This window comes from Streptomyces sp. NPDC025651, from assembly GCF_055558735.1.
In genome coordinates, this window is record NZ_JBVHLZ010000018.1 from 115,344 (window position 1) to 159,031 (window position 43,688).

Consider the following 43,688-nt stretch of genomic DNA (forward strand, 5'->3'; position numbering starts at 1 on the left):
ACGCCGCGTACTGGGCCGAGAACCTCCGCAGCCCCGTGCTGTTCGCCGACTCCATGACCGCCCTGTTCGACGAGGGCGTCACCCACGTCGTGGAGATCAGCCCGCACCCCGTGCTCGCCCCCGCCCTCGAACAGCTCGCGGCGGACCGCCCCGAGCCCGTGGCGGTCCTGACCACCCTGCGGCGCGACAGGGGCGGACCCGGCGAGATCGGCCGGGCCATCGGCCGCGCCTACACCTCCGGCCTCGCCCCCTTCGCCGGGCTGCCGCGTGACGCGCTGGTGCCGCTGCCGGGCCACCCGTTGCGCCGGGAGAGCCACTGGACACCGGACCGCGGCGCGGCCACCGGCGCGGCCCGCGGCCTGGAGACCACGCTGGAGCCCGTCCCCGGGGAGCCCGGCATCCGGCAGGGCACCCTCGAACTGTCCGTCACGGACCTGCCCTGGCTCGCCGACCACCAGGTCTACGGAACGCCGGTGCTGCCGGGCACCGCGATGCTGACCCTCGCGGTGAACACGGCACGGGCCAGGACCGGCGCGCGGCCCGCCCGGATCGAGCGCGTGGCCTTCCTCAAGGACGTCACGCTCGGCGAGCGCCCCGCGCGGCTCGCCACCCGCTGGCAGGACGACACCCCCGACACCGGCACGTTCAGCCTCTGCTCGCTCGACGACGGGGCCGAGGCCTGGGAGACCGACGTCACCGCGCTGATCCACCGGACCGCCGCGGAGCGGAACGCGCCGGAGTTCCCCGCGTGGCCGGACGGCACCGAGTCCGCGTCGACGGAGGACTTCTACCGGGCCTGCGCGGACCGCGGCCTCGGCTACGGGCCGGCCTTCCGCGGCGTACGCAGTCTGCGCCTGCACCCCGGCGGGCAGGAGGCCGCGGGCGAGGTCCGCCTCTTCGAGGGGCTGCGCGTCGGCCGGCAGCCACAGGCGCTCCACCCGGCCCTGTGGGACGGCGCCCTGCACGTGGCCCTCAGCCTGTACGACACCCCGGTGGCCCTGGTCCCGACGGCCGTCGAACGGATCGACCTGTACGAGGGTCCCGCCGAACCCGTGACGTCCGTGTGGTCGCACGCCGTGCGGCGCGACGACGGCCGGTGCGACGTGCACCTCTTCGACGCGGAACGCGTGCCGCTGTTGACGATGCGAGGCCTCGAACTGACGCCGCTGCCCGGCGCCGACGACCGGGACCCCTTCGACGAGCGCCTGCACCGCGTCGAGTGGACCGACATCACCGGCACCGCGGTCGGTACGGACCCCGCGGGCACCGCGGCACGCTGGATCGTCTGCGGGGACGGGCGCGGCGCCGAGGAACTCGCCGATGCCCTGACGGCCGCCGGGGCCCCGGCGGTGCGTGCCGACACCGTGGAACCCGGCCCGTCGCCGAACGGCGAGGCGCCCGCCGACGCCGTCGTGTTCGTCGCGCCGGGCGCCGACGAGGGCTCCGACGCACAGCGCCGCGGCCTTGGCCGCCTCACCGAACTCGTGCGCGCCTGCGCCGCCTTGCCCACGCCGCCCGCACTGAGCGTCCTGACCGACCGCGCCCTCGCGCTGACCGCCACGGACCTGCCGGACCCCGGCGCCGCACTCTACTGGGGCTACGCCAGGGTGCTGCGGCGCGAGCACGACGAGCTGGCCCCGCGGATCATGGACGTCGACGTCACCGAGCCCGCCTGGCACGCGGTCTGCGCATCGGCGCTGCTCGGCGGCGACCGGGCCGAGGACCAGACGGCGGTGCGCGGCGGACGCCTGCTCGCCGCGCGGCTCTCCCGCGGCGCGGCCCGCGACGCGACCACCCCCGCGCTGCCCCCGCCCACCACCGGCCACCAGCCGTTCAGGGTGGGCCCGCGGCCCGCGGGGCGCGGCCCCGGCACCTCCTTCCTGCCCCTGGCCCGGCGTACCCCCGAACCTCACGAGATCGAGGTCGAGGTCACCGCGGCGGCGCTCAACCCCAGCGACGTACTGAAGTGGGCGGGCCGGTACCCGGCGGCGCTCCGCGGCGGCGACGTGCTGGGCGGCGAGTGCGCGGGCCGGGTCACCGCCGTGGGCGACGAGGTGACCGGACTGGCCGTCGGCGACCGCGTGGCGGCCTGCGCCCACGGCGCGCTCGCCTCCCACGTCACCGTCCGCGCCGCGCACGCGCTGCGCGTCCCCGAGGAGATGACGGACGCTCAGGCGTGCGCCCAGCCCCTGGTGATGGCCGCCGCCTGGTACGCGCTGGCGGAGGTCGGGCGCCTCGACGTCTCCGAGACCGTCCTGATCCACAACGCGGCGGGCCCCGCGGGACTCGCCGCGATCCAGGTCGCCCGCGCGCTGGGCGCCCGCGTCCTGGCCACGGCCGCGACCCCGGACGAGCGCGCCCACCTGCGCGAGGAGGGGATCGCCGAGGTGTACGACAGCACCGGCCTGTCCTGGGCGGACGAGGTGCGGGCCGCGACCGGCGGCCGGGGCGTGGACGTCGTCCTCAACTCCCTGAGCGGTACGGCGCTGCGGGCGGGTCTCGGAGTGCTCGCGGAGGACGGCCGCTTCCTGGAGACCGGGAAGCAGGACATCCTCGCCGGACGGTCGATCGGGCTCGCCGACTTCCACAAGGGCATCAGCCTGTCCGCCGTGGACGTGAACGGGCTCGTCGCCCGGCACCCCGGCAGATTCGCCCGCGTTCTCGCGACCACCTGGGAGATGCTCACGGCCGGGAAGCTCGAACCGCTGCCCGTGCACACCCGTTCCTTCGCCGAGGTCGATGCCGCGCTGGGGACGATGGCCGCCGGGGGCCGCATAGGGCGCGAGGTGGTCACGGACCCGGCCACGGTCGGCCGCGTCACCGCCGACCCGATGCCGAGCGGCCGGTTCCGCGCGGACGGGACGTATCTGATCAGCGGTGGTCTCGGCGCGCTCGGGCTCTCGCTCGCCGAGTTCCTCGCCGAGCAGGGCGCCGGAGGCCTGGTGCTGCTCGGCCGCTCCGAGCCCCGCCCCGAAGCGGCGCGGCGCGTGAGGGAGCTCCGCGCGAGCGGCGTCCAGGTGGAGACCCTGCGGTGCGACATCGCCGATGAGGAAGGGGTGCGCGCGGCGCTGGACGGAATACGCGCCGGGCTGCCGCCCCTGCGCGGTGTCGTGCACGCGGCGGGCCTGCTCGACGACGCCACCATCAGCACTCTGACCGAGCGTCAGCTCACCGATGTGCTCGCGCCGAAGGCGGCGGGTGCCCGCTGCCTCGACCGGGTGACCGCCGATGACCCGCTCGACCTCTTCGTCCTGTTCTCCTCCGCCGCCACCCTCGTCGGCAACGCGGGCCAGGCGGCCTACGCGGCGGCCAACGCCTCGCTGGACGCACTCGCCGAACTCCGGCGCCGCCGCGGCCTGCCCGCGCTGAGCGTCCAGTGGGGTCCGTTCACCGACGTGGGCCTGGCAGCCGACGACGAACGGCGCGGCGCCCGCCTCGCGGAGCGGGGCATGGGCGGCTTCCCGACGACCGAGGCCTGGCCCGCGCTCGTCCGCCTCCTCGAACGCGACGAGCCCGTCGTCGGCTATGTGCCGATCGACCCGCGCCAGTGGTTCGACGCGAACCCGGACACCGCTGCGCTGGCGAGCTGGAGCCGGCTGCACGCCGCGGCCCAGGACGCGTCGCAAGGGCTGCCCGGAGGCGACGGCGCCTTCCGCGCCCGCCTGGTGGCCGCCTCCCCGGACGCTCGCGTGGAGCTGGCGCGGGACAAGGTACGGGAGCTTGCGGGGCGGGTCCTGCGGCTCGACCCGGACGGCGTCGAGCCCGACAGCCCCTTCAAGGCCCTGGGGCTGGATTCCCTGATGAGTCTCGAACTTCGCAACCGGCTGGAGGCGGCGTTCGGCATGAAGCTCTCGCCGACCCTCCTGTGGGCGTACGGCAACACCAAGGCACTGGCCGGCGCGCTGTGCGACCAGTTGGAGCCGACGGAGGAGGCGCACTGATGGCGAAGAACCCACAGACGGCGGAGGGCGCCAAGCGGACTCCGCTCACCCGCGCCATGGACACCATCAAGGACCTCCGCAGGCGCCTGGCCGAACAGGAGGGCAACCAGCCGATCGCGGTGGTCGGCATGGGACTGCGGCTGCCCGGCGGCATCAGTGACCCCGACTCCTACTGGGAGGCACTGGCCGCGGGCCGCGACCTGGTCACCTCGATGCCGGACTCCCGCAAGGGGCCCTTCGCCAAGGACTGGGAAGGGCTGCCGCAGCGCGGCGGATTCCTCGGCGAGGTCCTCGACTTCGACGCCGACCACTTCGGCATCAGCCCGCGCGAGGCCCGCCACCTCGACCCGCAGCACCGGCTGCTCCTCGAGGTGGCCTGGGAGGCCATGGAGGACGCGGGGCTGCCCGCGGGCCGGATCGCGGGCACCTCCGCGGGCATCTACCTCGGCATCATGTGGCAGGACTTCCGCGACTGGCTCGAACACGAGCCGGACGTGTACGCGACCACGGGCAACGGCCACAACTTCGCGGCCGGGCGCATCGCGTACGCCCTGGGACTCGACGGTCCCGCCGTCTCGGTGGACACGGCCTGCTCCTCCTCGCTGGTCGCCGTCCACCTCGCGGCGCAGGCGCTGCGGCGCGGCGAGTGCGAGATCGCGTTCGCCGCGGGCGCCAACCTCATCATGTCCCCGCGCTCCATGCGACTCGTGCAGGAGACCCGCTCCCTGGCGCCCGACGGCCTGTGCAAGACGTTCGACGCCCGCGCCAACGGCTTCACACGGGGCGAGGGCTGTGGCGTCCTGGTCCTCAAGCGCCTGGACCACGCGGTGCGCGATCACGACCGTGTGCACGCCGTCCTGCACGGCTCCGCCGTCAACCAGGACGGCCGCTCGGGCGGGTTCACCGCGCCCAACGTGCTCTCCCAAGTCGCCCTCACCGAAGCGGTGCTGGCCCAGGCTGGCCTGGCACCGGCCGACATCGGCCATGTGGAGGCGCACGGCACCGGCACCGCGCTCGGCGACCCGATCGAGATGGAGGCCCTGGCCACCGCTCTCGGCCGCCGCAACGGCGGGGCACGGCTCCCCGTCGGGGCCGTCAAGACGAACTTCGGCCACCTGGAGAGCGCCGCGGGCGTGGCGGGCCTGATCAAGGCGGCGCTGTGCCTGCGGCACGCCAAGGTGCCGCCGGTCGTCCACTTCCGCACCCTCAACCCGCGCATCGACCTGTCGGGCACGGGCATCACAGTGCCGACCGAGCTCACGGCGTGGACCCCGGAGAGCGGACAGTACGCGGTGGTCAGCTCGTTCGGGATGAGCGGGACCAACGCGCAGATCGTCCTCGGCCGGCCCCCCGAGGGCACGGGAGAGGGCGAAAGGACCGCCCCGGACGCATCCGCCCGCGCCGACGGCTTCGAGATCTCGGCGCGGACCGACGAGGCGCTGCGGTCCCTGGCGGCGCGCTACGCCGACCACCTGGAGACCCTCCCGCCGGACCGTTACGCGGCGTTCGCCTACACCGCCACCCAGGCCAGGTCCCGGCACGACGTGCGCGTGCGGATCGCCGCGGCGAACGCCCCCGCGGCAGCCGAGGCCCTGCGGTCCGTCGCGGCGGGCACCCCCTCGCCGGCCGTCACCGCGGCCGGGGACGCCCAGGAACCCGGCGCGGCACTGCCGCGCGACGTCATCGCCCTGCCCGCCTACCCGTGGCAGCGCCGCAGGCACGCGCCCGATCCGGGCCCGGCCGCGGCCGCCCCGGCCCGCACCGTGGAGGAGCCCGGCGCCGCCCCGCCCTCCGCGTCCACGCCCACGGCGTCGTACCAACTCCGCTGGGAGAGCGCGCCGTTCACCGCGGCCGCCCCCTCGGCAGCGCTCGTCGTCGCGGGCGACGACACGGAACTCGCCGGACGCACGGCGCGCGAGGCCGCGGCCCAGGGCGTACGCGGCACGCTGCTCACGCCCACCGCGGTGCCGGGACCGGAAGGCTGGGAGCAGGGCACCCTGCCCCGCACCGCGGCGGACTGGCTCGGCTTCTGGCAGGGGCGGACGGAAGGCCACACCCTTCTGCTCGCGCCGCGGGCCCCCGACCTTCCCGACACGCCCGGCGAGGGTGATGACCCGGCGCGCGACGCGGGCGCCGTGTGCGCGGCGGTCTGCGTCGCGGTGACCGCGCTCGCCGGAACGGACACCGGGCACCGTGCCTTCGTCCTGACGCGCGGAGCCCGCCGCACCGCCGACGACGACCGGGCCGACGGCGTCGGCCACGGACCGCTGCACGGGCTCGCCCCCGTCCTCGGCCTCGAACTCCCCGCCGTCTGGGGCGGCGTGGTGGACCTGCCGACGAACCCGCAGACCGAGGACCTCCGCGCGCTGCTGGCGTTCACCGCGGGACAGCACGCGGCACAAGGGGCCCCGAAGCCCGACGGGCTGGAGGACCTGGCGGCCGTACGAGACGGGCGGATACGCGTGGCCCGGCTTGCTCCGGTGGTCGCGCACACGCCGGAGCTGAGTGTGCGGGACGACGCCACCTACCTGGTCACCGGCGGACTGGGCGCCGTGGGCAGGGAGTTGACCGCGGACCTGGTGCGGCGCGGCGCCCGCCATCTGCTGCTCGTCGGCCGCCGTCCGCAGGACGCGCTGGACGAACCGGCCCGCACCCTGCTCGCCGAACTGGCGGCGTCCGGTGCGGACATCACGTACCAAGGAGGCGGCTGCGACACCCCGGCGGCCTGGCGGGAGACCGGTGAACTGCTGCGCACGATGCCTCCCGTACGCGGTGTGGTGCACGCGGCAGGCACCCTGGACCGCGTTGCGGTGGCGCGGTGCGGAGCCGACGACTTCGCCGCGGCGCTGCGCGCGAAGTACACCCCCGCCTGGTGGCTGCACCTCGCCTCGCGCACGTGGCCGCTGGACTTCTTCGTCCTGGTCTCCTCGGTGTCCGCGGTATGGGGCACCGAGCACTGCGGGGCGTACTCGGCCGCCAACGGCGCCCTGGACGCCCTGGCCGCCCACCGGCGCGCCCTCGGGCTGACCGCGGTGAGCCTCGCGTACGGCCCCTGGGACCTGGACGGCGCGGGCATGGCCGACGACGCGTCGCGCGCGTCCTTCGAGCGGGTCGGCGTGGTGGCCCAGGGCTCCGCGGAGGCCCGCGCCGCCCTGACCGCCCACGTGCCGGGTGCGGACGGGCACATCGTGTCCTGCCGACTCGACGCGGCCCGCTTCGCCCGGATCATGTCGGGGCTGCGCCCCCGCGGCCTCTACGCCGGACGGCACGACGCCCGGGACGCGACGCGCACCGCGCCCGAGGCCGGTGCGGCCGCCGCGCCGGAGACGGCACCGCCCGAGCCGGAGGCGTCCGTCGTCGCGGAGTTGGCGGCGCTGCCGGAGAAGGCCCGTGCGGGAGCGGCCCGCGCCCACGTGGCCCGCATGCTGGCCGCGCAGCTCGGCCACCAGGAGACCACCCGGCTCCGTGAGGACGTCGGCTTCCTGGACCTCGGCCTGGACTCGATCACGGCGGTCGACCTGGCGGAACGGCTCTCCCAGGCCTTCGCCGCCGACGTCGTGGTCGCCGACGTCTTCGACCACCCCACCGTCACCGAACTGGCCGACCACCTGCTGCGGCGCGCGCCCGCCGAGCAGACCGACGGCATCGCCGCACCGGCGCCCGGGCGGCGTCCTCTGCCGCCGTCCGTCCCGACCGGCGCACCGATGACGGCGAAGGGGCCCGTCGCGCGGGAGCCCGCGGAGCCCGCCGCGCCCACCGAGCCCATCGCGATCGTCGGCATGGCCGGCCGCTTCCCCGGCGCCGACTCCGTCGAGGAGCTGTGGCAGCTGCTCATCGAGGGCCGTGACGGCGTCGGGCCGGTGCCGGAGGGCCGCTGGGACACCGACGTCCGCGCCGTCCCCGGCGGCGACCCCGACGGGGGCACGCTCACCACCGACCAGGGCGGCTTCCTGCGCGACCTGGCCCGCTTCGACGCCTCGTTCTTCGGGATTCCCGCACGCGAGGCGGAGAACCTCGACCCCCAGCAACGGCTCCTGCTGGAGTCGGCCTGGCACGCCCTGGAGGACGGCGGCGTCGATCCCCACGGGCTCAGGAACTCCCGCACGGGTGTGTTCGTCGGCGTCAGCTCCAGCGACTACGCGCGACTGCTCGCAGGGAGCGGCGCAGAGGGGATCGACGCCTACTACGGCACGGGCACGGCGCTCAACGCCGTCGCGGGCCGTGTCGCCTTCACGCTCGGACTCAACGGACCGGCGCTCGCGGTCGACACCGCCTGCTCCTCCTCGCTGGTCGCGCTGCACCTCGCGGTGCGCTCGCTGCGCTCCGGCGAGAGCGACGCGGCCCTGGCCGCAGGCGTCAACGTTCTGCTCGACCCGATGTCCTGGGTCGCCGTCAGCCGGGCCCACATGCTGTCGCCGGACGGCCGCTGCCGCACCTTCTCGGCCGACGCGAACGGATTCGTACGCTCCGAAGGCTGCGGAGTCCTCGTGCTCAAGCGGCTCCGCGACGCCCGCAGGGACGGCAACCGCGTCCTCGCCGTCATCCGCGGCAGCGCGGTGAACCAGGACGGCGCCTCCTCGGGGCTCACCGCGCCGAGCGGCAGCGCCCAGGAGGCGATGCTGCGCGACGCGCTCGCGGACGCGGGAATCGAGGGCTCCCAGGTCTCCTACCTGGAGGCGCACGGCACCGGCACCGCCGTCGGCGACCCCATCGAACTCGGTGCGGGGTGGCGGGTCCTCGGCCCCGGACGGCGGCCCGGCGAGCCGCTGCACGTGGGGTCCGTGAAGAGCAACATCGGGCACTGCGAATCGGCGGCGGGCATGGCCGGGGTCATCAAGACCGTGCTCGCCCTGCGGCACGGCCGGATCCCGGCCAACCTCCACTTCGACGCGCCCAACCCACTGGTTCCCTGGGCCGACATGAACGTCCGGGTCGTGGACACCCCGACACCGTGGCGCCCGGGCGGCACGCCCCGCGTCGCCGGGGTCTCCGGATTCGGCTTCACCGGCACCAACGCGCACGTACTGATCTCCGACGACATCGCGACGGCCGACGTCGCGACGGCCGACGCCGCCGCGCCCACCGCCCCCGACGCGTCAGAGGACGGGAGCGCCGAAGCGGTGCGGCTGCTGCCGCTGTCCGCCCCGGACCCGGAGGGGCTCGAACGCCTCACGGCGGCGTGGGCGGAACGGCTGACCCGGGCCGAGCCCGGTGAGCTGGCCGCCCTCGCCGCCACGGCAGGCGCGGGCCGGGCCCACTTCCCGTACCGCAGGTCCCTCTGGGGAAGCAGCCGCGAGCAGCTCCTGAGCGCGCTGGACGCCGCCCCGCCCACCGGGCACGCCACCCGCGCGCCGCGCGTCGCCTTCCTCTTCTCGGGCCAGGGCAGCCAGCACTTCGGCATGGGCAGGGAGCTGTACGAGACCGAGCCCGTCTTCCGGGACGTCTTCGACGCCTGCGACCGCGCCGTGTCCGGCACGCTCGGCGCCTCGCTCACCGACCTGGTCCTCCACGGGACGGACACGGAAGCCGTCAACGAGACCCGGGTGACCCAACCCGCCCTGGTCGCGCTGGAGATCGCCCTCGCCGCCCTGTGGGAGTCGTGGGGCGTCACCCCCGCCGTCGTCATGGGGCACAGCGTCGGAGAGATCGCCGCGGCCCTGCACGCCGGAGTGATGGACCTGCCCACGGGGATGCGCCTGATCGCCGACCGCTCCCGGCTGATGCAGGGCACCGAACGCGGCGCGATGCTCGCCGTCACGGCCCCCGAGGAGCGTGTCCTGGAGTGGATCGAGGGCACTGTCCTCGACATCGCCGCCGTCAACACCCCCGACGCCACCGTGGTGTCCGGGCGCCCCGACGCCGTCGCCGCACTCGCCGAACGGCTCAAGGACCAGGGGGTCAGGGCCCGTGGGCTGAGTGTGTCCCATGCCTTCCACTCGCGCCTCCTCGACCCCATGACGGAGGAATTCGCCCGCTGCCTGGAGCCGTTGGAGTTCCGCCCCCCGGCCCTTCCGCTCGTCGCCAACCTCACCGGGGACCTCGCGGGGCCCGACACGTACGACGTCCGCTACTGGTGCGCGCACGCCCGCGAACCGGTCCGGTTCCACAGCGGGGCACGACGCCTCGCCGAACTCGACGTCGACCTCTGCCTGGAGATCGGCCCCGACCGGACCCTGATCAACCTGTTGCGGGCCGGCGGAACACAGCCCGCCGAGAACCTGGCGTCCTCGTTGCGGCGGGGCAGGTCCGACAGGACCGGCATGCTCACCGCGGCCCGGACGCTCTACGAGCGGGGCCAGGACCTCGACTGGCGGCGCGTCCATGCCCGGGACACGAGGGCCGCGGCGTACCGAGCGGCGGCCGACGCGCCCCGCTACCCCTTCGGCGGGCAGCGGTACTGGCGGCAGGCGGCCACCGGTTCCGGCGCCTCCGCGCCCGCCGCGCGGAGCACCTCGCAGGACGCGACCGCGCCTCCCTGGGGCATCGAACTGCGCTCGCCCGCGCTGCGCGGACGGGTCTTCCGCACCGAGCGCAGCACCGTCTTCCCGCCGCACCTCACCGACCACCGGCTGTTCGGGACGGTCTCGGTGCCGGGCGCCTCCCAGACGGCCACCGTGCTGTCCGCGCTCGGCGCGGGCGGAGCTCCGGTGACCCTGGAGGACCTGCACTTCCCCCGGGCCCTCGTGCTGCGCGAGGGCGAGCGCTACGAACTCCAGATCACCGACACCGAGCAGGAGCACGGTACCCGCACGGTGGGCGTGGTCAGCCTCGTCGACGACGAACAAGGGCGCTGGCAGGAGCACTTGGCGGCCCGGGTGGGCGACGCCGGGCCCGAGCCCGACGGGCTCGACGCCGCGCGGAGCCGCGCGGCCCGCGACACCTTCGTGGCCGCGGCCGAACGGCACCTGGAGGGCGCCGACTTCTACCGCCACCTGCGGTCCCTCGGATACCACCTCGGCCCGTCCTTCCGCTGGATCCGCGAGGTGTGGATACGCGGCGACGAGGCGCTGGTCCGCTTCGACGAGCCCGCGGACATGAACGAGCCCGCGGCCCGGTACGAGATCCACCCCGGCCTGCTCGACTCGTGTCTGCAGAGCACGGTCGCCTTCGCGGTCGGCCTCCAGGACCCGGACCAGGTGGGTGAGGAGGCCTCGCTGGCCATTCCGTTCGCCGCCGCCCGGTTGTCGTTCCCCGGACGGCCCGTGCCGGGCGGCGAGCTGTGGGCCCATGTCCGCGCCGTGCGCGACGCGGCGGGGCCGACCGACTTCTCCCAGGTGAGCTCGGCCGATCTGCGGTTGTGCGACGCCGACGGCGCGACCGTCGTCGCCGTGGACGGCTTCCGCTTCCGGCGCGCGCCTCGCGCGTTGCTCCAGCGGTCCCTGCGCGAGAGCGTCCGGCACGCCTACGCATGGGAGTGGACCGAACGGCAGGCGCCCGCGCCCGCCGTGGCCGCGGACGCCGGACACCCCCGGCGTGTCACGCTCCTCGGTACGGGCGACACCGCGCACGCCGTGCACGAGGCGTTCGCACGCCTCGGTCACCAGGTGACGGTGTCCGGCAGCCAGGACCTGCACGACGTCGCGGCCGACCTCGTCGTCGACGCCCGGTTCCGCGACGGCACGGCGCCCGTCGGCCCCCGGGCCGTGCTGGCCTCCGTCGTGGAACTCGCCAGGTCGCTCCGCGCCGCCCCCGCCCACGTGCCGTACGCGGTCCTCGGCGCCGCGGACAGCTCGGGAGACGCCACGACGGCACCGCTCCACGGGGCGCTGCGCGGACTGCTGGCCTCCCTGTCGGCCGAACAGCGCGACCGGCGCCTCCTGGCGATCGCCCTCACGGCCGACGCGGACACCGACGTCCTCGCCGTGGAACTGAACCGCATGCTCGCCGACGGAATCACCGAGACCCGGCTGGAGATCGGCCCCGACGCGGTGCGGGTGGCCCGCCTGAACCCTCACAGGGAGGACGCCGACCGCACCGGCCCGCAGGGCGAACCCGCCGTCCGGGACGGGGTGTTGATCACCGGCGGGCTCGGCGCGCTCGGTCTGAGCGCCGCCCGGATCCTGTCCCGGCAGGGTGCCGCGGCCCTCACCCTCATGGGCCGCTCGGACCCCGGCCCCGTGGCACGCGAGGTCATCGCCGAGATCACCGCGGGCGGCACCCCGGTCACGGTGGTCAAGGGCGACGTGACCGACCCCGGATCCTGCCGTGCCGTGGTGGCGGCGGCCGGCGCCCACGCCCCGCTGCGCACCGTCCTGCACCTCGCGGGCTCCACCGCCGACCGCGCCTTCGAGCAGCTGACGGAGGACGACTTCGAGGAGGTCTTCGCCGCCAAGGCGTACGGGGCCGCACAGCTGGCCGGGGCGCTGCGCGACCACGACCTGGACGCCTTCGTCCTGTTCTCCTCCGCGTCGAGCGTGCTCGGCTCGGCGGGACAGGTCAACTACGCGGCGGCCAACGGTTTCCTCGACGGACTCGCGGCCTCGCTGCGGGCCGCAGGAGTGCCGGCCACGAGCGTCAACTGGGGCCCCTGGCTCCCAAAGACGCAGGGCGGCCTCGCGGCCACCGACGCCGTCGCGCGGGCGGTCGAACACGCCGGCATCCGGCCCCTCACCGATGAGGAGGCCGCGGACCTGCTGACACTGGCGATGGCAGGACGGGCACCCCGCCTGGTGGCCGTGTCGGTCGACCGGGAGCGCTACCGCGACAAGCTCGCGGGCCACCCGGGCGCCGCGGTGTTCCGGAGTGCCGCCCCGGCACCGTCCGCCCCGTCGGCCGCCGCCCAACCCCGGGGCTGGCTCCGTGAGTTGCTGGACGAGCTGGCCCCCGACGCGCGTGAGCGGCGACTGGCGGAGACGGTACGGGAGATGGCGGGCGCGGTCCTCGGGGACGGCTCGGCCGTCGCCGAGGACTCGGGGTTCGGCGACATGGGCCTCGACTCGATCATGATCATCGATCTGCGTTCCCGGCTCGCACAGGCACTGGGCGTGGACCTGGCCGCCACGGTCGCCCTCGACCACCCGACCGTCTCCCGGCTGGCCCGCCACGTCGCGGGACTCGTGTTCCCCGCCGGGGCGGCCCCCGGCGCCCACGACCCGGGCACGGGCCCGCTCCGCACCGCGCGTCCCGACGACGGGGTGGCGGCCGCGGGGCCCGAGGGCCTGGCGGGTCTGTCGTTCGACGAACTCGTCCGAGCCGTGCGGGCCGACGTGCGAGCGGAGAAGGACGTGCGAGCAGAGAAGACGGAGAAGTCATGACCGACACGATGGACCCCGCGGACATACGGAAGTTGATGGAGGACCAGCTCAGCCTGTCCCGACGACTGCGCGAGCGGGTACGCGAGCTCGAGGAGGAGAAGCACGCGCCGCTGGCCGTGGTCGGCATGGGGCTGCGCCTGCCCTCCGACCTGACGTCACCGCAGGAGTACTGGGACTTCCTGCGCGGCGACACCGACGCCCTCTCGGACCTGCCCGCCGATCGGCCGGGGCTGCGGACCGTGTACGACCCGACGCCCGGCAGGCCGGGCCGCTCCTACGTGGACCGCGCCGGCTTCCTCGCCGACATCGCGCACTTCGACGCGGAGTTCTTCGGGATCTCACAGCGCGAGGCCAAACGGCTCGACCCGCAGCAGCGCCTGCTCCTCGAGGCGTCCTGGGAGGCCCTGGAGCGGGCCGGGATCGCCGTGCGCCGGGCCGACCGGCTCGATGTCGGCGTCTACCTGGGCATGATGGCCTCGGAGTACAACGAGAGGCTGCAGGACCGGCGGGACACCAGCAGGATCGACCCCTACTTCACCACGGGCGGGGGCCTGTGCTTCGGCGCGGGACGGATCAGCTACGTGATGGGCTTCTCCGGCCCCGTCGTCAGCGTCGACACCGCCTGCTCCTCCTCACTCGCCGCTCTGCACCTCGCGGTACGAGGACTGCGCGGCAACGAATGCCGCTACGCGCTCGTGTGCGGCTCCAACCTGCTGCTCTCCGCCGACCTGATGGTGTCGCTGAGCCAGGCGCGGGCCCTGTCGCCCGAGGGGCGCTCCAAGTCGTTCCTCGCCTCGGCCGACGGCTACGGCCGCGGTGAGGGCGTCGGGGTGCTGGCCCTGATGCGCCTCGCGGACGCCGAGCGCGAGGGGCGGCCCGTGCTCGCCGTCGTACGGGGCACGGCGATGGGACACGACGGCGCGGCGTCGGGCCTGACCGCGCCCAACGGGCCCGCTCAGCAGGAGGTGATCGCGGCGGCGCTCGCCGACGCGGGCGTCGACGCGGCGGACCTCGGCTGGATAGAGGCGCACGGCACCGGGACCGTGCTCGGCGACCCCATCGAGATCGGCGCGCTGGACGCGGTCCTCGGACCCGCGGTGCGCGAGCGGGGCGTCCCGCTCGCGCTGGGCAGCGTCAAGTCCCGCATCGGCCACCTCGAAGCGGCCTCCGGGGTGGCAAGCCTGATCAAGACGGTGCTGATGCTGCGTCACGCGGAGATACCGGCCGCTGCCTCGCCCGACGACGGGGAGCTGAACACCCACATCGCCTGGGACCGCATGAACTTCACGGTGCCCCGGCAGCACGGCCCCTGGCCCGCGGAACTGCCCCGCAGGGTGGCGGGCGTCAACTCCTTCGGCATGAGCGGCACCAATGTGCACGCCGTACTGGAGGCCTACGACCCGCCCGCCCCGCCCGAGGCACACCAAGAAGACCGCGCCACGGGCGAGTTGCTGGCGCTCTCGGCGAAGGACCCCGCGGCGCTCGCCGAACTCGCCGCCGCCGTACGCACGTGCCTGAGCGCGGCGGACGAAGCGGCCGTCCCCTCCATCTGCCACACCCTGCGGGCCGGACGGGCCGCCTTCGACCACCGTCTCGCGGTCACCGGCACGAACGCCGCCGAACTGACACGGGAGTTGGACGCCGCCCTGGCCGCGCCGCACGGCCCGGTGCCGCCGCTCAGGACGGTCGTGCTGAGCGTGGGCGCCGACGCCGCGGCGCTCGACGGCACCGTCACCACGCTGGCCGGTGCCTTCCCCGCCCTCACCGGGGAGAGCACCGGCGCCTCGCCCGACGCCCCTGAAGGGCAGGACCCCGTCGAGAGGCTGGCGCACATGATCCGCCGCCTCGGCCCCGCGGTCGAGGTGCGCAGGGACGGGAACGTCCCGTCGGCCGCGGCGACACTGGAGTGGCCGGTCCCGGGGGGCGCCACCGCCTCCGCCCCCTTGGCGCACGGCGGCGCGCGTGACTGCGCCGCGCTGTTCCTCGACGCCGCGGCCGCCCTGTTCACCGCGGGCGCGCGACTGCGGTGGGACCGGCTGCGCGCCCCGGGAGCTCGGCTGCTGGGCGATCTGCCGACGTACCCGTTCCGGCGCAGGCGCTACTGGATCGAGGAGCCCGCCCCCGGAGCGGACGCCACGGCGCACGGTGCCGAGGCGTCCGGCCCCGGGGCAGCCGACGCGGGACACGTCCCCTTCGACTCGCTCACCCCCGCCGATCTGGAGGCGTACCTCCTGGCGGAGCTGCGGGAGGTCCTCCAGGAGACCGAGGAGCTCGACGCCGAGAGGTCGTTCCTGGACGCGGGCGGGGACTCGTTCACCTCCACGCTGTTCATCACCAAGGTGGAGGAACGCTTCGACGTCGGCCTCACCGCCGAGGAGCTTCCCCTCGACCTGCCCCTGGCGGAGATGATCAGCAAGCTGGCCGCGAACATCACGCTCCGGGACGCCGGGGCGGGGCGGGAGCCGTCCGTATGAGCGTCTTCGTGCGGCCCCGCCGCGTCGCCGACCCCGCGCTGCGCCTGGTCGTCGTCCACCACGCGGGCGGCTCGGCAGCCGCCTACCACCCGCTGGCCCCACACCTGCCGGACGACTGGGAGGTGCTCCTGATCGACCTGCCGGGCCGGGGCAAGCGGCACACCGAGGCGCCGCTGGAGGACATGGCGGCGCTGGCCGCGACGACGGCCGACGCCGTCGCGCCGTGGGCAACGGGCCCGCCGCTGGCCCTGTTCGGACACAGCCTGGGAGCGCTGGTCGCCACCGAGGCCGCACGCTGCCTGGAGGCACGGGGCGCGGCGCCCGCCTGGGTCGGCGTGTCGGGCAGGCCGGCGCCGGGCGCTCCCGGCGCCGGGGTGGAGCTGCATCCCGCCATGACGGACGACCACCTCATGGCGCGGCTGAGGGCGATGGGCGGGATCCCCGCACGGATCGACGACGTGCCCGGATTCCGGGACCGGTTCCTGCGCCTCGTACGGGCCGACCTGCGGGCCCTCGTCTCCTACCGGCCCGCGCCCGGCCGACGCCGCCTGGCCGCCCCGATGACGGCCATGAGCGCCACGTCCGACCCCCTCGCGCCCCTGGCCGAACTGGGCGCCTGGCGGCGGGAGACGACCGGGGAACTGCGCCAACGCGTCTTCCCCGGCGGCCACTTCCACTTCCTCGACGACGCTTTCGCCCGCCTCGGCGACGTGCTCGTGGAGGAGATCGAGCACGTCGTCCCGACTCCCCTTCTCCGCCGTGCCCCGCGGCCCCGCGCGGTGGTGTGAGGGCCGATCACGCGCGGCACACGCCCACCAACCGTCAGGAGACACCTGTTGTGATGTCAAAGTCCACGTCGGTACAGCTCAGTGATGTCGAGCCGCATGCCCCGACCCGCCGGGAACCCCTACATCGGAGCACCGCCGCCCGGGACTCCGCGGCCGACATCCGTCCCCTGATGGCGGGCTTCCCCACGGGCGTCTCCATCGTGACCTCGACGACGGCCGAAGGCAGGCCGTGGGGCATGACCTGCAGCTCCCTGTGCAGTGTCTCCCTGGATCCCCCGGTGCTCCTGGTCTGCCTGAACTCGGCGAGCCTCACCCTCCAAGCGGTCCGCGCCAGCGGCACGTTCGCGGTCAACCTGCTGCACGCACAGGGCAGGTCCACCGCCGAGCTCTTCGCCTCGGGCGCACAGGACCGCTTCGACCGCGTCGAGTGGAGGTGCGGCGAGGGCGCGGCGGGTCCGCACCTGCACCGGGCGGCGCACACCGTCGCCGACTGCTCGGTGATCAGCGACCAGACCGTCGGCGACCATGCCGTGATCATGGGCAAGGTCGCCGCGGTGACCTCGCTGTGCCGGCCGAAGCCGCTGCTGTACGGGCTGCGGCGGTTCAACACCTGGTCGGAGAGTGCCGAGGGCGGCACTCCGTGATCACTGACCGAAGGGCGGCCGGGGCCGCTGCGCGCACGCTCCGCCCCGCCCCGGTGCGTCCGCGGCGGACCGAGGCGCCGGCGGACACGCTGGACGCCGTGTTCGCCAGGACGGCCCGCCACCGGCCGAGAGCCGTCGCGGTCAAGGACGGGCCCTACGAACTCACCTACGGTCATGCCGAGACGAGGGCGGGGCAGCTCGCCTCGGCCCTTATCGGCACCGGTGTGCAACTGGGGGACCCGGTACTCGTGCACTGCCGGGACCATCGCAGGGCCGCCGTGGCCCAGCTCGCCGTCCTCAAGGCCGGCGGGGTGTGCGTGCCGGTCCCCTCGCACACGTCCCGCGAGGACTTCCGGCGCCTGGCGCGACTGGTCGGTGCCCGGGTGGTGCTGTGCGGCTCGTCCGTCGTCGCGGGGTGGGCCGGGCTCGGCCGGGCCATCGTGCTCGACGAGGAGACGTGGCAGCGGATCGGCGCGATGCGGGTGGACCACTCGCTGCCCAGGTCGGGCCCTCTGGAAGGGGCCCATCTGTTCGGCTCCGGCGAGGAAGGCACCGGGCCCGACGCCCAACTGACCGACCACAGGGCGTGGTTGCGTGCGCTGGCCGCCCGGCCGCGCGGGTCCGGAGGCACCACCGTCGTGGCGCACGAACCGCCGATGGGCGCGAGGAGCCTGTCCGCCCTGTGGTGGGCCTTCGCCATGGGCGGCACCTTCAGCTCCGGGTTCCTCCCCGGCCAGGCGCCTTTGGCTCCCGCCCGGCGCCCGGACACCGTCGCGGTGTTCGGCGCCGACGAGTACGCCGGGTTCCTGGACAGCGCGCGGGGCGCGAGGCCGGTCCAGGCGCCGCGTGCCGTCGTGCTCATGGGCGGCCCGTGCCCGCCCGAGCTCGTGGCGCGGCACTTCAGGCTGCTGCCCACCACCCGGCTGTGGTGCGAGTTCACTCCCGCGGGCGGCGTGCTGCCGTGGACGGCGCGGCGCATCACGCCCGGCCAGGCGTTCGCCGCGATGTCCGACCCCGGCCCTGGCGAGCCGCGCTCCGCGGCGTGGCGGAACGTCGGGCGCCCCGCACCGGGCGTCCGCGTGCGGATCCTGACCCCCGAAGGGTTCGACGTGTCCCGCGGCGGGACCGGCGAGGTGTGCGCCACGGGGGACACGTTGCCCTGCGGAGTCATCCACGCGACGGCGTACGGCCCCGGCCCGGTCGACGGGTCCGCGCTGCACCGCTCGGGACGGTACGGCCGGGTCGCGGACGACGGAACTGTAGAGATCAGCTGGGCGCGCGGCCCCGTGCGGCGCGCCATGAGAGGAGCCAGGTATGCCCACCTCTAGCGGACGGCGCGGGCTGGTGCTCGGCGGAGGACTCGCCGGACTGCTCGCGGCGCGTGTCCTCGCCGCCCGCACGGGCGAGGTCACCGTGGTGGAGCGCGACACCTATCCCCAGGGCCCGAGGGCGCGCAAGGGCGTGCCGCACGCGCGCCACACGCACCTCTTCCTCGGCACGGGCGTGCGGGCCATGGAGTCCCTGGTCCCCGGCACCCTTGCCGCGCTGCTCGCCGCCGGTGCCCGCCGGGTGGAGATGCCGTCCGAGGTCGGAGTGTTCACCAAGTTCGGCTGGGTGCCCCGCACCCGGCACGACGCGTTCATCCTGTGCTGCAGTAGGGACCTCGTCGACTGGGCGGTGCGTGAGCAGGTCCTGCGCGACGAACGCATCACCGTACGCCAGGGCGCGGAGCTGGTGGAGCTCGCCGGCGACGCCTCCCGGGTGACCGGCGCGGTGATCCAGGACCGCGGCACCGGCGAACGGGAACGCCTCGACGCGGATCACGTCGTCGTGGCCACCGGCCGCTCGACCCGCACCGGCGAACTGCTGGAGCGGCTCGGTCTGCCGCCCGTACCCGAAGAGGTGGTGGACGTGGGCACCGCCTACGCCACCCGCATCTTCCGCGCGGACCAGGCGACCGCCCCCCTCGCGCCCGTCGTCAGCGTCGCGGGGGACCCCACGGGCAGCGCGATGGGTGGCGTGGTGCTGCCGTTGGAGGGCGACCGTTGGAGCCTCACCCTCATGGGCATGCGCGGCACCGAACCCCCGGTGGAGGAAGGCGAGTTCATGGCGTACGCCAAGGCTCTCGCCCATCCGGCGCTGTACGAGCTGATGTCGGAGGCCACCCCCCTGGGGCCCATCCGCGGCTTCCGCGGCATGGTCAACCGCCGCCCGCGCCTCGACCGATCGCGGAAGTGGCCGGACGGCCTCGTGGTGGTGGGTGACGCCGCCTGCACCCTCAACCCGGCACATGCCCACGGCATGACCGTGGCGTCCATGGGCGTCGTCGCCTTCCGGGACCGGCTCGCGCGCCTGGGCGAGGGGCCGGGGGCGGCGCGGCGCGTCCAGCGCGCCGTTTCACGGGCGGCCGCCGGGGCCTGGACCCAGTCGGTCAACGACGACCTCCGGCATCCGGCCGTGGTGGGCCCTCCGCTGCGGGCTGCGGCACGCCTGGGGAACGCCTATGCCGACCGGGTGCTGCGCGCCGCGGTCGTCGATCCGCACGTCGCGCGGGCGTTCGTGGACGTCTTCACCCTCGCCAAGGGGCCGGCGTCCGTGCTGACGCCGCGCATCCTGCTCGCGGCGTTCTCCGCCGGCCGCGGCTAGGCGCCACGGTTGCTCCGGCCTCGGACGGCCGGAGCAACCGACGTATGTGCGGCTTGCGTTGACGCGCGCTAGGCCGAGGTGTCCTCCCGCCGGCCGTTGAGCAGCGCGGCGATGACGACGGCGCCGACCGCGAGGAACGAGGCGGCGACGACGAGGGCGAGGGAGAAGCCCTCCGTCGCGGCGTTCAGCGGATCGGTGGAGTCGGCCACCGCGTCGGTGCGGAGCGCGGCGAGAGCGACCAGGACCGACAGGCCCACCGCGCCGCCGACCTGCTGCACGGAGCTGAGGATCGCCGAGCCCAGACCGGCGTTCTCCTCGGTGGTGCCGGTGACCGCGGCGACGGTCAGGGTGGGCAGGCTCAGACCGCCGCCCAGGCTCGCGACGAGCACCCCCGGGAGGACACCGGCCACGTAACTGTCGTCCGGCGAAGCGCCGGACAGCAGGAGCAGACCGGCGGCACTGAGCAGGAACCCGGTGACGAGCGTCCAGCGCATCCCGAACCTCGCCGAGGCCCGGGAGGCGAACCACATGCCCGTCAGGATCCCGGCGCCGTAGGGCAGGTAGGCGAAGCCCGCCTTGAGCGGTCCGTAGCCGAGCACGGTCTGCATGTGGAGCATCAGCAGGAAGGCCATCGCGTAGAACGAGGCGGAGAACAGCAGGCTCGTGACCTGGGCGACGGCACGGGTGCGGAAGGCCATGAACGGCAGCGGCACCAGCGGGTCGGCCGTGCGTGACTCGACCGCGAGGAAAGCGGCGGCCAGGACGGCGGCCAGGATCAGGGGAACGACGACCGTCGTGTCCCCCCAGCCCGTCTCGCCGGCCTGCAGCAGCCCGAAGACCAGGGACAGAACGGCGGCGGTACCCAGGACCGCGCCGGGGATGTCCAGACGCGCCCGGCGCGTGGCCCGGCTCTCGGCGACCAGGCGCGGAACCAGGAAGAGGGCGAGCGCGGCGACGGGCAGATTGATCAGGAAGATCCAGCGCCAGGAGGTGAATCCGGTCAACGCACCGGAGATCACCAGCCCCATCGTGCCGCCCAGGCCGGCGATCGCGCCCCAGATCCCGAACGCCTTGGCGCGCTCCTCGGCCCCGGTGTACATCAGCGTGATCAGGGACAGCGCGGCCGGACTCGCCATGGCGGCGCCGCCGCCCTGGACGAACCGTCCGACCACCAACTGCCAGGGTTCCTGGGCGAGTCCGCAGGCAAGGCTCGCGACGCCGAACAGCGCCACGCCACCGAGGAACACCCGGCGGCGGCCGAGCAGGTCGGCCGCGCGACCGGACAGCAACAACAGCCCGCCGAAGGCGAGGAAGTACGCGTTGACGACCCAGGCCAGGCCCGCCGTGGTGAAGCCGAGCTCGTCGCGGACGCTGGAGAGGGCGACATTGACCACGGTGTCGTCCAGGACGAGCATGAACTGCACGAGGCACAGCATGACGAGTGCTGGTCGGCGGCGATCGGTGCTTGTGGAAGCGGCTGTTGCTGAGGTCATGCCGACGACGCTACGCACCGGGCGTGCTGGCTACAATCCGTAACGAGGACATGCGATGTCGTGTTGGGGCCACGGGATTTCGGCACCTGGGCACGACGCCGTACACGGCCACCGGCAGGCCCACGACGTGTGTACCGGGGCCGCGCGGGGACGGTCTCACGCCTCGTCGAGCCACTGCGCCGCCGCGGCGAGAAGCGCCGTCACGCCGACGCGGATGGTCGGGTCCGGGACCGGCGCGAAGTGGGGGGAGTGGTTGGAGGGGATCGTGGCGGGGATCCCGTTCTCCAGGAGGTCACCCAGGTCGATGCCGGTGAACGCCGCGGGGTCCGTGCCGCCGAAGTGCCAGAAGACCGAGGGGACTTGGTACGCGGAGCCGAAGGTTCCGAAGTCCTCGCTGCCGGTGACCGTCTTCGGCAGGGTGAAGACGTGGCCCTCGCCCAGCGCCGCGGTCAGCGCGGACTGCACCGTGGCGGTGGCCGCGTGGTCGTTGACGGTGACGGGGAAGGAGTCCAACGGCTCGAACTCGGGCTCCTTGGGCGCGCCGGACGCGGCGGCCTCGGCGCGGACGATCCGCTCGACCGCGGCCAGGACCTTCTCCCGCACCGCCTGGGTGGTGGAGCGGATGTTGACCTCCAGCTCCGCGGTGTCCGGGATGATGTTGTCCTTGGTGCCGGCGTGCAGCGACCCGACGGTGACCACGGCCGTCTGAGAGGCCGCCACCTCGCGGGAGACCACGGTCTGTAGACGCAACACGACCGACGCCGCCATCACCACCGGGTCCACGGTCGTCTCGGGCATGGACCCGTGACCACCCCGCCCGAAGAGCCGGATGCGCATGCTGTCCGAGGCGGCCATCAGCGGTCCGGGCCGGGTGCCGACGAAGCCGACCGGCGCGGGCGCCACATGCTGGCCCAGGCACACGTCGGGGCGCGGGAAGCGGTCGAGGAACCCGTCCTCGATCATCGCGGGGGCCCCGCCGACCTCCTCGGCGGGCTGGAACACCGCCACCACCGTGCCGCGCCAGGCCGACCTGTGGGCGGCGAGCAGCGCGGTGGTCCCCAACAGACAGGTGACGTGCATGTCGTGGCCGCAGGCGTGCATCACGGGGACCTCGTTGCCGGCGCCGTCGAGCGCGGTGCGGGTGGAGGCGTAGGGGAGTCCGGTCCGCTCCTCGACGGGCAGCGCGTCCATGTCGGCGCGGAGCAGTACGACGGGGCCCGCACCGGAGGCCGAGCCCTCCTCGGACGAGAGCACGCCGACGACCCCGGTGCCGCCCACCCCCTCGGTGACCTCCCACCCCTGCTCCCGCAGACGCGCGGCGACGACGCCCGCCGTACGCACCTCCTGGAAGGACAGCTCGGGGTGGGCGTGCAGGTCCTCGTACAGCTCGCGCAGACCGGGAAGCCGGGCGTCGAGTCCGTTCAGGAGGGGGGTCACGCGGACGGTCATGAGTACTCCGATGCCAGAGGGATACGCCGGGCCGATGCGGTCCGGAGGGATGCGGTGTCCCTACCCGCCACCTGCCCGTCGAAGACGATCACCACGGGCCCGATGAAGCGGCGCACGGCCTGCCCGGTTAGCCTGGTGTCGGCGGCGATCTCCCGGGCAGGGCCCTGAGGCGCCGCGCGGCGGTGGGGCCCGCCGTACCCGAACCGCGGCGCGGAATGCCGCCAACGGTCCCTACTTGCGAACGAGCGCGCCCGGCGACGGGCGACGGCGAGTAGGAGGCACGGAGGCACATGGACCCCGCAGAGCCCACAGGACCCGCGGAACCCACCGATCCGGATGTCGACCTGTCCGTGCCCGCCCAGCGGCGCGAGCTGACGCGCGGCCGGGGAGCCGTCCTCGCCGCCGTGGCCGTCGGCGGCGGCATCGGCGCCTGCGCGCGCCACGCGGCGTCCCTGCTCTGGCCGAGCGCCGCCGACGGCTTCCCCTGGACGACGCTCGTGGTGAACGCCGTCGGCTGCGCGGCGATCGGCGTCCTCATGGCGTTGGTCGCCGAGGCGCGGACGGCGCGGGCGCACCCTCTGGTGCGGCCGTTCCTCGGCACCGGCGTCCTCGGCGGCTTCACCACCTTCTCGACGTACGCGGTGGACGTCGAGCGCCTCGTGAGCGCGGGCCACGCCCGCACGGGCCTGGCCTACCTGGCCCTGACCCTGCTCGCGGCACTCGCGGCGGTCTGCTGCGGGGCGTGGACGACGCGTCGTCTGCTCGCACGGAGGACGTCATGAACTGGCTGCTGGTCTTCGTCGGGGGAATGATCGGCGCCCCGCTGCGCTACCTCACCGACCGCGCGGTGCAGACGTGGCACGGCACCCGCTTCCCCTGGGGGACCTTCACCGTCAACGTCGTGGGCTGCCTGGTCCTCGGCGTGCTCACCGGCGCCGTCACGGCGGGCGCCGCCTCCTCGCACGCCCAACTGCTCCTCGGCACCGGGCTGTGCGGGGCGCTGACGACGTACTCGACCTTCTCGTACGAGACGCTGCGGCTCGCCGAGAGCGGCGCGCGGTTCCACGCGGCGGCCAACGCCCTGGGGAGCGTCGCCGCGGGCCTCGGCGCGGCCTTCGCGGGGATGGCCGTCGCCGAGGCCCTGTGGCAGTGACGCGGGTGCGGGGCGGGTTCCACGGCGCCGCCGCACCGCCAGGCTCGGAGTCGAAGCACTCCCACCCGGCCATCCCGCCGAAGCTGGTCGGCGGGGATCAGAGGTCAAGTCGGAGCCAGTGCACATCAGTTGATGAGCTCGTAGCGGAGCAGGACGACGCCGTTGCCGAACGTCCGCGTCTGCGTGAGCCTGAGGTCGGCCTTCACGTCCGACGCCTGGAACATGGGCTTGCCCCGGCCGATCAGGACGGGATGGACGTACACGTGGATCTCGTCGACGAGCCCGAGGCGCAGGAACGACGCGGCGAGATCGGCGCCGCCGAGGGAGAGGTCGCCGTCCGCCGACTCCTTGAGCGCGCGGATCTCCTCGGGGACCACCTCGCGCAGGATCGTGGTGTTCCAGTCGGCCCGCTCCAGGGTCCTGGAGAACACGTACTTGGGCATGTCGCGCCAGATCGCGGCGAACTCCCGCATCGGCTCCGTGCTCTCCGGATCGGCGTCCGCCGTCGGCCAGGCCTCGGCCATCAGCTGCCAGGTGACGCGACCGTCCAGGAACGCGCCCATGGCGCTGGTCACTTCGTTGAAGTGGCGGTGGAGTTCGTCGTCGACCAGGTGCCAGTCCAGCTCGCCGTCCGGACCCGCCATGAAGCCGTCCAGAGATGCCGACATCGCCCAGGTGATCTTCCGCATCGCGGTCCTCGCCATCGTCGTAGCCGCTCAAGGGCTCATGGTCGTGACGATACGCCGCCGTGCCGGGGCCGTCAGGCGGGGCGCGTGGCCCCCAGCCGTGCCCGGGCCGCTCGCGCGCCCCGGCGCACGCGGCGTCGCACGGCTCCCGCGCGGGACCGGCACCAGCGTCGCAGCGCGCCCGCCCGGCGCCGCCACGCCCGCGCGTGCCGCGTCGCGCCCAGTTCGGCGAAGAGGTCCTCGTGGCGGCGGACGATCGGGTCCGGGTCGTAGCGGTGGGCGCTCTCCTGCGCGGCGGCCCCCATCTTGCGGCGCAGCGGGGCGTCCTCGATGAGCTCCACGAGCGCCTTCGCCAGCGCGTGCCCGTCGCCGCGCGGCACGAGCCGCCCGTCGTGCCCGTCCCGGATGATCTCGGCGGGACCGAGGGGGCAGTCGGTGCTGACCACCGGCACCCCGCAGCGCATCGCCTCGACCAGCGTCATGCCGAAGGACTCGGCGTCGGACGCGGACGCGACCAGGGACGCCTTCGCGAACTCCGCCTCGATCGGCGAGCGCACCCCCATCAGCCGGACGTGCCCGCCGAGTCCCAGACCGTCGATCATGTCCTGGAGCTCCGCCTTGGCCGGGCCGCCGCCGTAGATCCGCAGCTGCCACTCCGGATGCCGCGCGGCCACCGCGGAGAAGGCCTCCACGAGCAGGTCGAAGCGCTTGCCCGGCACGAGCCGCCCCGCGGCGGCGACCACCTTGGCGGAGCCGTCGGAGGGCGGGCCCTCGGGGGCGGGCACGATGTTCGGCACGGCGAGCACCCGTACGCCCGGCAGCGGCATGCGCTTGCGGTACACGGCGGCGTCCGCCTCCGTGGTCGTGACCACGGCGTCCAACCCCCGGTAGTGGCGGGCGAGTTCGGCGCGCAGTCGCTTGCTGTGCGCGTCGTGCCGCAGGTGCTCCTGGGCGATGCGCAGGGCGCGGCGCGGGCCGAAGCGGGCGAGGTAGACGTTGATGCCGGGCCGGGTGCCGATGACGACGTCCGCGTCGCAGCCGCGCAGAAAGCCCTCGACGCGTACGTCGTGCAGGCGCGTGTACTGGTGATGGCGCCGGTCGGCAGCGGGGAAGTCCCGTGCGGGCTCGGCCAGGAGCGGATCGCCGGTGTCCGCGCTGCCCACCCGGGTGTCGACCAGCGGCACGAGCGCGATCCGCGGGTCGACCGCGAAGCGCGGCGCCTCGCGGTGGCGCGTCATCGACACGACGCGGACGTCGTGCCGGTCGGCGAGCGCGGCGGCGAGGTTGAAGGTGGTGCGGATGGTGCCGCCCACGCCGTAGGCGTTGTGCAGCAGAAACACGACCTTCATGCGGTGCTTTCCCCCTGCTTCATGCGGTGCTTTCCCCCTGGCGGCGCGACGGGACCGCGCGGGTTCGGTTCGGCGGGCCGCGCGGTGGTACGGAGTCCCACCCTTGCGCTCCGGGGTAAGCCGGGGGCCCGCGGCGGGTGAGGGGCGGGTAAGAAGCGAGGGGAATTGAGGGAAGCAAGGGGAAACGAGGGGGCGCAAGGTGAGAGCCGGGTAAGAAGAGGACTCTGCGGGCACCCGGCGACGGGGCCCTTCCGGGCGGCTTGGCAGACTGTGCGGATGCCCCACACCGTGCTGCTCGCCGAGGACGACCGCGCCATCCGGCATGCCGTCGAACGCGCGCTCACCCTGGAGGGGTACGAGGTCACGGCCGTGGCCGACGGCATCCAGGCCCTCGCCAGCGCCCATCTGAGGCCACCGGACATCCTCGTCCTCGACGTGATGATGCCCGGCATCGACGGACTCCAGGTCTGCCAGGTGCTGCGCGCGGAGGGCGACCGCACGCCGATCCTGATGCTGACGGCCCGGGTCGAGACCGCGGACCGGATCGCGGGCCTCGACGCGGGCGCCGACGACTACGTGGCCAAGCCGTTCGAGATCGAGGAGGTCTTCGCACGGCTGAGGGCGCTGCTGCGCAGGGCCGACGGGGCCGGCCGGCGGCTGGACGCGGCGGGGGCCGCCGAGGGGCGGTCGGACGGCAGGGCTTCCTTCGGGGACGGCGTCGGGGGCGGCGGGGGCGGCTCGCGTGGTGGGGACGACTTGAGGGGCGGGGACGGCTCGGGTGGCGCGGGTGGTCTGGAAGGTTCGGACGGTTCGCGTGGCTTGGGTGGCGTAGGTGGTCTGGACGGTGCGGGCGGCGCGGATGGTGTGAGTGGTCTGGGTGGTCTGGGTGGTCTGGGTGGTCTGGATGGTTCGGACGGCTCGCGTGGTGGGGGCGGACCGGGTGGTCGGGGCGGCGTGGGCGGTCTGCACGGCCCGGGTGGTCTGCAGGGCTCTGGTGGCCGGAGCGGCGTGGGCGGACCGGGCGGTCTGCACGGCCCGGAGGACCGGGACGGTGTGGGTGGGTCGGGCGGTCTGCCCGGCTCGGATGGCCGGGGCGCCCCGGACAGCCCGCACCGGTTGGACGAGCCGCACGGGCTGGGCGGCCTACATGGTCTGAGCGGCCCGCATGGTCTGAGCGGCCCGCATGGTCTGAGCGGCCCGCATGGTCTGGGCGGTGCGGACGGACTGGTCACGGCGGCCGATCTGCGGATCGATCCGCTGGACCGCCGCGTGTGGCGCGGCGGCGTCGAGGTCGAACTCACCCGCACGGAGTTCGACCTGCTCGAACTCCTCGCCCGCAACGCCGGGATCGTCCTCGACCACCCGACCATCTACGACCGCATCTGGGGCTACGACTTCGGCCCCAGCTCCAAGAACCTCGCGGTGTACGTCGGCTACCTGCGCCGCAAGCTCGACGTGGCGGGCGCGGCGCCGCTGATCCACACGGTGCGGGGTGTGGGGTACGTCCTGCGGGAGCCCTGAGCCCGGCATGCCGTTCCGCCCCCGCTTCCGGGCCCGCCCTCGGCCCGGCCCCCGCTTCCGGGCCCGCCCCCGGCTCCGCCTGCGCCTCCTGCGCCGCGCCCGCCGTTCGCGGACGAGTCTGCGTACGACATTCGCGGCCTCCTTCGCGGCGGTCGCCGCCGGCGTGACGCTGCTGGTCGGCCTGGTCGGCTACGACGCCGCGGCGCACCTCGTCCGCAGGGACCAGCAGTCGGTCTTCACCGAGGTCGTCGGCGATCTGCGCACCCAGGTGCGGCACCGGGCACTCGACGCGGAGGACTACGCGACCGGCGACCTCGACCACGACGGCCTGCGCGACGGCCTGGCCAGGCCGACCCGCGCGGACGTGCAGGTCCTCGACGCCGGTGGCCGGATCGTCGACCAGGGCAGCCGCCCCCTGCCCGTCGGCACGGTCGAGCAGGAGATGGCCGCCGACCTGCAGCCGGGCAAGGTGGCGCGGCGGAACATAGAGATCGGCGGCGAGGACTACCGCCTCGCGACGGTCGCGCTCGGCGGCGGCAGAGGCGCCGTCCAGGTCGCGCAGCAGTTCAGCGACACCGAGGACCTCCTGAAGGAACTGCAGGACCGCACGGTCCTCCTCGCGTGCCTGGTCGTGCTCGCGGCGGGCCTGACCGGCTGGTGGCTCGCCCGGCGGATCACCCGTCGCCTGGTGCGCCTCGCGCACGCCGCGGAGGGCGTCGCGGCGACCGGGCGGGTCGACATCCAGGTGCCGGTCGCCGGGCGCGACGAGGTGGGCAGGCTCGGCCGCTCCTTCGACCACATGCTGGGCCGCCTCGCGCAGTCCGAGGACGACCAGCGCCGCCTCGTCCAGGACGCGGGCCACGAGCTGCGCACCCCGCTCACGTCCTTGCGTACGAATATCGCGCTGCTGCGCCGTATCGACGAACTGCCGCCCGACGCGAGGGCGGAACTCGTCGCCGACCTGGCCGAGGAGTCCCGCGAACTGACCGACCTGGTCAACGAGTTGGTCGACCTCGCGGCGGGCAGGACGGACGACGAGCCCACCGAGGAGCTGACGCTCGCGGAGATCGCCGAGGAGGCGGCGGCCGCGGCGCGGCGCCGCACGGGCCGCGAGGTCACGGTCACCGTACGGACGCCGAAATCCCCCGCGTTCCCGGGCCGCCCCACGGCCCTGCAGCGCGCCGTGACGAACCTCCTGGAGAACGCGGCGAAGTTCGACCGGGGCGGCACCGAGCCCATCGAGATCGCCGTGACGGACGACCGCGTCGAGGTCCTTGACCGCGGCCCCGGAGTGGCGGAGACGGACGCGGCCCACATCTTCGCCCGCTTCTACCGCGCCCCGAACGCCCGCAGCCTCCCCGGCTCGGGCCTTGGCCTGTCGATAGTGCGGGACGTGGCGACCGCGCACGGGGGCACGGTGTTCGTGCGAAGACGACGGGGCGGGGGAGCGGTGATCGGGTTCACGGTGGGGGAGGAGGGGGCGGCGGATCGGAACGCCCCACGGTGAGCGCCGCGAGGTGAGGCCCCACTTCTGGACGCGGTGGCAAGGGGGCAGGGGGGCAAGGGGGCAAAGCGAAGGCTCCCGCGCCGGAGCGTGGGAGCCTTCCTGTGGTGCGTGGTGCGTGGTGCGTGGTGCGTGCTGCCGGTGTCGGCTACACCTCCAGCTGAGCGAAGTCGCCGCTCAGCGCGGCGGCCATCCGCAGGTGCGGGGTCGCGTCGGCGGGGCGGCCCTGCCGCTCCAGCGTGCGGCCCAGCATGAGCCGGGCGTAGCTCTCGACCGGGTCGAGCTCCAGGACCTTCAGCAACTCCGTCTCGGCGCGCAGCAGTTGAGCCGAGTGGTAGTAGGCGCGGGCGAGCAGCAGACGCGGGGCGACCTGCTCGGGCACCTCGTCGGCCAGGGCGTCGAGGATGCGTGCCGCGGTCGCGTACTCCTTGGCGTCGAAGAACTGCCGCGCGCGCTCCCAGCGCTCCGCCGCCGTTCCGTGGTCGTAGTACGTCATGTCCACTGTCTGCCTCCTTCGAGGCCTGCAACGACGAGGTGTAGTTGAATATTCCACGATGCCTGGCGGGGTACGAGGCGGAGCCGTGACTGCCCCGCGGTGCCCCAGGGGGCTAGGTTGTGCGGCATGAGCAATCTTGATCGCGAGGCGGCCCCGTCCCTGTGCGGCGGACGCGGATTCGTCGTCGCGGAGCCGGTACGGGAACTCCTCAGCCCCCGACGGGTCAAGCTCGGCGAATCCACCGAGGTCCGCCGCCTGCTGCCCAACCTCGGGCGCCGCATGATCGGCGCCTGGTGCTTCGTCGATCACTACGGCCCCGACGACATCGCGGACGAGCCCGGCATGCAGGTCCCGCCCCACCCGCACATGGGCCTGCAGACCGTCAGCTGGCTGCACGACGGAGAGGTCCTGCACCGCGACTCGACCGGCAGCCTGCAGACGGTCCGCCCCCGCGAGCTGGGCCTGATGACCTCGGGCCGGGCCATCTCCCACTCCGAGGAGAGCCCCCGATCGCACGCCCGCTTCCTGCACGGCGCACAGCTGTGGGTGGCCCTGCCCGACAGCGACCGCCACATGGCCCCGCACTTCGAGCACCACGCGGAGCTGCCGCAGATCACCGCCCCGGGCCTGACCGCGACCCTCATCCTGGGCACCCTGGACGGGGCGACCTCACCCGGCACGACGTACACGCCCCTCGTCGGCGCGGACCTCGCCCTGGCCCGCGGCGCGGACGTACGCCTCCCCCTGGAGCCGGACTTCGAGTACGCCGTGCTGTCCATGTCCGGCGAGGCACACGTCGACGGCGTCCCCCTCCTGCCCGGCTCGATGCTCTACCTGGGCTGCGGCCGCAGCGAACTCGCCCTGCGCGCCGAGTCGGAGGCGGGCCTGATGCTCCTGGGCGGCGAGCCGTTCGAGGAGGAGCTGGTGATGTGGTGGAACTTCGTCGGGCGGTCCAATGAGGAGATCGCACAAGCGCGTTCGGACTGGATGAACGGCAATCGTTTCGGCGAGGTGAAGGGGTACGACGGCGCCCCGCTGCCGGCCCCGGAACTCCCGGCGGTGCCCCTGAAACCGCGCGGGCGGGTGCGCTGACCTGGCCTGACGTTGGGGTCGGTAGAGGAGGCTCCCGGTCCTTGCTCAGCTGGGGAAGGCGGCTGGATCAGAGTGACGAGGCGGCCCTCCCGGGCGAGCCGGGCGGGAGCCGATGTTGATCGACTGTGCGTTGGAGGTGGCCAACGGCAGGTTGGCATCCCATGGTTGGGCCTTTGGACGAGATGGCTCGGGTACAGAGCCACTCAGGTCCATGTGAGGAGGGCTGGCTGCTTTTGTTGTAGATCCTCGACAACTGCTTGCCGTCCACCGCCGACCGCGGGACGACGCGCCCTCCGCGATGCCCGGCATCCGCCTCGGTGTTCCGCAAGCCTGAGAGGTTGGTGGCTGGCGGTTGGTGCGTCTCTCATGCACGCCACGGTGCGCGCAGGTCAAGAACGCCAGGATTCCGGTCATGGGCTTGAATGCGCGTGAGTGATCTCCGTGAGAGTGCGAGCGCGGTCCGCTACGTCAGCGGACCGGGATTCCATGGGGCGCATGCTGTATGCCCCGTGGGCGGTAGTACCAGCAGATTCTTCGTCTGCTGGTGGTACAGACTCGATACCCCCGTTGACCATTGGAAACGGAGGATTTCAAGGCTCGAGGAGCAGTGTCGGCCCGCGTATGGTCCGGATCTTGGGAGGGGCCGCGGAATGCCTGTGTCAGCTCCGCTGGTCTGGCGGCAGCACGGTGAGCGGGGAGGGATTGTGGCTGATCCAGTGGTGGCGGTGGTGGCGAACATGGTCGCAGTTGATGTAGTGCCATCGGTGGCGTTTGAGTTCGGTAAGCAGGCGGTCCGCCACGGTGTCGACGACCGTGAGGTCGTCGGTCAGGACGTACGCTCCGGCGTCGAAGAGGACGTGGCAGTTCGGGCAGAGGCACAGCAGGTTCTCCGTGAGGTCGAGACCGCCGTGCTCCCTGGCCCGGATGTGAGCCGCTTCGCTGTAGCGATGGCGGGGCGAAGGGAGGACCAGGGTGGTGGCACAGATCTGGCAGGAGTCCCGGTACCACCGCTTGAGCTTGCGGACGGCGTTCTCGCTGTTCTGCGAACGGCTCCCATGGGTGTCTTCGTGGCGAGGCCGCCGTTCGGGGTTGTCCGAAGGGACGGGAGCGGCCTCGTCTTCTGACGTCGACATGCCGCGAAGGGTGTCGTCCACGCCCTTGATGATCTGATCCACCGTGTCGCTGTCCATGGCGACAAGACGGCAGGTGTCGCGAACGGCGCGGCGGGCGAGTGACCATGCCGCCTCGATGTGGGCGCTGTTGATGGCGGCGCGTTCGGCAGCGGCGAGTGCGCCGGCCATGCGCGAGACGTGATCGCTTACTCGGAGGAAGAAGCCGCTGTGTTCCTCGGGCAGAGCCGTGTTCCACCTGCGCTCCGCATAGCGGATCACGTCCCACATCTTGCCTGCGGGAGGGGTGTAGGGCAGGCACGGCCGGGTGTGAAAGGCCCAGCGGTATGCCGTTGCCAGGTCGTGCTTCCAATGGGCCGACGGGGCTGTCTCCCGAGGGGTGGGCGTGTCGCGCTGGACGAAGTGCAGTACGCGGGACCAGGTGGCGGCATCTGTGGACAGGAAGCCGCGCCATGCCCGAAGGGTGGGCGTCCACAGGGCGCCGACACGCGGGGGAGCGGATATCCCAGCGGCTCGGTAGCGCCTGAAGCCCCGGGTGGGGATGAAGTGTTCACCGTCCCAGGCCGTGCGCGTATGGAGTTCCAGCAGGGGACTTTTCCAGGAACTGCCGGGCCCCATCGTGAACGGCGAGCCGGTCAGGAGAAACGCGGAGGCGCCCGTACCGGCGTTTTCCCTGCGGCGGGTGGCATGAACTGCTGCGCTGTACATCTTGCCGTTCGTGACGTTGTGATGGGTCGTCAGCGGAGCAGGCTCTCCGAGGTGGCGGCGTAGGACATCGACGATCCGGGACTGGTCAGGCGTCTCGTCGTGCACGTGGGACATCCAGACTGTCAGCGGGGCACTCGGCCAGGAGGCGATCGAGACCGCGGGGGAGACGGCTGTGGACCACCAGCTGATGGCTCCCGCATAGAGGTCTGTCGGGTTCAGCCCTGCCGAGGCTGCTTCGGCTGCCGCCAGCTGCCCGAGGGGTCCTCGCAGAATGACGTCGTCGTCCAAGGCGCTTCCTCGTCGTCGTGCGGCGTTGTCAGGAGGGCTGATCCTGCCCTATGCCTCTGACAACGGCCGAAGGAGGAGGCGATGCGACGAAGCACAGCCGCCGACGGAGAGCCACTGGGCCATCAGCGCCTGTTCGAGGGGGCAAGGTGCCGTGACGGTCAACCTGTTCTCTATGACCCATCATGTGGAGTGCGTCGCGATCCTTGAGCCCGCCGGGAAGGGCCGCTGACCTGCAGTTTCGCCTGGTGTGCATGATGTGCGTTGTGGGCGTTACGGGCGATATCTTGACGCGCGAGCGACGCACGTGACGCACGTATGACGCACGTTCGCAGCACTTTCTGATGAGGCGTCAGGCGCATGAAAGCCGCCCCTGTTCCCCAGGTCACCTGGGGAACAGGGGCGGCTTTCACGTGTTCAGCGAGAGTCAGTCGACCGGGAGCCGCTGGCTGAAGCCACGCATGGCGGCCTCCTGGGCCAGGTCCAGGAGCTGAGCGGTGTCGACGGCTCGGACGGTGCGGGGAAGGGGCGGGGTCATGTCGCGATGATGCCAAGAAGCCAGTGCGGCGCCGAGAGGTCAGCTGGGCCGGGATGCGATCTGCTGACGGGCAGGGCTCCAGACGTCCTCGAACTCCTCGAAGGTGAGTTGTTCGGGGTCGTGGCCTTCCCATTCCGAGACGGGCAGCTCGGCGGTGATCCCGAATCTGCTGTCGTAATCACCGAGGCGGCCTGCGTCGCGGGCCCGCTGCCACTCGGCGAGGGAAGCAGCTGCGATTGGGATCAGCTCTGGCCCTTCGAGTTCGATCTGCCGGATCACCCAGCCTTCGGCGTCGACCTCGAAGTAGAACCAGGTGTCTTCCTCGTCCCAGTAGCAGCGCATCCATGTGGTCACCAGGCCATGATGCCGGGCCAGAGGTGCCGCCCTACTCCGCTCTGTCTCATGACTGGGCGATGAATCCTGCGGATCGGTCGAGCTGGAAAGGAGAACCGACCCGGGTTGGATCCCAGCCTTGATCCCGTGCCTCTCGAATGCTGGCAGCAACGTGGGCCGGACGAATGGGCTCCGTCTCGACGCCCACCCAGTTGCTGGGATGGGCCTGACCGCTGGTGACGATCAAGGTCGTGCCCGGCTGGCTGCCGCTGGCCGCTTCAACCGCATAGGTCAGCGGTGTCCAGCAGAGTCCCTGCATGTAGGAGGGCTTCCTGCGGATCCGCCAGCGGTACTCGATCCCGTCAAACGGTTATGCGCCGGGAACCCTTCTTGTCCAGCGCCATCTTCGCCTCCTCCGCTGTGGGACTCTGCTGTGTCGCCGCGGTCGCGAAAAGCAGGTTGCACGCGAACGTACCGAACGTTGTCGCCGACAAACGCCTTCGGGACTACGGATGGGTTGATCAGCCCATAATTGGAGTCAGTGCCGAGCGACCCGGCGCATCGCACCCGCCCCGGGTGCACTCACCGCGATCGGAGAGCATCGTGAAGAACAGCCCGTTGTGGCGAGTGGTTGACAACGAGAGTGGTAGCCAGTCCATCGTCAGCACGCCCTCCGAGGCGGTCGCGTTCGTCAACAGCCGGTTCGACACCGATGACGACGACGAGCCGTTCAGCATCACCGAGGTCGGTCCTCTCCTTCCGAAGCCGCTCGGGGTCATCACCGCATGGGCCGCCGAGAAGGACGGCGAGCGAACCGACGGGCGTACTGCCCCGATCACCATCAGGCCGGTTGTGACGGACAACGCCGGCGAGTGCGATGACGTGGTGCTCTGGCGCGACGTGTACGTCTCCTGGGACCACGACATGTACACCGTCGAGGAGCCGGACAGCTCCGAGTACAGCGAGGCTTACAGCACTGCCGAGTTGAGCGCGATCCTCGACGAGTACGCAGACGACTACGAGTACGCGCCTGAAGGGCCTGAAGGGCCCGACAGCCACAGGTGGCCGAAACCGGAAGAGTTGATCACCTACGGCGCCCAGGAGTGCGCCAAGCGGTTCGGGCACCTTGACGACGACGCCCTGCTGTGGCTCGCTGCCACCCGCATCACGCTCGCGGTGTGGCGCAACACACCCGTCGAGAACTGGCATGCCGGGAAGAGTCCGCTCCACGACGGCACAATGATGCGGATCAACACGGCAACCACCCGCCTCGTGCGCTCGATGCTGTCGTTCGACCATGTCGACTGGATCGGTCTCGGTCTCGCGATCGTCAACCCGTCCCGGGTTCTACCGACCGGGCAGTCTGTTCTCGAGCTCGGGCTGGCCTGCCGCAACCTTGACGACCCGGCGCACGAGGCTGATCCGCGCGAAGAACTCGCGGAGATGGCACAGGACGCGATCGCTTGGGGGCGAGCGTACTGCCTTCGCGAGAAGAAGTTCGGCCTGCGAACCCTGATCGAATTCTTCTGCGCGTCCGACAACGGCTGGTTCGGAACACCGAGTTGGGGGCGCATCGTCGATCGGTTCACTACGGCTGTCGACGACCGGGAGAATGCGCACTGGCACGTGCACCGAGACAAGCCTTGGTTCGACGAGTGGTTCACCAACCGCCCGGTCGACATTGCGGACACCACGGAACTTCGTCGGCTACTCCATGCCGGGCCCGACCTGCTGTCCGAGGAGGCCGCCGAATGGTGCGTGGATGGTGCCATCGGCTACGTCTGCCGGGACGACCACGCGAACGGCTGCCTGCAGTGCGGCATCGCGCTGGCAGCGGAGTCCCCCAATGAGTGAACGTGGGCACCAGCGTAGAAAAGCAGCAACCCACTGACCGCGCTCTCTCTTGCCTACTGTCCCGTCTCATTAGATCTTGCCGAGAGAGGGCCGCTGACCTGGGGGGTGACAGGTTGGGTTGCGACTCAGAGCGTGGAGGCTGCAGGCTTCGGGAGGAGCTGAGCACGGCGCCGAGTGCGCGTCTCATCGATCATGGCGAAACCGGTGGTTCCTGAGCTGGGCATTGTCAGGATGGTGAGACGCCCTGCTCCAGGATTCGCAGTGAAGGTGGCAGTTTCCGGACCAGTCCCGACGCGAGCTGGGTCTGATCAACGCCGAAACGGCGTGCTGCCTCCGCGGGCAGCTGGGGATGGTCTCGCCAGTGCGGGGAGGCGAACAGGCCGGTGAGCACGATGACTTCGGGGTAGGTAGCCACCTCGATCCGGTGCTCCGAGGGACGGTGGGGATCACCGAACGGGTCCTCGCCCAGCACTGCGAGTCGGCGGTTCCACCTCTGCCGAAGAGGCTCTCCGCTTCTCTCGCCGGTGAACCACCTGGTCAGGCGGTCGCGGGCGTCGATGAAGGCCAGCGCGGTGAAGGGATGGGTGCCGCGGCGGACGATCCGGTGATGCTGGAGGTTGGCCCGCAGAACCTCAGGCAGTCGCGTCAGATCGTGTTGCTCCTCGCCGAGGAGCCAGCGGCTGTGGCGGTGGCAGACACCTTCATGGTGCGGGGTGCTGCGGACGACAAGCCCGTGGACGTGCCGCCGGGCCATGCAGAGGCGGCAGGCAGGACGCCTCCGTGGCTCGGTGACCTCCTCGGTGGCGGACCGATGGTGTCGAAGCAGGTCGCCGATCGAGCCAAGCGGCGGCATCGCGTGGACCAGGGATGACGGGTGCCGGCCGGTCAAGACGGCGAGCCGTCGCAGTGCGTCTGGGGTCCAGTAGCCGACCCGGTTGTCGCCTCGGCGGTGTTGGCGGGACGGGCCGATCAGGTGCGAGAGGTAGCCGATGGTGAGGTGGTTGGCATCGGCGAGGCGGTTCAGGTAGGAGCCGATGGTCTCGTGATGGACGGGCGGCGGCGCGAGGGGCAGGGTCCGGGGCCGGGTGGTCATGCGACGTGTTTTGTGCCGCGTCTGCGGCGCCGACGCGCGCGAGGGATGTTCTGTTGTTCGGCGCTCTCGTCCAGGTCGACTCGTTCCAGCGAGGCTTTGGTGATCCTCTCGCTGCCGTCGAGGAGGGCGTCCAGCGCGGCTTCCCGGACGAGGTGGGACAGGCTGCCGATCATTCCCCCGGTGCGGTCGTGCAGGTAGGAGCTCAGGTCCAGCAAGGTCCCCGGCCGGTGTGCTCGCAGCCGCAGGGACTCCTCCAAAGTCGCCACGAGGGAACGCCAGGAGCCGCGTTGTTCCTCGGTCTTGTGGCGGAACGCGCTGGTGGGAATGAGGGTGTAGCGGCTGGCGATCTGTCCGCCGCGGCGTCCGGAGAACAGTCCGGTGCCCTCGACGTCGACGCCGGCCAGGACGAACGTCGCGGGGATGCGCTCGGACAGGTACTTGATCTGGTCGGATGCCTCGGCGCCCACCCGCGTACCGATGTCGAGATTGTGCAGCTCGTCGATGAGCACGAGACGGCAGCCAAGGGTGCAGAGCAGGTCGCAGACCTTGTTGGTGACTTCGACCTGGCTGAAGCGCGAGGGCAGCGGCAGGCCGATGAACCGGGCGAACTCGATGGCCAGCATCTTCGGGGTGGCTGCGGGTGGGACGGTGACGTAGACGACCGGCAGGGAGTCCGGCAGGATCTCGCCGCGGCGGCGTCCCAGCTGTTCGTAGTTCTTGCCGAGTTGGGTGATGGCGGTGGTCTTCCCGGTCCCGGCGGGACCCGAGACGATCAGTCCGCGGCGGGCGGAGTGCTGGTGCCGGTTGAGCAGGATGCGCTTGCGGCCGGTCGCGGTGACATGGCGGATCGTCGGCGTGGAGACGATGACGAGTTGCGCGTGGTAGTCCTCCAGGGCCTGGTCGTAGGCGGTTCGCTCCGCCTCGGGGAGCCGCTGCAGGGCTGCGGGCGCCATGACGGCCGGCGGGGTGGTGGCCTCTGCGGTGAAGGCGGTCCAGCCCTCCTTGGTCGTCAGCGGATGGTCGACCTCTTCCGGATCGAGGAAGTGCGTCATCAGCGGCTCCCGTCGGTGAAGGCATCGAACACCCCGAACGGGATGACCTGGGCGATGTCTCCTTCGCTGCCTGCTTCCTCGTCCGTCTCCGGTTCGGGTTCGCGCCGTGCCTGCGGCTGCGCGGGGACGGCCGTTGCCGCCTTGGTGCGGGCGGCGATGCGCCGGTCGGGCCCGTTCTCGGCGCGGGTCAGCAGGTCGTCGATGACGACGGCGATGGCGTCCTCGTCGGTGTCGTCGGCGCCCTTGGCGGCCAGCACGGCTCGGGCATGGCGCCAGGTGAAATCGGCGAACGGCGCGGAGACCGTGCCCAGCCGGGTCCAGGGAACGGTGATCCAGCCTCCGGCCCGGGTGTCGCGTACCCAGACATGGGAGAGGTCATAGGGGTCGTAATGGACCTCCCAGAGGTTGCCCTTGGTGTCCACTCCGGACGGCTGGCGCCGGTAGGAGCCCAACTCCCGGCAGTCGTAGGTGCGGTAGTCGAGTGTGATGCCGTAGTCGTTGATCTTCCGCCACTCGACGGGCAGCAACTCGATGTAGTCATCGCCGCCGAGGCAGACCGGCAGGTAGCCGGTGCGGGAGACGAGCATGGCGTAGACCTCGTTCGGCGAGAGAGCCTTGCCCGGCAGGAACGGACTGCGCAGAGCGTCATGCGGGCGGGTCTGCCACCGGGCGACAACCCACTCGTGGAAGAGATCGGCGAGTTCCGCGATCGTCCAGACCGCCTGGACGTCCCGGCCGCGCCGGGTGGTGTCGGAGCCGACATATCCGGCGACGTGCTGGCAGAACATGGAGTTGATCGACTCAAAAGTTCGCTCCACGACTCCCTTGTCCGTAGGTGTGGCCGGACGTGCGGGCTGGAAGGACATGCCCAGCGAACGGCAGGCCGCGACGAACGTGTCCGAGACGAACACCTTGCCCCGGTCCACGATGATCGTGTCCGGGACGATCACCGGACGTGCCGCAGCGTGCTCCAGGCGGGCGTCGACGCTCATCAACCGGGCGTGCGGGATCAGCGAGGCCGACATCCGCAGGGCGTCCGACCAGCCGGGCCGCATCGGTTCAGGCACCAGCATCCGCGCCAGCAGCAGCGCGGCGTCCACGGCCTTGGTTCCGGCCGGCCGCAGGATCGCCGCGCAGATGGTGCGGGAGGCGACATCCACCGCGATCGTCAGCTCGACCCGCCCGGTCACGCCGTCGTCCAGGACGGCCAGCACATCCAGCGGAGTGGTGTCGATCTGCACCACCTCGCCGGGCCGGGCGGCCAGCGTCGGAGTGAACGGAGCCTCCGGCCGCCCGGCCAGAGAACGCCGGGTCGTGGCGGCCCCGAAGCTGTGACGCCCCTCGGAAAGCGACTTGAGCAGCCGGAAGTACGTTGCCCGCGACGGAAGAGGGACCGTGCCCTTCCCGTGCCGCTCGGCGACCAGCTTCTCGGCCTGCCGGATCACACGGGTGCGGGTTCCCGTCGATGAGTCTTCCTGCGCGGTCAGGACCTCCAGCACTGCCTCGACCAGGCGCTCGTCCACCCGGCCGGTGCCCGGTGCCATGGACAGCCTGGTGGCCCGCCGATCCACCAAGCCCCAGAGCCCCTCGTCCCGCCACTTCGACCTCAGCCGGAACAGCGTCCGGTCCGACACATCGTTGCCCGCCGCGGTCAGCTCGGCTGCTTTGGCCACGAGGCGTTCGTTCACGGTTCGCCACTGCGGGTCGTACTCCGGCCTGGGAACAGTCCCCTTCGGCGCGTCGGGAGGCAGACCGGTCTCCACCTCGATCAGATGCTTCTCGAAGAACCGGGCCTTGCGCAGGGCCACTTCGGGAACGGTGTCCAGCAGGCCGAAGGGCGGAAGCCCCGGCGTAGGCGCCGTCGAGTCGAGCAGCTCGAATCCGTCCGAGGCCATCAAGTGGGCGAACATCACCATGCTCGCGGTGTTGTGCTCGTCGACCAGGCGGACGGTCGTGCCCGACAGGCCCACCACCGTGTGGACCCGGTCCTCGAACCGGACGCGGTCGCCCACCCGCAGCACGCCCTTGGGCCGCTCGTGCTCGGTCATCAGCCCTCCACCCGGCTCACCAAAGAGTGATCACCCAAGGGGCGCGACAGGTCCGTCGCCAACCGTCCGCACCACAGCAGATGAAAGACGACCGGCAGCACCAGGACCGGGTCACCGACGTGCGCTGCCTGGCCCACCAGTGGTCCGGGAACGGCGAACGCGGCCTCCACCGCCTCCTCCAACCCGCCCTGAGCAAACCGCGGATGACGAAACCCGGCAAGCCACCGCAGGTTCGCCACCCGCACCCGGTCGATCTCGCCCACCAGCCGGAAATCCCACCCCACCGCCTCGCATGCAATCTGCGTACCGGCGAACTTGGCCAGATCCCGCGGCTTGCTCCGACGGGCTTCCGGCCGGCAGTCCACCACCACGGCCGAGCCGTCGGCCCGCCGGGCGAAGTAGTCCGGCGCGTGGGACAGCCGCACCCCCTCCGGCGATGTCCAGGACAGCCAGAACGGCTGCGACGCGAACCACGTGACACGCGGGTCGAAGTCCATCGAGATCGCGTGATCCCGCTCCAGCCAGGACTCGAACCCCACGTGCCGCAGCATCGTTGCCGCCCAGTACAAGCCCGGAAAGTTCCTCTGCCCCCGGTACGACGGGAACTCCCGTACCGGAGCGGCCTCTTCGAAGGCCATCCCGCACGAGTCCGTCAGCGGCCTGCGTACCTCGACACCATCCCGGACCCAGGCCACCTCGAAACCGGCCGCCCTGCCCCCGCCGCTCAGCGGCTCCCCCTGATCATCCACACCAGGACGATGTCCACTGCAATGAGACAAGCCACCTGAACCGAGACAAGAGCCACCCCAAAGCGGGACACCGTCTCACTCAAACCTGTCCCACCCCTCGTACCGCAGGCTCAACGCACAGATCAGTGCGACAAGCTGCGGTTCGATGAGACGGGACACCTACTGCGACCTGTGAATCTCAGCATGGTGTCGGATCCGACTTCCATCCGACACCGACCGTGAGATCCCGACACGGAATTTGAGATCCCACAAGAAAGTCGCGCCCGGCAGTTCGCCGGGGGCAGACAGGAAAGATCGCGAAAGGAGTGGTGGAAGCCGCCAGGGGCATGTCAACGTAGACGACCTTCCCCGAAACCCCAGGTCAGAGAGTTGATGCCCGTGACCGTGGACGCGTCCACCCCCGGATTCTCCACCACCACCGAAGCCTTGCAGCTGCGCTCGTGGCAGCTTGGCCCCGGCCAGTCGACGATGGTCACCGACCTATTCAAGGCCGAGTTCTTCCACCTCGTCGTGGATGACCGGGCCGATGTCCACGTCAGCAGCAAGGACGGCCGCTTCTACCTCGGATGGTTCCCCCTCGGCCGCCCCGGCACCGACGGCGACGGCTGGATCCTCGCTGTCACCGGCACCGCCAAGGTCCCCGGCTACCGGATCCGGTTCGACACCGAAACGCCGGCGGAGATCGTCGCGGCCACGGTCCAGCGCGTCCTGGCCACCTCCCGGCCTCTGTGAACCGACCGCAGACCCTGCGCGGATCAGAGCCGCTGCTCACGTACGGCACGTACCCTGCCCTCGGCCCCTGCGGGGGCGCCCGCTCCTGCAAGGAGATGCGTCTTGGCCCCGGAGCTGACCGTCGGCGACCTGCTCGACCAACTGTCGGCCTGCGACCGCGACGCCGTCGTGCAGCTCGCCCTCAACCCCGACTTCCCGATGGCCCACCGCCCGGGCCCCGTTGCCGCCGCGACGAGAAGGACCGTCCCGTGCTGCTCCTCACCGAGCCGGACGAGGACGAGGCCGAACAGTTCGGCCCCCTGTTGCCCGACGTCGCGGTCGCGCTGACCTGGCACGCACCGACCGAGGCCCCGCCGCGCCGACGGCGCGGCACCGGCCCCGGCGGCGGGGAGTGAACCACCCCCGAGCCCACGGAGGCGCCCCTGCACCCGCACCATCCCACTGATCCCTCCCACCCCGCTCCACCGGACCCCGTGCGCTGGGTCACCCCGCGCCATCTGGCCGGCGATGACGACGTCCTCGCCGAGCGCATCGGCGACACCCTCACCGGTCTGGGGTGGCGCATGTGGCCGACCTCCCGCGACACCCTGTTGTATGTGAGCCCGGACGAGCTGCGCGGCGCCGAATGGATCCTGGCCAGCAGCCCGTTCACGCTCGGCGGCCTGCGGGCGGCCCTGCAGATCTCCGCCCACCCGGATGCCACCAGTGCCCTCGTGCAGTGGAACGCCTACTTCACCACCGGCGTACCGCACGAGGTGCTCGCGGACTTTCTCGTCGCGCTCGACGCCAGCGCGGTGCCCGATACGGGCTTCGAGGAGCCCGAGGCGGTGGTCATGGCACTGAGCGCCCAGGGCTGGATCCGTGACGTGGACCGCCCCCGCACCGCCGCCACGGACCCCGGTTTCGCCTCGCACATCTCGCTCGAGCTGCTGCCGGACCTGATCGCCGACGCCGACCCGCGGGAGGACCTGATGGGTTGGCAGGCATGGGCGGAGCCCACGTTCGGCGCACCCTACCTGTGGTGCGCGAACTTCAGCCCGAGCGTCCCCAACGAGCTGGTCGCGGCCTTCGCCGCCTCGCTCGCCTCCCCGACCCCGGTGGCACGCCACCGGCTGCCACAGAGCGCGGAGAAACGCATCACCATCGTCCGTCGCGGCTGACCAGCGGGGCCCGGCACGCTGCCGGGCCCTGCCTTCCGCGGGCCGCGTTCACGTCTCAGCCCCTGGAAGAGGTGTCCCCGGCGAACCCGCCTCCCGCTGCCGAGGCTCAGTGCTGCGAGCGCTGCGGCTCCACCGGCTTCCTCGCTCGCCACCGCGACCTCGCCGAGGCGCCCGCCTGGTGCATCGACTGCCACGAACAGGTCGACACCGCCCAGGCTCGTGCCGGCCACCCCTGCGAGGACGGCTGCGCCCTCGCCACCGGCCACAACGGCCTGTGCGCCGTACGCGTCTGACCGCTTCCTCCCCGCCGCCTACCTCAACGGAGGTTCCTTGTCCCTGCCGCTGATCCGGCTCGCCATCGGCCGTACGAACGGCACCGCCCACTACGGCGTCCTGCTCGACGCCACCCAGCCGCTGACCGTGTGCGCCACCCACTCGCCCGACCTCCAGCCCATCGGCGAGAACACCGCGCACACCCTGTGCCAGAGCTGCACCCGCGCCTTTCTCATCCTCACCACGCCGCCGCACCCCGGCGGCGAGCCGGACTTCCGCCCTGCCGCAGGCGCGGGCAAGAGCGCCGCCGTACACCGGCCGATCCCCGGGCACCTCCTCGGGTACTGCGGCAAGTCGCTCGACGACCGGGCCTCCACCGCCCGCCGGGTATGCGCCAACTGCATCGGACTCAGCACCGCCCTCGACCGCTTCCGCCACACCGTCGGTGCGCTGGTGCTGCCCAGTGGTGAACCGTGCCATGTGGACGACAACGTCCTGTGGACCGCGAGAGGGCGGGGCAACCTCGTCACGGGCCACCGCCGCGATGCGCTCGTAGGCACGTCCTGGTGCGCGCAGCCGCTCTCCGGCCCCAACCCCGACGCCTCCCACGAGTGCGCGGCGTGCCGACGCATCTGGCAGGAGGCCGAGGTCACCCGCCAGACCTACACGCTGCCCCGCGCCCGTGAACGCGCACGCTGGTGGTATCAGCGACAGGACCGTGACCTCGATGTCTTCGACGAACGCGCCGACGCTCTGCAAGTCGGCGACGCCTACTCGCTATCGGGGTGCGCCGAGACGCATCACGTCGTGGCCGCGGCCGACCGCATCCGGAAAAGTCACCGGGATCTCGTCGTCTACCTGCCGATCGACGACCGGCTCGCCGACGTACGGGTGCACCGCGACCGCGTGGTGGCCATCCAACGGCCCTCGCACGTAACCGAGGCGATGCTTCAGCCCACACCGCGCATTCCGTAGTTCGCCCCAACCTGCCTCAGCCCGGTGGACGAGCCTCGATGGCTTGGCCACCGGGCTTTCGCCATATCGGGGACCGTCGGTGCCGCCAGGTTCGACACCGTGGCAGATCAACGCCGGAACCGGTCGAATGGCATCGAGGGAATTCATTGGCTTTCTGCGTATTCAGCGAGGAATGAGCGGTGTGCATCGTGAAGTGGCTGGTCACGGATCTGGCGTGACGTTGTTCCGAGGTGCTCGTGCTGGTCGCGCGTGGCAGTCTGAGGTGTAG

General features: G+C 72.5%; 29 protein-coding genes and 2 pseudogenes (1 of these 31 only partly in view). 19 read left to right on the forward strand and 12 right to left on the reverse strand.

Annotated elements, in window-relative coordinates:
* The 7 genes from ACZ4D5_RS40325 to ACZ4D5_RS40355 form a co-directional block, all read left to right on the forward strand.
* Nucleotides 1-3,941, forward strand: the 3' portion of a protein-coding gene (locus ACZ4D5_RS40325; protein ID WP_467777479.1) for a type I polyketide synthase. 2,338 nt of this gene lie to the left of the window's left edge; 3,941 of the gene's 6,279 nt are visible here — the last part of the coding sequence; the start codon falls outside the window, past its left edge; its stop codon occupies nucleotides 3,939-3,941.
* The gene (locus tag ACZ4D5_RS40330; protein ID WP_467777480.1) at nucleotides 3,941-13,195 is read left to right on the forward strand and encodes an SDR family NAD(P)-dependent oxidoreductase; all 9,255 of its coding nucleotides are present in this window, start codon (nucleotides 3,941-3,943) and stop codon (nucleotides 13,193-13,195) included. Before ACZ4D5_RS40325 ends, ACZ4D5_RS40330 begins: the two co-directional genes overlap by 1 nt.
* Nucleotides 13,192-15,669 carry a beta-ketoacyl synthase N-terminal-like domain-containing protein gene (locus ACZ4D5_RS40335; RefSeq protein ID WP_467777481.1) on the forward strand — a complete coding sequence of 826 codons (2,478 nt, stop codon included), beginning with the start codon at nucleotides 13,192-13,194 and terminating at the stop codon, nucleotides 15,667-15,669. The genes ACZ4D5_RS40330 and ACZ4D5_RS40335 overlap by 4 nt, the downstream gene beginning before the upstream one ends.
* Nucleotides 15,666-16,457: a thioesterase II family protein gene (locus tag ACZ4D5_RS40340; protein ID WP_467777482.1), complete on the forward strand. Its 792-nt coding sequence runs from the start codon at nucleotides 15,666-15,668 to the stop codon at nucleotides 16,455-16,457. Before ACZ4D5_RS40335 ends, ACZ4D5_RS40340 begins: the two co-directional genes overlap by 4 nt.
* A 170-nt stretch (nucleotides 16,458-16,627) precedes the next feature.
* Nucleotides 16,628-17,101, forward strand: a complete 474-nt coding sequence (locus ACZ4D5_RS40345; protein WP_467777483.1) for a flavin reductase family protein — start codon at nucleotides 16,628-16,630, stop codon at nucleotides 17,099-17,101.
* A 98-nt stretch (nucleotides 17,102-17,199) separates the two neighbouring features.
* Nucleotides 17,200-18,429, forward strand: a complete 1,230-nt coding sequence (locus ACZ4D5_RS40350) for an AMP-binding protein (RefSeq protein ID WP_467777484.1) — start codon at nucleotides 17,200-17,202, stop codon at nucleotides 18,427-18,429.
* Complete coding sequence (locus tag ACZ4D5_RS40355) at nucleotides 18,416-19,747, forward strand: NAD(P)/FAD-dependent oxidoreductase (RefSeq protein WP_467777485.1); 1,332 nt, start codon at nucleotides 18,416-18,418, stop codon at nucleotides 19,745-19,747. The genes ACZ4D5_RS40350 and ACZ4D5_RS40355 overlap by 14 nt, the downstream gene beginning before the upstream one ends.
* Before the next feature lie 68 nt (nucleotides 19,748-19,815).
* On the opposite strand, the gene ACZ4D5_RS40360 is transcribed toward ACZ4D5_RS40355, so the two are convergent.
* Together ACZ4D5_RS40360 and ACZ4D5_RS40365 are read right to left on the reverse strand one after the other, a co-directional pair.
* Nucleotides 19,816-21,240: an MFS transporter gene (locus tag ACZ4D5_RS40360; protein WP_467777486.1), complete on the reverse strand. Its 1,425-nt coding sequence runs from the start codon at nucleotides 21,238-21,240 to the stop codon at nucleotides 19,816-19,818.
* Nucleotides 21,241-21,396: 156 nt separating this feature from the next.
* The gene (locus tag ACZ4D5_RS40365; protein ID WP_467777487.1) at nucleotides 21,397-22,689 is read right to left on the reverse strand and encodes an amidohydrolase; all 1,293 of its coding nucleotides are present in this window, start codon (nucleotides 22,687-22,689) and stop codon (nucleotides 21,397-21,399) included.
* Nucleotides 22,690-22,979: 290 nt separating this feature from the next.
* Between ACZ4D5_RS40365 and crcB (ACZ4D5_RS40370) the strand changes: the two genes are divergently transcribed.
* Nucleotides 22,980-23,471, forward strand: coding sequence for a fluoride efflux transporter CrcB (gene crcB / locus ACZ4D5_RS40370; RefSeq protein WP_467777488.1), 492 nt, complete (start codon nucleotides 22,980-22,982; stop codon nucleotides 23,469-23,471).
* Nucleotides 23,468-23,842, forward strand: coding sequence for a fluoride efflux transporter CrcB (gene crcB, locus ACZ4D5_RS40375; protein ID WP_467777489.1), 375 nt, complete (start codon nucleotides 23,468-23,470; stop codon nucleotides 23,840-23,842). Before crcB (ACZ4D5_RS40370) ends, crcB (ACZ4D5_RS40375) begins: the two co-directional genes overlap by 4 nt.
* Nucleotides 23,843-23,967: 125 nt before the next feature.
* On the opposite strand, the gene ACZ4D5_RS40380 is transcribed toward crcB (ACZ4D5_RS40375), so the two are convergent.
* Nucleotides 23,968-24,531: a dihydrofolate reductase family protein gene (locus ACZ4D5_RS40380; protein WP_467777490.1), complete on the reverse strand. Its 564-nt coding sequence runs from the start codon at nucleotides 24,529-24,531 to the stop codon at nucleotides 23,968-23,970.
* 71 nt (nucleotides 24,532-24,602) lie between these two features.
* A complete protein-coding gene (locus ACZ4D5_RS40385) occupies nucleotides 24,603-25,877 on the reverse strand; it encodes a glycosyltransferase family 4 protein (protein ID WP_467777491.1) in 1,275 nt (424 codons plus the stop codon).
* 276 nt (nucleotides 25,878-26,153) lie between these two features.
* Between ACZ4D5_RS40385 and ACZ4D5_RS40390 the strand changes: the two are divergent.
* From ACZ4D5_RS40390 to ACZ4D5_RS40400, 3 genes and pseudogenes are all read left to right on the forward strand, one after another.
* Nucleotides 26,154-26,517: pseudogene (locus ACZ4D5_RS40390) on the forward strand (response regulator transcription factor); the annotation flags it as partial.
* Nucleotides 26,518-27,098: 581 nt separating this feature from the next.
* A pseudogene (locus tag ACZ4D5_RS40395) lies at nucleotides 27,099-27,398 on the forward strand (winged helix-turn-helix domain-containing protein); the annotation flags it as partial.
* Between the two features lie 7 nt (nucleotides 27,399-27,405).
* Entirely contained in the window at nucleotides 27,406-28,905 is a 1,500-nt protein-coding gene (locus ACZ4D5_RS40400) for a HAMP domain-containing sensor histidine kinase (RefSeq protein WP_467777492.1), read from the forward strand.
* Nucleotides 28,906-29,050: 145 nt separating this feature from the next.
* On the opposite strand, the gene ACZ4D5_RS40405 is transcribed toward ACZ4D5_RS40400, so the two are convergent.
* On the reverse strand, nucleotides 29,051-29,404 hold the full coding sequence (locus tag ACZ4D5_RS40405) for a tetratricopeptide repeat protein (protein ID WP_467777493.1): 354 nt from the start codon (nucleotides 29,402-29,404) through the stop codon (nucleotides 29,051-29,053).
* A 120-nt stretch (nucleotides 29,405-29,524) separates the two neighbouring features.
* Between ACZ4D5_RS40405 and ACZ4D5_RS40410 the strand changes: the two genes are divergently transcribed.
* Complete coding sequence (locus ACZ4D5_RS40410) at nucleotides 29,525-30,490, forward strand: pirin family protein (RefSeq protein WP_467777494.1); 966 nt, start codon at nucleotides 29,525-29,527, stop codon at nucleotides 30,488-30,490.
* A gap of 659 nt (nucleotides 30,491-31,149) precedes the next feature.
* Here ACZ4D5_RS40410 and ACZ4D5_RS40415 read toward each other — a convergent pair.
* The 3 genes from ACZ4D5_RS40415 to ACZ4D5_RS40425 all read right to left on the reverse strand — a co-directional run bounded on the left by ACZ4D5_RS40415 (nucleotide 31,150) and on the right by ACZ4D5_RS40425 (nucleotide 33,803).
* Nucleotides 31,150-32,616 carry an HNH endonuclease gene (locus ACZ4D5_RS40415; protein ID WP_467777495.1) on the reverse strand — a complete coding sequence of 489 codons (1,467 nt, stop codon included), beginning with the start codon at nucleotides 32,614-32,616 and terminating at the stop codon, nucleotides 31,150-31,152.
* A gap of 574 nt (nucleotides 32,617-33,190) precedes the next feature.
* Nucleotides 33,191-33,493 (reverse strand): hypothetical protein, encoded by a 303-nt coding sequence (locus ACZ4D5_RS40420; protein WP_467777510.1) that lies wholly within the window; start codon nucleotides 33,491-33,493, stop codon nucleotides 33,191-33,193.
* A 58-nt stretch (nucleotides 33,494-33,551) separates the two neighbouring features.
* Nucleotides 33,552-33,803, reverse strand: a complete 252-nt coding sequence (locus ACZ4D5_RS40425) for a hypothetical protein (RefSeq protein ID WP_467777496.1) — start codon at nucleotides 33,801-33,803, stop codon at nucleotides 33,552-33,554.
* Nucleotides 33,804-34,087: 284 nt separating this feature from the next.
* On the opposite strand from ACZ4D5_RS40425, the gene ACZ4D5_RS40430 reads away from it, so the two are divergent.
* Complete coding sequence (locus ACZ4D5_RS40430) at nucleotides 34,088-35,338, forward strand: hypothetical protein (protein WP_467777497.1); 1,251 nt, start codon at nucleotides 34,088-34,090, stop codon at nucleotides 35,336-35,338.
* A 226-nt stretch (nucleotides 35,339-35,564) separates the two neighbouring features.
* Here ACZ4D5_RS40430 and ACZ4D5_RS40435 read toward each other — a convergent pair whose 3' ends face one another.
* Genes ACZ4D5_RS40435 through ACZ4D5_RS40450 form a run of 4 tightly spaced genes read right to left on the reverse strand, consistent with a single transcriptional unit; the run spans nucleotide 35,565 to nucleotide 40,280 of the window.
* Nucleotides 35,565-36,431: a TniQ family protein gene (locus ACZ4D5_RS40435; RefSeq protein ID WP_467777498.1), complete on the reverse strand. Its 867-nt coding sequence runs from the start codon at nucleotides 36,429-36,431 to the stop codon at nucleotides 35,565-35,567.
* Nucleotides 36,428-37,483, reverse strand: a complete 1,056-nt coding sequence (locus ACZ4D5_RS40440; protein WP_467777499.1) for an AAA family ATPase — start codon at nucleotides 37,481-37,483, stop codon at nucleotides 36,428-36,430. The genes ACZ4D5_RS40435 and ACZ4D5_RS40440 overlap by 4 nt, the downstream gene beginning before the upstream one ends.
* Nucleotides 37,483-39,531, reverse strand: coding sequence for a transposase (locus tag ACZ4D5_RS40445; RefSeq protein WP_467777500.1), 2,049 nt, complete (start codon nucleotides 39,529-39,531; stop codon nucleotides 37,483-37,485). Before ACZ4D5_RS40445 ends, ACZ4D5_RS40440 begins: the two co-directional genes overlap by 1 nt.
* Complete coding sequence (locus ACZ4D5_RS40450; protein WP_467777501.1) at nucleotides 39,531-40,280, reverse strand: TnsA-like heteromeric transposase endonuclease subunit; 750 nt, start codon at nucleotides 40,278-40,280, stop codon at nucleotides 39,531-39,533. Before ACZ4D5_RS40450 ends, ACZ4D5_RS40445 begins: the two co-directional genes overlap by 1 nt.
* Before the next feature lie 372 nt (nucleotides 40,281-40,652).
* On the opposite strand from ACZ4D5_RS40450, the gene ACZ4D5_RS40455 reads away from it, so the two are divergent.
* The 5 genes from ACZ4D5_RS40455 to ACZ4D5_RS40475 all read left to right on the forward strand — a co-directional run bounded on the left by ACZ4D5_RS40455 (nucleotide 40,653) and on the right by ACZ4D5_RS40475 (nucleotide 43,420).
* Nucleotides 40,653-41,012: an SPDY domain-containing protein gene (locus tag ACZ4D5_RS40455; RefSeq protein WP_467777502.1), complete on the forward strand. Its 360-nt coding sequence runs from the start codon at nucleotides 40,653-40,655 to the stop codon at nucleotides 41,010-41,012.
* A gap of 248 nt (nucleotides 41,013-41,260) precedes the next feature.
* On the forward strand, nucleotides 41,261-41,407 hold the full coding sequence (locus tag ACZ4D5_RS40460; protein ID WP_467777503.1) for a hypothetical protein: 147 nt from the start codon (nucleotides 41,261-41,263) through the stop codon (nucleotides 41,405-41,407).
* A gap of 78 nt (nucleotides 41,408-41,485) precedes the next feature.
* Nucleotides 41,486-42,172, forward strand: a complete 687-nt coding sequence (locus ACZ4D5_RS40465) for an SPDY domain-containing protein (protein ID WP_467777504.1) — start codon at nucleotides 41,486-41,488, stop codon at nucleotides 42,170-42,172.
* Between the two features lie 71 nt (nucleotides 42,173-42,243).
* A complete protein-coding gene (locus ACZ4D5_RS40470; RefSeq protein ID WP_467777505.1) occupies nucleotides 42,244-42,465 on the forward strand; it encodes a hypothetical protein in 222 nt (73 codons plus the stop codon).
* Between the two features lie 37 nt (nucleotides 42,466-42,502).
* Entirely contained in the window at nucleotides 42,503-43,420 is a 918-nt protein-coding gene (locus ACZ4D5_RS40475) for a hypothetical protein (RefSeq protein ID WP_467777506.1), read from the forward strand.
* The last annotated feature ends 268 nt before the right edge of the window (nucleotides 43,421-43,688 follow it).

What these genes read in the sequence shown, in the direction of transcription:
- ACZ4D5_RS40355 (WP_467777485.1), top strand. Translation starts at nt 18,416, where the DNA reads ATGCCCACCTCTAGCGGACGGCGCGGGCTGGTGCTCGGCGGAGGACTC.
- ACZ4D5_RS40420 (WP_467777510.1), bottom strand. Translation starts at nt 33,493, where the DNA reads ATGCGCTGCTACTGGGACGAGGAAGACACCTGGTTCTACTTCGAGGTC.
- ACZ4D5_RS40345 (WP_467777483.1), top strand. Translation starts at nt 16,628, where the DNA reads ATGGCGGGCTTCCCCACGGGCGTCTCCATCGTGACCTCGACGACGGCC.
- ACZ4D5_RS40330 (WP_467777480.1), top strand. Translation starts at nt 3,941, where the DNA reads ATGGCGAAGAACCCACAGACGGCGGAGGGCGCCAAGCGGACTCCGCTC.
- ACZ4D5_RS40385 (WP_467777491.1), bottom strand. Translation starts at nt 25,877, where the DNA reads ATGAAGGTCGTGTTTCTGCTGCACAACGCCTACGGCGTGGGCGGCACC.
- ACZ4D5_RS40400 (WP_467777492.1), top strand. Translation starts at nt 27,406, where the DNA reads ATGCCGTTCCGCCCCCGCTTCCGGGCCCGCCCTCGGCCCGGCCCCCGC.
- ACZ4D5_RS40425 (WP_467777496.1), bottom strand. Translation starts at nt 33,803, where the DNA reads ATGCAGGGACTCTGCTGGACACCGCTGACCTATGCGGTTGAAGCGGCC.
- ACZ4D5_RS40435 (WP_467777498.1), bottom strand. Translation starts at nt 36,431, where the DNA reads ATGACCACCCGGCCCCGGACCCTGCCCCTCGCGCCGCCGCCCGTCCAT.
- crcB (WP_467777488.1), top strand. Translation starts at nt 22,980, where the DNA reads ATGGACCCCGCAGAGCCCACAGGACCCGCGGAACCCACCGATCCGGAT.
- ACZ4D5_RS40440 (WP_467777499.1), bottom strand. Translation starts at nt 37,483, where the DNA reads ATGACGCACTTCCTCGATCCGGAAGAGGTCGACCATCCGCTGACGACC.
- crcB (WP_467777489.1), top strand. Translation starts at nt 23,468, where the DNA reads ATGAACTGGCTGCTGGTCTTCGTCGGGGGAATGATCGGCGCCCCGCTG.
- ACZ4D5_RS40410 (WP_467777494.1), top strand. Translation starts at nt 29,525, where the DNA reads ATGAGCAATCTTGATCGCGAGGCGGCCCCGTCCCTGTGCGGCGGACGC.
- ACZ4D5_RS40335 (WP_467777481.1), top strand. Translation starts at nt 13,192, where the DNA reads ATGACCGACACGATGGACCCCGCGGACATACGGAAGTTGATGGAGGAC.
- ACZ4D5_RS40445 (WP_467777500.1), bottom strand. Translation starts at nt 39,531, where the DNA reads ATGACCGAGCACGAGCGGCCCAAGGGCGTGCTGCGGGTGGGCGACCGC.
- ACZ4D5_RS40365 (WP_467777487.1), bottom strand. Translation starts at nt 22,689, where the DNA reads ATGACCGTCCGCGTGACCCCCCTCCTGAACGGACTCGACGCCCGGCTT.
- ACZ4D5_RS40360 (WP_467777486.1), bottom strand. Translation starts at nt 21,240, where the DNA reads ATGACCTCAGCAACAGCCGCTTCCACAAGCACCGATCGCCGCCGACCA.
- ACZ4D5_RS40380 (WP_467777490.1), bottom strand. Translation starts at nt 24,531, where the DNA reads ATGCGGAAGATCACCTGGGCGATGTCGGCATCTCTGGACGGCTTCATG.
- ACZ4D5_RS40340 (WP_467777482.1), top strand. Translation starts at nt 15,666, where the DNA reads ATGAGCGTCTTCGTGCGGCCCCGCCGCGTCGCCGACCCCGCGCTGCGC.
- ACZ4D5_RS40455 (WP_467777502.1), top strand. Translation starts at nt 40,653, where the DNA reads ATGCCCGTGACCGTGGACGCGTCCACCCCCGGATTCTCCACCACCACC.